Origin of the sequence: Desulfofundulus luciae (genome assembly GCF_030813795.1) — a bacterium.
GTDB lineage: Bacteria > Bacillota > Desulfotomaculia > Desulfotomaculales > Desulfovirgulaceae > Desulfofundulus > Desulfofundulus luciae.
On sequence record NZ_JAUSUX010000003.1, the window covers coordinates 115,344 to 173,014 of the forward strand.

Genomic DNA, 57,671 nt, shown 5'->3' on the forward strand with positions numbered 1-57,671 from the left:
AAGGAGCTTGAAGAGAATAAAGACAGGGGTTACAGGCTGGGGGACTCCTGGGGCAAGGACGGCCTGGAGAAATCTTTTGAGCCCTATTTGCGGGGTCAGCGGGGTGCCCGCCAGGTGGAGGTGGATGCCCAGGGGCAGCCGGTAAGGGATCTGGGCGTAAAAGAGCCTGTACCGGGAGACAACCTGGTGCTCACCATTGATGCCCGCCTGCAGCGTGCGGCCCAGGATGCCCTGGCCCGGGGTATCGCCCGGTTGCAAAAAGAGGGTTACAGCCAGGCCAAAGCCGGGGCGGCGGTAGTGCTGGATGTGCGCACCGGGGAGGTCCTGGCCCTGGCCAGCCACCCCACCTATGATCCCACCATCTTTACCCGGGACCTTTCCCGGAAGGAGTGGAATGCGGCCTGGGCCAAAATTAGCCGGGATCAATCGCTGCTCAACCGGGCCATAGCCCTGTATCCCCCGGGTTCTACCTTTAAAATGGTGGTGGCGACGGCAGCGCTGGAACTGGGTAAAATAACACCCCAGTTTGCCATTAGCGATACCGGGCGCTACAAATATAAAGTCGACTGGAAGCCCAGCGGTCACGGGCGGGTGGATGTGGTGCGGGCCCTTAAGGTATCCTGCGACACGTTTTTCTGGACTGTCGGGGCAATGCTCGGACCCGAACCCATTGCCCGCTATGCCCGGGAGTTCGGCCTGGGACAAAAGACGGGGCTGGAGTTGCCCGGGGAGCATGCCGGCCGCATCCCGGGACCGGAGCAAAAGTACAACCTGTGGAAGCCCCTTCTGGACAATGTACAAAAACAAATGGACGATATCCGCAAGGAGTATGAGAAGCGCCTGGCCAGTGCGGGCGAAGGGGAAAAGGCGGCCCTGGAGCGGGAAATGAACGGGCGTCTGGCCCTTTTGCAGGACAGGTACAACAAGATAGAGTGGGAATTGAAATGGCGGGAATACGATACCCTGGATATGGCCATTGGTCAGGGCAACAACTACTATACTCCTCTCCAGCTGGCCAATTATGTGGCGGCCATCGCCAACGGAGGCATCCTTTACAAGCCTTACCTGGTTAAAAAGGTTGTGGCTCCCGACGGCCAGACGGTGGAGGAGTTTTCACCCCGGGAGATCCGCCGGGTCAACGTGTCCGGCCGTACGCTGGCCATACTCCGGCAGGGTATGCACGAGGCGACCCTGCCCCCCGACGGTACCGCGGCAGGAGTATTCGCGGGAGCAAAATACAGTGTTGCCGCCAAAACCGGAACTGCCGAGGTCCATGGCCACGATAACCACGCCCTTTTTGTGGCCTTTGCCCCCTATGAAAAACCGGAAGTGGCCCTGGCCGTAGTGGTGGAATATGGCGGCCACGGGAGTTCTGCCGCCGGTTCCGTGGCCAGGGAGATCCTGGACGCTTACTTTAATCTCAAAAACGCCCCTCCCACTGCTGGCCTGTCAGGCGAGGAGAAAAAGACCAGGGATGAGCGGGCAACGGGGGCCCTTCGCGCCACACCAGTGCCTTCCCGGCGGCCTGCCGGCGGGTCCGGGTCCGGGAATGTCCAGCCCCGGCGCACCACGGCACCACCCGATGTACCTCCCGGGGAACAAAAACAGGGCGGTTCTCCCGGGCAGCCCGCAGGCGGGTCCCCACCTGGTGCCGGCAACGAACAGGGTACCCCGGTTGATGTTCTGCCTCCAGCCGGAGGAGGCGGATCCGGTGCGCCGTCAACTAGCGGCAATCAACCACCCGCCCAGGGCGGTACTCCAGGGGCGTCCCGGGACGGCACGCAGGTTCAGTAAAACCGTTATGACAGGGATGCGGCGCCGTCCGGAGCGGAGCAATGGAGTGAGTTCCGGACACCGCATCCAGACCGGTTCACTGAATATTTGGTGCTCTTTGTGTATCCCAGGATTTGGTACATATCCTGGGATACAATTTTATTGTTTTCGTTGGAGTAAGCGGCAGGAAAAACGAAATTATTAGCAGGATTTGGTTGCGCCCTGTAGAATTTAAATCAACACTGGGGGGAATGCACCTTGGACAGGGGGAGAGGGAACCCGCAGCACCGGTGGCTGTCTTTCGCCGGTGAAACGGTAGATGATAACACGATTTTAATCCAGCGCACTTTGCGTTCCGGCCAAAAGGTCCATTACGACGGCAATATCGTCATTATTGGCGATATCAACCCGGGGGCGGAGGTGGTGGCTACGGGCAACATCATTGTGATGGGTGCCGTACGGGGGGTAGTTCACGCCGGCGCCGGTGGAAATGAAAAGGCTATGGTGCTGGCCTTCCGCCTGGAACCCACCCAGCTTCGCATTGCCGGTCACATTACGCGTCCCCCGGATGGGCAGAGCTCAAAACCCGAACAACCTGAAGTGGCCCGGATAAAGAATGGGGTAGTGACAATCGAAATTTTTAATGGGGAACGCCAGGGATGAAAATTGGCAAACTGTTGAAGAGGAGGCTCTTATATGGGTGAGGTCATCGTAGTTACGTCCGGCAAGGGAGGAGTTGGTAAAACCACCACCACGGCCAACCTGGGGGCCGGGCTGGCCACTCACGGGCACCGGGTGGTACTGGTGGATGCCGATATCGGGCTGCGCAACCTGGACGTGGTTCTGGGGCTGGAAAACCGCATTGTTTACGATATAACCGATGTTACCGGGGGGCATTGCCGCCTGCGGCAGGCTTTGATCAAGGACAAGCGCTTCGAGGGGCTGTTCCTTTTGCCTGCCGCCCAGACCAAAGATAAAACGGCGGTCAGCCCGGACCAGATGAAGGCCCTGTGTGAGGAACTCAAACAGGAATTCGACTACGTGATTATTGACTGTCCGGCAGGGATCGAGCAGGGCTTTCGCAATGCCATTGCCGGGGCGGACAAGGCCATCGTGGTGACTACCCCCGAAGTAGCTGCCGTACGGGATGCGGACCGGATCATCGGTCTTCTGGAGGCGGCCGAACTGCGGGACCCCAGGCTGATTATCAACCGTATTCGCCCGCGCATGGTGCGCCACGGGGATATGATGAGCATTGAGGATATCATCGACATCCTGGCCATCGATCTTCTGGGGGTGGTGCCGGAAGACGAGATGGTGGTGATCAGCACCAACCGCGGGGAACCCGTGGTCCAGGATGAACGTTCCCGCTCGGGACAGGCTTATCGCAATATTGTCCGGCGGATCAAGGGAGAGCCGGTACCGATGATGAATCTGGACGAAGGCGGTTTTGTATCTCGCTTTTTGCGGCGGATGATTGGTTTGCCCTAATCTACTGGAAGGGGGGTTGGCCTTGCTGGAGTTTTTAAACCGCGTTTTCGGGCGGGAAGCCGGTGGGAGTAAAAATGTGGCCAAGGAGAGGTTACGCCTGGTGCTGGTGCACGACCGGGCCAGTGTTTCGCCCCAGCTCTTGCAAACCTTAAAGACGGAATTGATCAAGGTCATTGAAAAATACATGGATATTGACGAGGATGCACTGGAGATCAACCTGGACAGCAATGAAACCCAGGTGGCCCTGGTGGCCAGCATTCCGGTAAAGGGTATGAAACGCGTGACGAGGCACCTGGCGTCGGGTATTTAAGGGGCAACCGCATAATCACCACACCCTGACCCTGTGGTAATTTGGTATTACCCCGGGGCTTTTTTTGTCCCTGGAGGTGGTATATAATTAACAGGAAATCAACTAGAAGCGGTGATTTTCCTTGGTTAGTAAGCGGTTTGCACGCAGCCTTGATCATGTCCTCCTCCTGGCCGCCGGCATGGTGGTTCTCTTTAGTTTAGTGGCCATCGGCAGCGCCACCCTGGAATTTACCGATGAATCATTCAGCCGGTTAAAGAATCTTTTTTTTGTCGTAAAACTCCTGCATCTGGACTATGCCTACGTTGTCAGACAGCTGGCCTGGATTTTTATCGGTTTGTGGGTCATGGCGGCAATCATGTATATACCTTACGAAGATCTTTGCAAACACGCCCGGGAGCTGTATATACTCAACCTGGTCATGCTAATTGCGGTAATCTTTTTGGGACGGGAAGCTCTGGGTGCGCAGCGCTGGATTTATATCGGCCCTTTTAATTTTCAGCCTTCCGAGTTTTCCAAGCTGATCATGATCATCACCTTCGCCAGTTTCCTGTCCGCCCGGGAAGGCCGCTTGAACCGCCTGCGGGATCTCCTGCCCTGTTTTGTGTACGTGGGGATACCCACCCTTTTGATCTTAAAGCAACCGGACCTGGGTACTTCCCTGGTGTTTGTGGCCATCATGTTCGGCATGCTCTTTTTGGCCGGGGCCAGGCCGGGGTTGCTCCTGGCCCTGATCGGCGCCGGCCTGGCCCTGATGGTCGGCCTGTTTGTCCTGCATATGTACCTGCATAACGCCGACATTGGCCTGGAAAAACAGTTGCTGGCCCTGGAACAGCAGAAAAAGGCGGCCGTTTCCGAAACGGCCAGGCAGGAGCTGCAAAGAAAATATCAACAGGTGGAGAGGGATTACCGGGAAGCCCACCGCCGGCATGAGTCCTTCCACCGGCATATCCTCAAAGAATACCAGGTGACCCGGCTGACCGTTTTTCTGGATCCCCAGAGCGATTTGCTGGGGGCGGGCTACCACGTGTGGCAGTCGCTCATTGCCATTGGCTCCGGAGGGTTCCTGGGCAAGGGGTTGCTGGGCGGTACCCAGAGTCACCTCACCTTTCTGCCCATCCGCCATACCGACTTTATTTTCTCGGTTGTAGGCGAGGAGTTCGGGTTTATGGGAGCGGTGGTGCTCCTGGGCCTGTACCTGGTCCTCTTATACCGGGGATTAAAAATTGCTTCCCAGGCCAGAGATCTGCAGGGGGTGCTGCTGGCCGGCGGAGTGGTTTGTATGTTTGCCTTTCACATCTTTGTCAATATCGGCATGACGGCCGGGATCATGCCGGTGACGGGTATCCCGTTGCCCCTTTTCAGTTACGGCGGCAGCAACATGATCATGAACCTGGCGGCGCTGGGGCTTTTGCTGAACGTTTACATGAGGCGCAAGAAAATCCTGTTTTAGGGTGGCATCCTGATCGCCGTCCTGATGCTCCAGGATACGGTAAATTTTGTGCTCCACCTCCGGGTGGACCAGAAGGATGTCGCGGTAAATTAAGACCGGGGCTTGTCATATTTGTCCCCCCTGTCCAATATAATTTTTCCAGCAGGGGGGATGAAATCTTGCTTTGGAGCAGGCGTAAAAGAAAATACCCCATCTCTGAATATCCACGCGCCGAAGACTGGCCGTACCGGTACCCCCCTTCCAGGGGTAGCCGGGGTAACAACTGGTTCTGGCGGGGCATGGCGGCTGTGGTTATCTTTGCTATTCTGCTCCTGGCCCGGGAACTTCCCTATCCTGGGGGGGAACAGGTGCGGGAAGGCCTGCGCTACCTTTTGACCACCGAGTGGAACTACCAGCCCGTGGTACAAAAGGTTGTGCAGTTGGCCCTGCAAATGATCAACGTGGATCAGCCCTTTCCCGAAGATATACCCCCGGGCACCCGCCAGACCCTGGGTCCTGCCGGTGAAGATGGACGTTTCCAGATCCCCGTGTCGGGCAAGGTGGTGCGGGGTTTCGGGTGGTCGCGGGACCCCCTGGATGACCTGGAGCGTTTCCATGCAGGTATTGATATTGCCGCGCCGGTGGGTACGCCCGTGAAAGCGGCCCGGGAGGGCCGGGTGGCCAGGGTGGGAGAGGATCCTTCCCTGGGCCGGTTTGTGCTCCTGGAGCACGGGGAGGGGGATTATACTTTATACGCTGGGTTGAGTGGGATCGCCGTGACCTCCGGGCAGCAGGTGGCCGCGGGGCAAAAACTGGCTGAAGTGGGGGACAGGGGCGATGTGGCCGGCGGCGGTTTGCATTTTGAAGTACGGGAAAAGGGAAGGTTGATCGATCCCCTGGTCAAGTTGCAGTTTTGAGGTGGTTTCCATGCGCCTGGGGCGAATCATGGGGGTGGATTTATACCTGAATGCCTTTTTCCTGGCCCTTCTGGGCCTCTTCCTTGTGGCCGGCATCCTGGGCAAGGGGCTGGTGGCCTTTGCCGTAGTGCTGGTTCATGAGCTTGCCCATGTAGCCTGCGCCCGGTACCTGGGCGTGCCGGTGAACGAAGTGGAACTGTTGCCCTTCGGCGGGGTCACCCGCATGGGCAGCGAACTGGTTCTGGATCCCGTCAAAGAAGTTTATGTGGCCGCGGCCGGGCCGTTGTGCAATGTGGTTATGGTCCTTCTGGGCCTGGCCATGAAGAACTACGGTTTATGGCATGACGAACTGGGGCCTTTTTTTCTCCAGTGCAACCTGCTCATTGCCGCCTTCAATCTCCTGCCCGCCCTGCCCCTTGATGGCGGCCGGGTTTACCGTGCCGGCCTGGCCGGCAGGATGAGCATAAAGGAGGCCACCTACCGGGCGGCCACCCTGGGGCAGGTCTTTGCCGTGGCCGTGGTGCTGCTGGGCTCCCTGGGGTTGTTGTTTGGTTTTACGGGTTTAGATATTCTGTTCACGGGGCTCTTTTTGTTTTTTGCCGCCACCCGGGAGCGGGGCATGGCCCCCTACCTCTTTATGGGTCAACTGGCTGGTAAAAAGGGCGAGATCCTGAGGGCCGGGGTGCTTCCCGTGCAATCGCTGATTGCCCTGGAAGACGTCCCCCTGGGCAAGATTGTCAAACCCTTTTTACCCCAGAAGTTTCACCTGGTGCTGGTTCTTGACCGCCAGTGGCAGTATAAAGGGTTTCTTACCGAAACCCAGATTATTGACGGCCTGTTGAACCACGGGGTGGACCTGCCCGTGGGCCGCCTGCCTTTGCAGCCGCTTTAGTATTTACAACTTTTGGTTAAACAGGTAAAATGATTTTAAGGCGTACCTTCCCGGGCAATAATACAAGTAGGAGGATCTTATGTTCGAGCTGGAACAGGTGTTACACCGGGTTCAAAAACCGGCCCGCTATGTGGGCGGGGAATGGAATGCCGTTTATAAGGATTGGGACAAAACTGCCGTAAAGGTGGCCTTTGCCTTTCCCGACGTTTACGAGGTGGGCATGTCCCACCTGGGCCTGCAGATCCTTTATCATGTGGTGAACAGCCGGGAGGATGCGCTCATGGAGCGTACCTTCGCCCCGTGGGTGGATATGGAGAGTCAAATGCGCCGCCGGGGACTACCCCTTTTTACCCTGGAGTCGCACCGGCCGGTAGCGGACTTCGACATCCTGGCCTTTACCCTGCAATATGAAATGACTTTTACCAATATCTTAAATATGCTGGATCTTGCGGGTATCCCTTTGCGCAGCGACCGGCGGGGTCCGGAACATCCCCTGGTGATTGCCGGGGGGCCATGTGCCTTTAATCCCGAGCCCCTGGCCAGTTTTATTGACCTTTTTGTCATTGGTGAGGGGGAGGAAGTTTTTCACGAACTGCTGGACCTGTACCTGGAGGTGGGCGGGCACCGGGCCGGCCGCCGGCATTTTTTGCGCCGGGCGGCGGAAATACCCGGCATTTACGTTCCTTCCCTGTACCGGGTGGAGTATCATCCCGACGGAACAATTTCCGCCATAGAGCCCATTGCCGGCGGCGTGCCGCCAAAGGTAACCAAACGGGTCGTCCGCAACTTTGACCGGGTTTCCTTTCCTGTAAAACCGCTGGTTCCTTACCTGGGTGTGGTCCATGACCGGGGTATGCTGGAGGTGCAGAGAGGGTGTACCCGGGGTTGTCGCTTTTGCCAGGCCGGGGTAATTTACCGGCCCGTACGGGAAAAAAGCCCGACCACCCTGCTGCGCCAGGCTGAGGAAATTGTGAAACACACGGGCTACGACGAGATCTCCCTGGTATCCTTGAGTACCGCCGATTACTCCCGTGTTCAAGAAGTGGTTCGCTCCATGCTGGATCGATTCGGGGACATGGGAGTGAGCGTATCCCTGCCCTCCTTAAGGGTGGATGCCTTTTCCGTAGCCCTGGCCCGGGAAGTACAGCGGGTACGCCGGGCCAGTCTTACCTTCGCCCCCGAGGCCGGTACCCAGCGCCTGCGGGATGTGATCAATAAGGGCGTGACAGAAGAAGACCTCATGGAGGCGGTTTCGGCCGCCTTTGCTGCCGGCTGGCAGGCCATCAAGCTTTACTTCATGATCGGCTTGCCTGCGGAAACCGAAGAGGACCTGCGGGGCATCGCCGAACTGGCCCGGCGGGTGCTGGCCCGGGGAAGGGAACTGGGTGTACCCAGGAACAGGCTCAGGGTTACGGTCAGTGCCTCTTCCTTTGTGCCCAAGTCCCATACGCCCTTCCAGTGGGAGCCCCAGGTGGAAATGGAGGAGCTGTACCGCCGGCAAGCGCTTTTGCGGGGATTGTTAAAGGAAAAGGGGCTGGTTTTCCACTGGCATGAGGTCGAAACCAGCTTTTTGGAGGCCGTTCTGGCCCGGGGAGACCGGCGCCTGGACCGGGTGCTGGAAGAGGCCTGGCGGCTGGGCTGCCGTTTTGACGGCTGGTCCGAGTGTTTTGACTTTGGCAGGTGGCAGGAAGCATTTCGTGTCGCCGGTTTGGACCCTGCCTGGTATGCCTACCGGCGTTATAAATACGACGACCTTTTGCCCTGGGATCACATTGATGCCGGTGTGAGCAGGAAGTACCTGGTCCTGGAACACAAGAGGGCCATGGAGGGGAAGGCTACGCCCGACTGCCGTACCGGCAAGTGCCCCGGCTGCGGTCTCTGTCCTACCCTGGAGATCGAACCGGAAGTGCTGGACCGGGCAGGGGGCGTATCCGGATAATGTCTCATTACGTTTTCAGCGTCACTGCCGTTTTGCACGGAAGCGACCCAGCACTCACCGTAACCGGGTTCTCTGATAGCAATACTGCTAACCATGTGCGGCTTTAGTCCCTGCGCAGGTACCCAGCACTCACAGCAACCGGGTTCTCTAATAGTAACTGCTAACCATGTGCGGCTTTAGTCCCTGCGCAGGTACCTGGATCCGGTGAGTGCTGGGTGAGTGCTGGGTGAGTGGTGGGTGAGTGGTGGGTGAGTGGTGGGGAACGGAGCGAGCGCGTGCAAACGGCAGGCAAGTTTCGCGCAGTAATAAATACAGGAGGTACCCATTTTGCCCCGTTACCGGATTGAGTTTAGCAAAGAAGGCCCGGCCCGTTTCATCTCCCACCTGGACCTGGTGCGCACCCTTGAACGGGCCATGCGCCGGGCCGGGCTGCCCCTGGCCTTCTCCCAGGGGTTTAACCCTCACCCCCGCTTCAGCCTGGGGGCGCCTTTACCTGTGGGGGTAAAGGGAGAAAAGGAGTATTTAGACCTGGAACTGGTGGCTGCGCTCCCGGTGGATGAAATGCTTAAACGCTTAAACGATCAGCTTCCCCGGGGACTTAAGGTGACCAGGGTATGGCGCATTCCCGATGACGCGCCGGCACTGATGGCCACCCTTGAAAAAGCCACCTACCGGGTGGACGTATCCCTGGCGCGGGAAATTACGCAGGAAGACCTGCAGAGGAGCATTAACGGGCTGCTTGAGACCCCGGAAGTCATCATTACCCGCCGGGCCGGGGAGAACAAGGAAAAGGTCCTGGATATCCGCCCGGGCATTTATGCCCTGTCCGGCCGGCTGGAAGATGACCGTGCCAGGCTGGAGATGAGCCTTGCCGTGGGTAACCGTGGAACCGTGCGCCCGGAAGAAGTGGTGCTGGTGCTGGCGGAGCGGTTCGGGCTTCCGGTTAAAGATGAGCAGCCCGATGTAATCCGGACGGGCCTATACCCGGCGGAACCAGAAAAATCCTATAGAGGTTAAATTTGAAAGAAGGTTTTGGTTTTGTTTAAGGAAATTGTGATTAATGCGGGAGAAGAGGAAACCCGGGTAGCGGTGCTGGAGGACCGGGTGCTGGTGGAAATGTATATTGAACGTTCCTTCCAGCAGCGGCTGGTGGGCAATATCTTCCGCGGCCGGGTGGAAAATGTTCTGCCCGGTATGCAGGCAGCCTTTGTAGACATCGGTTTGGAAAAAAACGCCTTTTTATATGTGGAGGACGCCCTGCCTCCCCGTGGAGGCAACGGTTTCCATCATCACGGACTGGGGACCAGCATTACCGATATATTAAAAAAGGGCCAGGATGTTATTGTCCAGATTGTCAAGGAACCAATTGGTACAAAGGGGCCGCGGGTGACCACCCACGTTACCCTCCCCGGGCGTTATGTGGTTTTAATGCCCACCACGGATTACATCGGCATTTCCCGGCGCATTGAACAGGAGCGGGAACGGGAAAGGTTAAAAGAGCTGGCCGCCCGCTTGAAACCTGAAGGCATGGGTTTAATCGTGCGCACGGTGGCCGAGGGGGTTGAAGAGGAAGAATTTGCCCAGGATGTACATATGCTTACCAGGCTCTGGCGCAAGATCCTCCACCGGGCCGGCCAGGGGCCGGTGCCCAACCTGATCCACCGGGATCTAGAACTGATCCAGCGCATCCTGCGGGACGTTTTTACCGAAGATGTGGACCGCCTGACGGTGGATTCCCGTTCCGAGTATGAAAAAATCATGGAGCTTCTGGACATCACTTCGCCAAAGCTGAAATACAAGGTGTTTTTAGAAGAAAGGGAGAATATCTTCCAGGATTACGGCATTGAACAGGAAATTGAACGGGCGCTTAAACGTAAGGTCTGGCTCAAGTGCGGCGGTTACCTGGTGATCGACCAGGCCGAGGCTCTCACCGTGATAGATGTTAATACGGGCAAGTATGTGGGCAGCACCAACCTGGAAGACACGGTGCTGAAAACCAACCTGGATGCGGCAGTGGAAATAGCCCGCCAACTGCGCCTGCGCAATATAGGCGGGATCATCATTATCGACTTTATCGACATGCAGCAGGAAGGGCACCGGCGGCAGGTTTTAAAAGTCCTGGAAGAAGAAATCAAAAAGGACAAAACCAGAACCAACATCCTGGGCATCACCCAGCTGGGGCTGGTGGAAATGACCAGAAAGAAGGTCCGTCCCAGCCTGTCCGAGGTTTTGCAGCGCCCCTGCCCTTATTGTGAGGGGCGGGGTAAAGTGCTCTCGGAGGAAACGGTGGGCATTCATTTCAAGAGCCGCATCATTGAACTGGCCCGGCGTACCAGCGCCGATACCATTCTGGTGGAGGCCCACCCCCTGGTGGCTGCCCGGCTAATTGGCAGCGGGGGTGTTAACCTGCGGGAGCTGGAGCAGAAAACGGGTAAAAACCTTTACATCCGCGGTTCCCAGGGGCAGCATATCGAATCGGTAAGCATCCGACCGCTCTATAATAAAGAGGAAGTCATTGCCCACACTTTGCCGGTCAAGCCCGGCCAGGTGCTGGAGGTGAAGGTAGAAGAACCCCATATTTCCAACACCAATGACGGGATTGCCCGCATTGACGGTTTTATCCTGGACATCGAAGGGGCCGGTTCCCTGGTGGGCGAAACGGTGCCTGTGGAGGTAAGCAAGGTCTACCGCACCTACGCCCGGGCCCGGCTGGTGAAGTAATTCCCGTGTTGCTTGACAAAACTACCGGTTGTGTTAAAATGTTATACCGTAGGCAGTTTTCGCGCTGCCGCAACCGCACGGAAGGGGTTTTATATAAAAGGGTAAAAGCCCTACCTGCTTTCGGCGAGACCTGAAAAAGGGGAGGTTTTATCCTTGTACGCCATAATTGCCACAGGCGGCAAGCAGTACCGCGTGCGTGAAGGGGACACCCTTCTGGTAGAAAAGCTGGCGGTGGAACCCGGTGAAGTGGTGGAAATCGACCAGGTGCTGGCCGTGGAAAAGGACGGGGAGCTCCGCGTGGGCAACCCGGTGGTGGAAGGAGCCAGGGTAATCTTAAAAGCCGTGCGCCACGGCCGGGGTCCCAAGATTATCGTCTTTAAGTATAAGCCCAAGAAAAACTACCGCCGTAAAAAAGGACACAGGCAGCCTTTTACCGAGGTTATCGTTGAAAAAATCGAAGCCTAGAGAAGAGGCCGTACTTTTCGGGCCGGCCTTAGCAGGAGGTGAAAATTTATGGCGCATAAAAAAGGTGTAGGCAGCTCGCGTAACGGCCGGGATTCCAATCCCAAGTTTCTCGGCGTAAAACGTCAGGACGGTCAGTTTGTCACTGCCGGAAGCATTCTGGTACGGCAGCGGGGAACCCGTATTCACCCGGGGCGTAATGTAGGTAAAGGCGGCGACGATACCCTGTTTGCCCTGGTGGACGGTGTGGTTTCCTTCCACCGCAAAGGGCGCGATAAAAAGCAGGTTAGCGTGATTCCGGTCGCAGCATTGCAAGCTTAGGAGAATTGACACGGGCCAGCTCTGGGCTGGCCTTCATTTTTCTTGCCGGACTTTTTTTACCGGCAGGGATTCCCTTTTTCTGTATAGAAAAAGTTAATCTGTCGAGTATAATGCTGGAGGAAGGTTTGCATGGAGCTAAAATCCCTGCTGGAGTTTATCCGCATGCAAAGGCACGACTTTCTCAACCACTTACAGGTAATCTCCGGGTTTATTCAAATGAATAGGGGGGAAAAGGCGCGGGAATACCTCCTGGAAGTGGCCCGGGAACTGGAGCGCCTGGCGAAAATCATCCATTTGCAGGTGCCCGAGGCCACCGCGGCATTTCTGGCGGCTCTCGCTCAAGGTACCGATTTACAGGTTGAAGTAGACTACGACATTCAATGCAATCTGGCTGATTGCTCCGTTGCCGGGGAACAGGTGGGTGCCGCCCTGGAAACGGCCTTTTACCAGGCCATATCCTGCCTGTCGTCGCCAGAGGTTGTAAACCGCCGCCTGGAGATCAGCCTGCAGGAGTCAAAAGGGTGTTACACCTGCCGTTTGGTTTTCCCGGCGGTGGTCTCCTGCGAACCGCTCAAGGAGAAAATACCCGCCGTCAACAGAATTCTGGCCGGTCATGGTGGCCGGGCAGAGGTAAGGGAGGTTCAGAAGGACGGCGAAAGTACCCTTGAAATTTTGCTTGTTTTTCCCCGCCGGGAGTCCTGAACCATTTCAATGGGGTACATAATAACCAAAGGTGAAAAGAGTATGTTTTTTGATACTGCAAAGATTTTTGTCAGGGGAGGAGACGGCGGAAACGGGTGCGTGGCCTTTCGCCGGGAAAAGTACGTTCCCGAGGGCGGTCCGGCGGGGGGTGACGGTGGCCGGGGCGGGAATGTGATCCTGAAAGTGGACCCGGGCCTGCGCACCCTGGTGGATTTCCGCTACCAGCGTCATTACAAGGCCGGACGGGGCCAGCACGGCATGGGTAAGAATATGCACGGCAGGCAGGGAGAGGACCTGATCCTCAGGGTCCCCCCGGGTACCGTGGTGCGGGATGCCGCTACCGGGGAAGTGATTGCCGACCTGGTATACCCGGGGCAGGAAGTGGTGGCAGCCCGGGGGGGACGGGGAGGACGGGGGAACACCCGTTTCGTCAGTGCGGTGAACAGGGCTCCCCGCATGGCCGAAAAAGGCGAGCCGGGAGAGGAACGCTGGTTGGAACTGGAACTCAAGCTGCTGGCCGATGTGGGCCTGGTGGGCTTTCCCAACGCCGGCAAATCCACCCTGATTGCCCGGGTGTCGGCCGCCCGCCCCAAAATTGCCGACTACCCCTTCACCACCCTGGTGCCCAATCTGGGCGTGGTACGGGTGGACGAGGGGCGCAGTTTTGTCATGGCCGACATACCCGGCCTCATTGAAGGGGCCCACGCCGGTGCCGGGTTAGGTCACCACTTTCTGCGCCATACGGAACGGACGCGCCTTCTGGTGCACGTCCTGGATATTGCCGGGAGCGAGGGACGGGACCCCCTGAAAGATTTTGAAATCATCAACCGGGAGCTGGCCCTCTATGACCCGGCCCTGGCGATGCGCCCCATGGTGGTGGCCGCAAATAAAATGGATTTACCTGGGGCCACGGAAAACCTGGACCGTTTGCGCGGGGCCCTGGGTGACAGGTACGAAATTTTCCCCATCAGTGCCTTGAACGGGGAAGGCACAGCTCCCCTGATTTATCGCCTGGCTGATTTGCTGGACCGGCTCCCGGTCCCGGAGCAGGTGGTTGAGGAAAGGGTGCGTATAACCAGGGTGGAGGAACCCCGGTTTACCGTATCCCGCCGGAATGGAGTGTTTGTAGTAGAAGGACGGGAGATCGAGCGCCACGTGGCCATGACCGACCTGGAAAACGAAGAGGCGGTGGAAAGACTGCAGCGGATCATTTCCCGGATGGGCTTGGAAGATGCCTTGAGGGAAGCGGGCATCCGGGAGGGGGACACGGTGCGCATCGGGAAATTTGAGTTTACTTACATGGAATGAAAGAAGGCCTTCTCCACTCAAGGGAAGGCCTTTCTCTCTTAACCTAAAAAGGTATAAAAATCAGGTTAATCGGCAGGTAGGATGCCGCCGGGGGCATGAAGCGCAGGGTTTTCCGCTGGCCGGGTTCGATGATGCCCACCAGCGCCCCCTGGCCGGGTGGGTTCAGCACGCCCCGGCTAGGCAGGTAGAAGGGCTGGCCATCCCAGGTGGCTGCGCCGGCAAAAGGCCCGCCCCGGGGTGAGAAAAGCACGCCCATGCGGTACTTCGACTCAATGGCTATTTCGTAGGATACACCGTAATTGCCCTTGTTGTACCCCAGCAAGTTGGTGGCCCCGTCCCTGCCGTAAAGGAAGGAGTCACCTCCGCCGTCGGCAATAATCAGCCGGGCCGGTTTGTTTTCATCCAGGTGTACCGACAGGAACCGGTTGGCCCGGGGAAAAGTGCCCCGGATGTGCTTGCCGTCCGGTGGAAGCGTGGACAGATCACTGTATGCGGTTATGGGATCCCGGTTTTCCGTGGCCACCACGGAAAAGAGTACCTCCCGGTCGGTATGTATATCAAAGATGCCGTGTACGCACAGTCCCGGGGGAATGGGCTTCTGCTCTTCATTTAAGATTCTCGTTTCCCCCGGCCTAAGGTAAATGGTGCGGGCCTGTTCCGCTCCTGCTGCCAGGTAGCGGTGGGTTGCCGCCCGACCCGCAGCCATGGGGTCCCCGGGGCCGGCAAGGGCCTTCTTCCTGATGGTGACCGTGGCCGTGTCAAGCCCCTGGTTGGTGACCAGGAGATAAACGTGCTGTTTGACGGTGCTCCCGTTAATGTGGTGGTAGTAAAGCCGGGCCGTTCCATGCAGGGTGTCGGTGTACAGGATGCCTTCCCGGGTGACCACCTCCGGGCTGTTGCTGACCATTAACATGTCCCGGCTCATGGTGGTGGCGGGCTCTACCGCAGGCAGTTGCGGTACATCGACCGCCGACAAGTCCAGGGGTTCTCCCGGCATGGGGTGGTGCAGGTTATAGGTTATCTCGTCCATGAGCACTTCCCCGGTGACAGTAATGGTTTTGCTGGCTGTTTCGCTCCACGCACCGCGGCTGTCCTTTACCTGCAGGGTGACGGTATATTCCCCCGGTTTGAAAAAGGCCCGCTGTTTGCCGGTCCATTTCACTTCCACCAGCCCGTCCCCATCGGGGTCATAACTTTCATCCCGGTAAATGACTGTCTCCCCCTGGGCCACGGTGGTCTTTTCGATCTCGAAGCGGGCCACCGGGGGCCGGTTTGGTGGGGGCGGTGGCGGGGGTAGGGTAATCCTGATTTCCCGGCTGGGAGCATCGTAGGAAACCTGGTATTTTAAGGTTTCGGCCACGAAACGCAGGGGTACCAGGGTAGTGCCGCCGCTGATGGTGGGTGCGCAGGGCAGTTGCCGGATCCGGCCTTCAACCACTGCCTCTTTGCTTTCCGGTTTGAGATGGATCTGGCGCTCCTGTTCTTTAACGGTTATCTCCCGGGACCGGCTGTCCCAGTGTACTTCCATACCCAGCGTTTCCACCAGAAAGCGCAAAGGCACCAGGGCGACCCCGTCATTAATTGCCGGTGCCTTTGGTAGGGGGTAAACCGCCCCGTCAACTACTGCCTGGTTGGAGGACAGCTTCAGGACAACCGTGCCGGTGCCGGCAGCAGCCGGGGCCGTAAAAGAAAAGGCAAACAGGCAAAGGATCGGTAAAAAAACCGGGAACTTTCCATGGATAAATCCTTTCATCAACGGCACCTCTAACTACGGATTGATCAGTTCCAACGGCCATAATTTTTGCGACATCACCCGGCATTTAAACGGCCAATGGGTTCGGTCGCGATCATCCCGGCGCCTCACCTCCTTATAACATCTGGCGATTTTAAACTATAGCTCTAATTAATAGACGTCTCCGGCTGGCTTTTGGTTCCACAAAACCGGTAATTTTATGGCCCTGTCACGCAATAGTATCTTTTGGCACCGGTTATTGGTTTGTGGTATACTGTTGCCGGTGGTGATTTTCATGGCCGGGGAGAGGGATTTCCGCCATATCAAACGGGTTGTGGTCAAGGTGGGTTCCAGTTCCATTATCTATCCCACCGGGCGGCCCAACCTTTCCCGGATGGAACAACTGGTGCGACAACTGGCGGATTTACATAACCAGGGCAGGGAAGTGCTTCTGGTCACTTCGGGAGCCATAGGTATAGGACAGCACCGTTTGGGATACACCCGCCGTCCCAGGACCATTCCTGAAAAACAGGCCGCCGCGGCGGTGGGCCAGGGTATGCTCATGCATATGTATGAAAAGTTCTTTGCTGAATACGGAGTTGCCGTGGGACAAATCCTTCTAACCCGGGAGGATTTCAGCGACCGCAGGCGATTTTTAAACGCCCGCAACACCATGTATACCCTTTTGCGCCTGGGTGTGGTACCCGTTATCAATGAAAATGACACGGTGGCGGTGGAGGAAATAAAGCTGGGAGACAACGACAACCTGGCCGCCCTGGTGGCCACATTGGTAGATGCGGAACTGCTGGTTCTTTTGTCCGATATTGACGGCCTGTATGATGCCGATCCCCGCAAAAACAGCGGGGCCAGGCTAATTGCGGAAGTGAACGAAATCACGCCGGAGCTGGAAGCCCTTTCCGGAGGGGCGGGTACGTCCCTGGGCACCGGTGGCATTGTAACCAAGCTGCAGGCGGCACGCATTGCCATGCACTCGGGGATCATTACCGTACTGGCCAGTTCTTCCGAAAAGGACGTGGTAAGGCGGGTGGTGGCCGGTGAACTCCTGGGTACGGTTTTCTGGCCCTGCAGCCGGTTGGAAAACAAGAAGCGCTGGATTGCTTTTAGCTCCACGGTACACGGTCGCATCTATGTGGATGAAGGAGCGGCACGGGCGCTGGTGGAAAACGGGAAGAGCCTTTTGCCTTCTGGGATTATCCGGGTGGAAGGTTCTTTCGAGATGGGGAACACCGTGAGCATATGTGATACTACTGGTAAAGAAATTGCCCGGGGTATAGTGAACTACTCCTCTGCCGAAGTGGAACGCATCAAGGGTTTACAGACCAGAGAAATTGCCCGGGTATTGGGGCATAAGGACTACGATGAGGTGGTCCACCGCAATAACCTGGTGCTGGATATTTAAATTTGCCGTCATGGTATTAACAGGGGGTAGGGAAAGATGATCGAACAAATTGAGCAAGAGGTTAGGGAAAAAGCTCAAAAAGCCAGGGAGGCCGCCCGGCACCTGGCCTATCTTTCCACTGAGGTTAAGGACCGTGCTCTTTTGGCCATGGCCGACAGCCTGATCAGGAACCAGGAGCGCATTTTGGCGGCCAACGAAATTGATGTACGGGCTGGCCGGGAGAAAGGCTTATCCCGGGCACTCATCGACCGTTTGCTGCTCACTCCCGAGCGGATTGAGGATATGGCCGAAGGGTTGAGGGTCGTGGCCTCCCTGCCCGATCCGGTGGGGGAAGTCGAGTCCATGTGGTTGCGGCCCAACGGTCTGCAGGTGGGACGCATGCGGGTTCCCCTGGGGGTAGTGGGGATGATTTATGAGGCCCGGCCCAATGTTACTGTGGATGCTGCGGGCCTGTGTTTGAAAGCAGGTAACGCCGTAGTGCTGCGGGGTGGCTCTGAGGCCATCAATTCCAACCGCGCCATTGTGGCCGTCATTGCCGTAGCCGCCGAACGCTCAGGTATCCCCGCCGGAGCCATTGAGCTCATTGAGAATACCGATCGGGCGGCAGTGAATGTAATGCTCAAGCTGAACGGTCTTCTGGATGTCCTTATCCCCCGGGGCGGGGCGGGATTGATCCGGGCGGTGGTCGAGAATGCTACTGTACCGGTGATTGAAACGGGCGTGGGCAACTGCCACGTTTATGTGGACGAGGGTGCCGATCTGGAAATGGCCCGTTCCATCGTGATCAATGCCAAATGCCAGCGTCCCGGAGTTTGCAATGCCATGGAAACGCTGCTGGTTCACCAGGGGGTGGCCCGGGAGCTGCTGCCGGGGCTTCTGGAGGATTTAAAGGCGGCCGGGGTAGAGGTACGGGGATGCGAGAAGACGCGTGAGCTGGCGCCCTGGGTAGTACCGGCCACAGAGGAGGATTGGGCCACAGAGTACCTGGACCTGATCCTGGCCGTGAAGGTGGTGGAATCCATGGAGGAGGCCATGGAACATATCTACCGTTACGGTACCAGGCATTCCGAGGCCATCGTCACCCGGGATTATGCCAGGGCCCGGCGGTTCCTGCGGGAAGTGGATGCGGCGGCGGTATACGTAAACGCCTCCACCCGCTTTACCGACGGTTACCAGTACGGCTTTGGGGCGGAGATCGGTATTTCCACCCAGAAGCTCCATGCCCGGGGTCCCATGGGGTTGAAGGAGCTGACCACTTACAAGTATATTGTTTTTGGCGAGGGTCAAATCCGCAGTTGATGCGTTATTTTGGGATTGAAAAGTAAAGGACAGGCTTTAGACAAAAGGCCTGTCCTTTTTTTCGCATTAACTGCGTTTAGGCCCTGGCCTGCAGGGCCGCTATTACCTCCCCGGAGGTGATAAACCGGGCGAATTCATCGCAGGCCCGGGACTGGAACCTTGTCCGATTACGGATGATTTTAAACTCCCTGGTTATGTTTAGATCCTTCAGCCGTACCGGTCTGATGGTGCCCAGGGCCAGTTCTTTGCGGATGGTCCACTTGGAAAGGAAGGAAATGCCCAGGCCCGCTTCCACGGCCTGCTTAATGGCCTGGGTGCTGCCCATGACAATTATCCTGGCCGGCGTAACATCCATCTGGCGCAGGGCATTTTCCGCGGCCACACGGGTGCCGGAACCTTCCTCCCGCAGGATGACGGTGCAGGATTGCAGGTCTTCCGCCGCAGCGTGGGATTTAGCTGCCAGTGGATGTCCCGGGGACACGATGAGCACCATTTCATCGGTGAGAAAAGGTTCCACCTGCAGGTGGGCATGCTCTACCGGCCCCTCCACCAGTCCGATGTCAATGCTTCCTTCCAGGGTTTGTTCATAGACCATGGCCGTGTTGCCGATGGTCATGGCCAGCTCCACATCGGGATACTTCCGGGCAAAGGCGCCCAGCAGCCGGGGTAACACGTACTCCCCAATGGTCATGCTGGCTCCCACCGCAATCTTTCCCGTAACCAGTTCAATCAGGTCGGTTACCGCCCGTTCGGCCTCCTGGTGCAGTTTTAAAATTTTTTTGGCATAGGAATAGAGAATGGTGCCTGCCTGGGTCAATTCCACTTTCTTATTTGACCGGTCGAAGAGCCGTGCCCGGTAATGTTCTTCCAGGGCGTGGATGTGCTGGCTGATGGCCGGCTGGGTGAGGTTGAGTACCTCGGCGGCCCGGGAAAAATTCTTCTTTTCTGCCACTGTGACAAAAACTCGCAATTGGTGATCGAGCACTGTCTACACCCTCCAGTTGCGTATATTTGTAGGCACCTTTGGGGTCAGACTTTGAAAACGGGTGCAAAATGTCGGGGTTGCCGTGAGAAAAAATTGTGAATGTTTATCTGGCTCATAACCCTAACTAATTCTATACGCACCCGTCACTCGTGTCAACAAGGGGTTGCTTTTTATCACCAGGGCCATTAAAATGATGCTGAGGTTTTTGCTTATGGCACAGACGCTGAAAAGATTGGGCATCATGGGCGGCACCTTCGATCCCATCCACTACGGACACCTGGTTGCCGCCGAGGGAGCCCGGCATGCCTTTCAACTGGAAAAGGTTATTTTCATCCCTGCCGGCCGCCCCCCCCACAAAACGGGCCGGAAGATTTCCGACCCGCACCACCGCTGGATCATGACGGAACTGGCCGTGGCCAGTAATCCTTATTTCGACACCTCCAGCATCGAAGTGGAGCGGCCCGGGTATTCCTACACCATCGACACGGTGCGGGAAGTCCGGAATCTTTACCCCGGGGCGGAAATTTTTTTTATTACCGGTGCGGATGCGGTACTGGAGATATTGAACTGGAAAAACGTAAATGAATTGCTGGAAATGTGCTGGTTTATTGCCGCCACCCGGCCCGGCTACCCCCTGGGAAATTTAAAGCGCCGGCTGGCGGGGATAGATCCGGAGCACGTGAAGCGTATTATCCCCATGGAAGTGCCGGCCCTGGCCATTTCCTCCACGGAAATCAGGGCCCGCGTGCAGGAAGGGCGCCCCATCAAGTATCTCCTGCCCGAGCCGGTGGAGGCGTACATCCTGAACCGGGGGTTGTATAAGAGTTAAAGATGAAAATTAAGATGAAAAGCTAATAATATTCAGTAACTTTTCACATTAAAAATACCGGGCGGCGGTGCCCATCCGGGGCAACCGCCGCCTTTGCCCGTGTTTTACGGTAATATCTTTTGAAGTTAACCGGCCCTGGTTTGCGGCCTGGCTGCAAGGCCCGCCGCGGCCATCTTGCGGCGCACATAGGCGAGCTGCATTTGCAGGGGCAGCCCCATGGGGCAGTTATCTTCGCAGGCCATGAGGCCGACGCAGCCAAAGGTGCCCTCTTCCGTGCCCACCACTTCGAAGTATTCCTGCGGGCTGCGTTCGTCCCGGGGGTCGACCATAAACCGGGCCACCCGGTTTATGCCCGCCGCTCCGATGAAATCTTCCCGGATGTTGGCTGTGGCGCAGCCGGCAATGCAGCACCCGCATTCAATGCAGCGCTCCGCCTCATAAATTTTCAGGGCCGTTTCGTTGTCCATGCGCTCTTCCCGGGCCTGAGGATCGAATTCTCTGGTTGTATGGATCCAGGCCTCCGTCTTCAGGGACATGTGCCTGAACCAGGTGCCCGTGTCCACCGAGAGGTCCCCGATGAGCTTGAATACCGGCAGGGGGAAGAGGGTAATCCTGGGCGGCAGGTCTTTGGTCAGGGTCTTGCAGGCCAGGCGGGGCTTCCCGTTCACCAGCATGGCGCAGGAACCGCAGATGGCCGCCCGGCACACGAAGTCAAACATCAGGGATGGGTCCTGTTCCTCCCGGATTTTATTTAAGGCCACAAACAGGGTCATGCCAGGCATTTCCCCGAGCCTGTACTCCTGCATGTAGGGCTTTATTTCCGGCGTGTTGGGGTTGTAGCGAAAGATGCTGAAAGTCAGCAGGCGTTCAGCCATTGTTTCCCTCCTTGTCATGTGCGGTTTCCGGCTTAGCGGCATTTGCCGCCGACGATTCGCCGTAGCCCCGGTCTCCCGGCGGGAGTTCGGTGATTTTAACCGGTTCATATTTCAGGATCGGCAGTTCGGCGCCCGGCGGCCAGTAGGCCAGGGTGCGCTTGAGCCAGTTCGCGTCGTCCCGGTAGGGGTAGTCTTCCCGGGCGTGGCTGCCCCGGCTCTCGGTGCGGTTTAAAGCACCGTAGGCTATGCACAGGGCCAGGCGGATCATGCCGGGCAGCCTTAAGGCGGAGGCCAGTTCCGGGTTGGCATATTTCCCGCTGGACCTGAGCCCGAGCTTTAAGGAGCGCCGGTAAAGCTCCTGGAGTTTGTCCACAGCCTTTTGCAAATCGGGACCGTTGCGGAAGATGCCCACATATTCCATCAGGGTGTCTTCCATCTGCTTGCGGAGCTCGTAAACATTTTCGTTGCCCATTCGGCCGGAAATGAGATCGTTTATCCTGTTTTCCTGGCGTTTGACATGCTCATCCACCAGCTTAAGGGGGCAATCCAGGGCGGCTCCCAGGGTGTATTCGGCCACCTTCTTGCCCACCACCATGCCGGCGACAATGGTTTCGGCCAGGGAATTCCCCCCCAGGCGGTTGAAGCCGTGCAGGTCCCAGCAGGCGGCCTCCCCCACGGCAAACAGGCCCTTTAAACCGTAGGCATGCCCGTCGATATTGGTTCTGACTCCCCCCATGCTGTAGTGCTGGGTGGGACGTACGGGAATCAGGTCTCTGGCCGGGTCGATGCCGGCAAAGTTCTTACATATGTTGGCAATTTCTCGCAGGTTGGTATAAATATGTTTTCGTCCCAGGTGGCGGATATCCAGCCACAGGTGGGGGCCCCACTTGCTTTCCACGCCGTAACCCTTGCGGATATGCTGGATCATGCGCCTGGAGACCACGTCCCGGGAAGCCAGTTCCTTTTTCTTCGGCTCGTAATCGGGCATGAAGCGGTGCAGGTTTTTGTCCAGCAAGTACCCGCCGTCGCCCCGGGCGCCTTCCGTGATGAGTATCCCCACCGGCACCATCCCCGTGGGGTGAAACTGGACCGCCTCCATATTGCCCAGGGGCACCACGCCCGTTTCCAGGGCCAGGAACATGCCGCTGCCCTCGTTGATCACGGCGTTGGTGGAAACCCCGTACAGCCGGCCGTAGCCGCCCGTGGCAATGACCGTGGACCGGGCCAGGTAGGCGTGGAGCTGTCCGGTGCGCAGGCAGCGGGCCACCGCCCCGTAGCAGTTCTCGCCGTCGTGAATCAGGGCGATGGCCTCCATGCGGTCGTGGACGGTGATGCCCATTTTGATGACGATGCTGTCCATGGTGTACTGCAGGGTGTGTCCCGTGCCGTCGGAGGTATAGCAGGTGCGCCACTTGGCCGTACCCCCGAAATCCCGGGCCGTAATCAGTCCTTCGTATTCCTTTAAGTCCTCTATTTCCCGGCCGTCGGGGAGGGTTTTCCTGCCGGCTACAACCCGGTTCCAGGGCACTCCCCAGTAGGCCATCTGCCGTACGGCTATGGGGGCGGTGTTGGCAAAGAGGCGGGCCACATCCTGGTCGCAGCCCCAGTCGGAACCTTTCACTGTGTCTTCAAAGTGAATGTCCGGGTTGTCCCCGTAACCCATGGCGCAGTTTCCCAAAGAAGCCTGCATTCCCCCCTGGGCTGCGGTGCTGTGGGAGCGCCGGGGGGGAACCAGGCTTAAGATAATCACGCCCAGCCCGTAGGCTGCCGCTTCAATGGCCGTGCGTTCTCCGGCCAGGCCGGCACCGATGACTAATACATCCGTGGTGTGGGTTTGGTAGACGCTCATTGTGCACCTCCTAGCCGCATGAAGGCCCAAAGGGTGACCGCTCCCAGGGCCACGATGATTACCGTGATGGTTTTCAGTACCGCCCCGATGGTATGCCTGTTAATCCAGCCCCATTTCACGAACTGGCGGTATAAGCCGAAACCGGCGTGGTATTCGCCCACCAGGAGCAGGACGATATAAAACCAGAGGAAGGATTGTACCCGTTCGGCACTGGTAACGGCCCGAATGGGCCAGCCGGACAGGACCATCCAGACGTGAATGCCGGCCAGAACCAGAATGGCCATGCCGGTGATGGTTTGGAAGACCCATATCCAGGTGTCGGTGTGGCCCAGTGTTTTGCTGTGGCGCAGGATAATGCGCTGCTCGTGCCATTTGTTGGGGATTCGCCGCCCGGCCACCACCATATGCACCAGGGCCACGATGATAATAAAAGGAATGCCGATGTAGGAGAGGTAGTATTCGTCCAGGAGGATTGACAACCGGTCAAAGGTCCTGCCGCCGAGCAATATGGTGGCCACAAATAGCATGTGGGTCCACAGGAACCCCACCAGTAAAAGACCGCTGACCAGTTCGGCCAGATCCACCAGGAGATCGGCCCGGGGATTGCGGGTGAGCAGTTTTTCTTGCGTGGTCATGGGACTCTCCTTTCTTTGGTGATGATGTTTAACTTTTTGCCGCGGCGATGGATTATTTTCGCAATTTTTGTGCCAAATTTTAAGCCCGTTGCCTTTTCGGGCTGAAGGAGGCTGATGCGAACAAAGCAAGAAAAAACTTGACCTCTCAAGTATAATTTGTTCTTATAGTTTTTATAAGCAGTGACAGCTTCTAAAAATTATAAATTTAATATTTAGAAATGCCATTCTTTTTCGCAAGCGTATTCCTGAACAATAAAGGGCCATTGAGTAAGAAAATGGCATAGCTTTCGGGTTTATGGGCAGTATGAGGGAAAGATCTTTAGCAAATAATAAGCGCACACAGCTTAGACATGCTGCAGGAAAGAGGTGAAACAGGTGGTTCGCACCCTTTATGTGGGGAATTTGCCCTGGGCTACCAGGGCTGAGGATTTAGAAGAGGCTTTCTCCCGGTATGGTGAAATCATCAGCGCCCGGGTGATTACCGACCGCCAGACCGGGCGGTCAAGGGGATTTGGCTTTGTTGAGGTGGCCGATAAAGACGCCGATGCTATCATTGCCGCCTTGAACGGAACCGAATTCAACGGCCGGGTAATCACGGTTAATGAAGCCAGGCCCAGGGAAGAGCGTGCTTAAAAAGAAAAAACCTCCAGATCCTCCGGACCGGGAGGTTTTCTTTTTACCAGGCAGGAACTTTCCCCTTGAGGGCGAATATAATATACCCAAAAACTGTTAAGGAGGCATGCCTTTTGACCATTGATCCGCAGGCGCTGGTTAAGGTTGTCGTTGAGGCAGCGGAAGATAAAAAGGCCTTTGACACCACCGTACTAGATATCAGCCGGATATCGATCATAGCCGATTATTTTGTGATTTTAAGCGGTCGCTCAACCACCCATGTCCGGGCCGTTGCCGAGGAAATTATCAGGGTAGTGGATGAAAAGACCGGACTTGTTCCCCGGCAGGAAGGGATGCGGGAGGGGCGCTGGGTACTGCTGGACTACGGCGACGTGGTGGTCCATGTCTTCCATGAGTCTGAACGGCAATTTTATAACCTGGAACGTCTGTGGGGAGATGCCCGGGTAGTGGGTATGCCCGTAAATCTATAGTGTCCCCCTCATGACATGCTCCAAAAATTTTATGACCAAACTGTTGACAAACGGGCAGGTATGTCGTACAATTGTAGGTGTCCGTCGGTAAGGGCAAATGACTATGATGGGGAGCAGTAAGCAGCAGCGGTGTCTGCAGAGAGCCGCCGGAAGGTGCGAGGCGGTGAACCGGGTTGCTGAACTCGCCCCGGAGTTGCCCGGGGGAAAGTAAAGTACTCCGGGCCGGCGTGTGGCCGTTAAAGCACATCGAGAGGGTAAGTATGGGGCTGTGGCGCAGAGGGAGCGCGCTTCCTTGGCATGGAAGAGGCCGCGGGTTCGATTCCCGCCAGCTCCACCATTTACCAAGTAGGGTGGTACCGCGGGATAAACCTCCCGTCCCTAGAGGGGCGGGAGGTTTTCGTTTTATGTCCTCCCAGGAAGTTGCCCGGGGGAGGGATCCTGGTCTAATTTCCTTCCTTTATTATATTAATATTTTAAAAATTTACAAAGAGAAAGAGGAGGCCTTTAAATGGACCGGTTTGAACAGATCACTATTGGTGACCTGCTCGACAGGACGGCTGCCCTGTATCCAGATAACGAGGCCCTGGTTTATACCGACCGTGGTTTGCGCTATACATACCAGCAGTTTCGGGAACTGTGTGACCGGGTGGCCAGGGGATTGATGGCCCTGGGCATAAAACGGGGCGAGCACATTGCCCTGTGGGCCACCAACATACCCCAGTGGGTCGTCCTCCAGTTCGCCTCGGCTAAAATCGGCGCCGTGCTTGTCACGGTAAACACCAATTATAAAGTGCGCGAACTGGAGTACCTGTTGCGACAGTCCGATGCCACCACCCTCTTACTCATCAACGGAACAAAGGAATCCAATTACATAGAAATGCTCCACGAGCTCTGCCCGGAATTGAACCACTGCTTGCCCGGGCGGCTGAATGCCAAAAAATTCCCCATGCTGCGCAATGTGGTTTTTATCGGCGATGAGGAGCACCCGGGGATGTACACCTGGGAGCAGGTGCTGGGGATGGCTGAGGCCATTTCCGAACAGGAGCTGGCAGCCCGCCAGGCCTCCCTTGATCCCGATGACGTGATTAACATGCAGTATACCTCCGGGACCACCGGCTTCCCCAAGGGGGTCATGCTGACCCATAGAAATTTAGTCATGAATGCAAAAAGTGTAGCCGAGTGCCTGAATTTCAGCCCCCGGGACCGCCTGTGCATCCCGGTGCCCTTCTTCCACTGTTTTGGCTGTGTGCTGGGGACTTTGACCTGTGTGGTTTCGGGAGCCACCATGGTGCCCCTGGAGTCCTTCAATCCGGTGCGGGTTCTGGAAACAGTGGAGAAGGAAAGGTGCACCGCCCTGCACGGCGTGCCCACCATGTTCATCACCGAGCTGGAGGTGCTGGAAAAACAACCCTTCGACACGTCTTCCCTGCGCACCGGCATCATGGCCGGGGCTCCCTGCCCCATTGAAGTGATGAAAGCGGTGGTAAACCGCATGGGGATGAAGGAAATAGTCATTACCTACGGCCAGACCGAAGCTTCCCCGGGAATTACCATGACCAGGACCGACGACCCCCTGGAGATCAGGGTATCCACCGTGGGCCGGGCCTTACCGGGCGTGGAGGTAAAGGTGGTGGACCCGGCCACCGGGGAAGAAGTACCCCGGGGGTACCAGGGCGAGATTTGCGCCCGGGGATACAACGTCATGAAGGGTTATTATAAAATGCCGGAGGCTACGGCCAGCACCATCGACCGGGAAGGCTGGCTGCACACCGGCGACCTGGGGATTATGGATGAACAGGGCTACGTCCGTATTACGGGACGGATCAAGGATATGATCATCCGGGGCGGTGAAAACATCTACCCCCGGGAGATTGAGGAATTCCTGTATACCCACCCCAAGATCAAGGATGTGCAGGTGGTGGGGGTGCCCAGCAGCAAGTACGGTGAAGAGGTAATGGCCTTCATCCAGTTAAAAGAAGGGTGTACGGCCACGGCGGAAGAAATCAGGGAGTTTTGTAACGGCAAGATTGCCCGGTATAAAATACCGCAGTATATCCAGTTTGTATCGAGCTACCCCACCACGGCCAACGGCAAGGTGCAAAAGTTCAAGCTGCGGGAGCAGGCCATCCGTGAGTTGAATTTGTTCCAGGCGGCCCGGGTAGAAACAGCCTGAAGTTGCCTGTTGCCCCCGGGGTGGTGAAGACATCTGCTTGTCCACCACCCCGTTTTTCTCTTTTCCCCGGGGTGCCGGTTCTTGTCTTAAGCGTAACATTTATGATAAAATGACACTTATGATGAAATGCCGTCGAAACAATGGATAGCGGTTTACGGTATACGGCAAGGGGGATGCTCTGGTGAACGAACGCTACAACTTCAAGGAAATTGAAGCGAAGTGGCAGGCCCGCTGGGCCGCAGAAAATTTATATAAGACCCCGGATTTCTCAGACCGTCCAAAATACTATTGCCTGGAGATGTTTCCCTACCCTTCCGGCAAGCTCCACATGGGCCACGTAAGGAACTACTCCATTGGCGATGTGGTGGCCCGCTTTAAAACCATGCAGGGTTACCACGTCCTGCACCCCATGGGGTGGGACGCCTTCGGCCTGCCGGCGGAAAACGCGGCCATCAAGCACGGCAACGTCCATCCGGCCGACTGGACCATGGATAACATCAGGACCATGCGTGCCCAGCTCAAGCAGCTGGGTATCAGCTACGACTGGGACCGGGAAGTGGCCACCTGCCACCCCGGCTACTATAAATGGACCCAGTGGCTGTTCCTGCAGCTCTACCACAAAGGGCTGGCCTATAAGAAAAAGGCGGCGGTCAACTGGTGCCCCTCCTGCGCCACGGTGCTGGCCAACGAGCAGGTCAAGGAGGGTGCCTGCGAGCGCTGCAAGACTCCCGTGGAAAAGCGGGAACTGGAACAGTGGTTCTTTAAAATTACCGCCTACGCCGAGCGCCTTCTCAAGGATCTGGAGCTGCTGAAGGGCTGGCCGGAGAAGGTTAAAATCATGCAGGAAAACTGGATCGGCCGCAGCGAGGGGGCGGAAATCCGCTTTAAAGTGGCCGGTATGGATGAGGAGATTGTGGTCTTTACCACCCGCCCCGACACGGTGTTCGGGGTGACCTACATGGTGCTGGCTCCGGAACATCCCCTGGTGGAGAAGCTCGTTGAAGGCAAACCCCAGGCCGAAGCGGTGCGGGACTTCGTGCGGCGGGTGCGCAATTTAAACGAAATTGCCCGCACCGCCACCGACGTGGAAAAGGAAGGGCTGTTCACCGGAGCTTACTGCATCAACCCCTTGAACGGTGAACGGGTGCCCATACTGGTGGCCAATTACGTCCTTCTGGAGTACGGTACCGGGGCAGTAATGGGCGTGCCGGCCCACGACCAGCGGGACTTTGAATTTGCCCGCAAGTACAACCTGCCCATCCGGGTGGTCATCCAGCCGCCCGGGGAGGAACTGGATCCACAGACCATGACGGAGGCTTATGCCGGCGACGGGGTGATGGTAAACTCCGGCCAGTTCAACGGCCTGCCCAAAGACGAGGGGATCCGGGCGGTAATCGCCTACCTGGAGGAAAAGGGCCTGGGCCGGGGCCAGGTGAACTACCGCCTGCGGGACTGGCTGATTTCCCGGCAGCGTTACTGGGGCGCCCCCATTCCGATTATATATTGCGATAAGTGCGGCATCGTCCCCGTGCCGGAGGAGGACCTGCCGGTGCTTTTGCCCCGGGACGTGGAGTTTAAACCCACCGGACAATCGCCCCTGGCCGACTGCCCGGAGTTCGTCAACACCACCTGCCCCCGGTGCGGCGGGCCGGCCCGGCGGGAAACCGATACCATGGACACCTTCATGTGTTCCTCCTGGTACTACTACCGCTACACCAGTCCCCGGGAAGACAAGCATCCCTGGGACCGGGCCAGGGTGGATTACTGGCTGCCCGTGGACCAGTACATTGGCGGCGTGGAACACGCCATTTTGCACCTGCTGTATTCCCGCTTCTTCACCAAGGTACTCTACGACCTGGGGCTGGTGGGCATCCAGGAACCCTTTACCAACCTGTTAACCCAGGGCATGGTGTTGAAAGACGGCGCCAAGATGTCCAAGTCCAGGGGGAACGTGGTCAGCCCGGAGGAGATTGTGGCCAAATACGGGGCCGATACCGCCCGGCTTTTCATCCTCTTTGCCGCACCCCCCGAGCGGGATCTGGAATGGAGCGACCAGGGGGTTGAGGGCTGCTACCGGTTCCTCAACCGGGTCTGGCGCCTGGTTGCCTCCGTGGCCGGCGGGCTGCTGGAAGCACCGCCAAAACCGGCAGGTAAGCTGGTGGGGGTCAACCGGCAAATGCACCGCCTGACCCACCTGACCATTAAAAAGGTGACCGAGGATATCGGCAACCGGTTTAACTTCAACACCGCCGTCAGCGCCATCATGGAGCTGGTGAACGCCCTGTACCAGTACAAAGAGGTGCCGGAAACCGACCGGGACCCGGCGGTTTTGCGGGAAGGGATTGAGCACCTGCTCATTCTGCTGGCTCCCTTTGCCCCCCATATAACCGAGGAGCTGTGGGAGGCCACCGGCCACCGGGAGAGCATCCACAAGCAGCCCTGGCCCGCTTACGACCCCGAGGCCATTGTGGAAGACGAGATTACCATTGTGGTGCAGATCAACGGCCGGGTGCGGGAGCGGGTGCTGGTGCCGGCCGGCATCACCCCGGCTCAAATGCAGGAAGTAGTGCTGGCCCAGCCCCGGGTGCAGAAACTGGTGGAGGGCAAGCAAATAGTGAAGGTCATCCCCGTACCGGGGAAACTGGTGAACATCGTGGTGAAGTGACAAAGGGGCCGCTGGCATTTCGCCGGCGGCCCTTCTTATGGACTGTCGCCCGGCGCCCTCCCTGCCCTGTTACAACCTCCTGAATTCCTCCAGAAGCGCCGGGCGATTGGCATTTGTTTTGCGAATCCGGTCTATGTATAGCTTGAAATCTATATGGTAAATATTGGTACAGGTTCCCTGGTCGTTAACCGGTTGCCGGTAAACTTCAGATTTGATACCATACCGTTCTGGAGGCAGTCTTCACCGCGCTTGAAGACGGCCCGGGAGTCAGCCATCTTAGCTACATGTTCCCTCTTGAGCTGGGAAAACTTCATATGTTCCACCTCACTTTCACTCAAAGGAATTGCAGGGGGAATTTGCTTTGCTGGTTAAACAGGTGATGCTGGAAAATCCCCAGACTCTTTATCCATGGCAGACCCTGGCGGACGCCTGCGAGGTCTACCGGCGGCAGGGGGTGAACTGCGCCCCGGTTCTTGATGGGGACGGCAGGGTTATTGGCATCCTTACCGTTTTTCAGGTTCTCCAGGCCCTGCAGCGGGGGGCTTCCTTTGATACTTCTGTGGGGCAGGTAATGGAGCGGGACATTATGACCATAGACGAGGACATGCATTTTAACGAGGTAAGCAACCTGCCCATAGATCGCCTGGTCATTCTCAACCGGCAGGGCCGGCTGGCCGGGGTGCTGACCCGCATAGACCTGATCAACAAAGTGCACAGCGCCCTGGAGGCTACCGAGTATAAACTGGCGGTGATGCTCCAGTCGGTCCACAACGGCATCATTGCCGTGGACGCCCGGGGCGATGTTTGCCACTTCAACGCCGCTGCGGAAAAACTGACCGGCATCCCGGCCGTCAAGGTGCTGGGACGGCCTGCAGGACCTCTTTTGAAGCAACTGGGTCTTGGCCAGGTGAACCCCGGGGTAGACTCCTTCCTGGGGCGCTTTACGGTGGGGGACAGGGTGCTGATCATCCGCCAGAGCCCCATTCAAAAGGACGTGGACCAGGTGCAGGGTTTTGTGCTGGTGTTGCAGGATATCTCGGAGCTGGAGGATATATCCAGCCAGCTGGATTCGGTACGCAATTTGAACAAGGAGCTGGTCGGGGTTATCCAGTCCTGTTACGACGGCATTGTGGTAATCGACCGGCAGGGGAATATAGAGCGGGTTAACGCCAGCTACGGCCGGATCACCGGCATGGATTCACCGGAAGAGATCCAGGGGAAAAACGTGACCGAGCTGGCTTCGGGGCAGCATAAACACCTTCTACAAATCTACAATGAGATTATGTCCGGCAAGTCCCTGGTTAACATGGCGGTGCATACGGAGGATGGAGAGGAGCTCATTTTCTCCGGCAGTGCGGTGGCCGGAGAAGGGGGACAGGTGGGCCGGATTGTGGTTAACCTGCGGGATATAACCGAGCTCAACCGGTTTAAGGAGGAGGCCGCCCGGGCTTCGGCGGAGCTGAAGGAGTTGCGGGCCAGGCGGCTGGCCGACGGGGAAATAGTTGCCGAAAGTCCCCTGATGCGCCGGGCGGTGGAACAGGCCCTGCGGGTGGCCACCGTGGACTCTACGGTGCTCATCACCGGCCCTTCGGGGGTGGGTAAGGAGAAGCTTGCCAAGCTCATTCACCGCCACAGTTCCAGGGCGGACAAACCCTTCATCGAAATCAACTGCGGGGCCATTCCGGAATCCCTTCTGGAATCCGAGCTGTTCGGCTACGAAAAGGGGGCCTTCACCGGAGCCCAGCGGGAGGGAAAACTGGGCCTTTTGGAGATTGCCAGCGGGGGCACGGTGTTCCTGGACGAAATTGGGGACATGCCCTTAAACCTGCAGGTGAAGTTGCTGCGGGTGCTTCAAGAACAGATCATCTACCGGGTGGGGGGACGCAGGCCCATCAAGCTGGACATTCGTATAATCGCCGCCACCAATAAGGATTTAAAACGCCTCATTGCCGAGAAAAAGTTTCGGGAGGACCTGTACTACCGGCTGAATGTGGTGCCCATCAGCATCCCGCCCCTGAAAGAACGCCGGGAAGATATTCTGCCCCTGGTCACCCATTTTCTCAACCGCTTTAATGCCAGGCACGGCACCAAAAAGCGCCTGGGCATGGAGACCTGCCGCCTGCTGGAGGGTTATTCCTGGCCGGGCAACGTCAGGGAGCTGATCAACCTCATTGAACGCCTGGTGATCATGTGCGAGGAGGAGGTTATTGAGCCCCACCACCTGCCCGGCGAATTCGTGGAAGCCCTGGGCAGGGAGGGGTGGCGGCCCCAGATTTCGGAAATTGTGCCCCTGCAGGAGGCCAGGGAAGCCACGGAAAAAGAGTTAATCAGGATGGCCCTGGAAAAATACCACAGCCTGCGCCGGGCCGGGCAGGTTCTGGGAATTTCCCATTCCACCTTGTTGCGCAAGGCCCGTCAGTATGGCCTGGTGGTGCAGAACTGCACCGATGCGGTGCAAAATTGAACCATACTGTCATCCCGGCATTTTCCGGATGGGCACAAGTTACCTGGAGTAAACAGGTCCCTGGGCTGTTTTTTGCCGCCGTAATCAACAGGGCCTTTTTTCTTTGGCCCTTCGCACGGAGTTTGCGTACAAAAAAGTGCTGTGAAGGGACTTGAAAGTCTGCAAAACTATAAGCAAAACGAGGTGAGGGATATGCGTTACAAGGTTGTCGTGATCGGTGGAGGTCCCGGAGGTTATGTGGCGGCCATCCGGGCTGCCCAGCTGGGTGCCCGGGTGGCGCTGGTGGAAAAGGAGGAACTGGGGGGGACTTGCCTGAACCGGGGCTGCATTCCCACCAAGGTGCTGGCTGCGGCTGCCGAGATCCTGGCCGGCATAAAGAAGGCCGGCGAGTTTGGCATCTCCACCGGGGCGGTGGAGGTGGACATGGCCGCCCTGATAGAGCGGAAGCGCCAGGTTGTCAAGCGGCTTGCTTCCGGCATCCAGTTTCTGCTGCAAAAAAACAAGGTGGAGCTGGTACGCGGGACGGCCATGCTGACATCGCCGCGCACAGTTAAAGTAATCCTTCCCGGCGGGTCTGAACAGGAGCTGGAGGCAGAGAATATTGTCCTGGCCACCGGCTCCAGCCCGGCGCTCATCAAGAGCCTGGGGTATGACGGCCGGCAGGTGATTACCTCGGACGAGGTTTTGAACCTGGCGTCGGTTCCGGGCAGGTTGCTCATTATCGGCGGAGGTGTGGTGGGATGCGAATTTGCTTCCATATTTGCCGCGCTGGGCAGCACAGTTACCGTGGTGGAGATGATGCCCACCATCCTGCCCACCGTGGACAAGGAAGTATCCCGGTACGTTCAGGGGATTTTCAAACGGCAGGGGATTACCATCAAGACCGGGGCCACCATCAAGGCCGTTCGGAAGGATGCCGGTGGCGTGGTGGCCGAGCTGGAAAGTGGTGAGGAGATTGCCGCCGACCTGGTCCTCATCTCCGTGGGCCGTGTTTTAAATACCGGCGGATTGGGGTTGGCGGAAGTGGGCGTAACCCTGGGTGAACGGGGTGAGGTGCTGGTAAATGAGCGCATGGAAACCTCGGTTCCGGGCATCTACGCCGCCGGGGACATTACCGGTAAGATCCAGCTGGCCCATGTGGCTTCGGCCCAGGGGCTGGTGGCCGTGCACAACATCATGGGCCATTACAGGGCCATGAACTACCGGGTGGTGCCGTCCTGCATCTTTACCCGCCCCGAGGTGGGGGTGGTGGGTCTAACCGCCGAAGAGGCCCGGGCCCAGGGCTATGAGGTAAAAACGGCCAAGTTCCCCATGATGGCCTGCGGGAAGGCACAGGCCATGGGGGAAACCGAGGGTTTCGTCAAGGTGGTGGCCGATGCCCAGACCGACCGCATTCTTGGAGTACACATAGTGGGACCCCATGCCTCCGACCTGGTGGCCGAAGCAGCCCTGGCTCTGGAGATGGATATGACGGCCGCCCGGCTGGCACAGGTGATCCACGCCCATCCCACCCTGGCGGAGGCGGTTCTGGAGGCGGCGGAAGGTATCCACGGCTTGACCATTCACGCCTGATTCGTGTTTGCAGGAAAACACGGCTATATCGGTGGGGTACGGATTTGCACCAGTATGGTACAAAAGCAAACCAGCCTGTCCTTAACGGACAGGCCGGTGGTGGTGTATAAATGAACCAGTGTTGATGAGGCCGGGAGAATGCATCTGACCTTTGTCGCCTGGATGACACGGCTGGCTTTATATGATGGTGGCATGGCACGCTTTTTGCTGCCATAAGTAAAAGTAATAGCGCCGGCGCAAGGATATCCGCAACAAATCATGAAAGGAACGGGGGTAAAGTATGAACTCTTATGGCTACTGGATCCTGGGGCTGGCCGTGCTTTACACGGCGGTGCTTATAGTCCTGGGCAATATTGTCCGCCGCAGGGCCTCCTCCGCCGAGGGGTTCTGGGTGGGCGGCCGGTCTTTCAGGCCCTGGATGGTATTTGCGTGCATTACCGGCCTCTTCTCAGGTTCTACCTTCATTTCCGTTATGGAGCTGGCTTACCTTAAAGGAATATCCGCCGCATGGTATGGCGTGGCGGAAATGGTGCATGTGCTCATTATCGCAATTGTGCTTTTAGGGATATTCCGCCGGAAGTTGATGGTTACCATTTCCGGCCTGATTGGCGACCACTTCGGGCGGGTTGCCCTGGGGGTGGCGGGCCTGATTACCGCCTTCACCTTCCCTATGTGGTCGGTGGCCACCGCTCTCTCCTTTGCTTCGGCGGTTTCCGCCTTCACCAAGCTGCCCATTACGGTATCCGTGGTCATCAGCGCCCTGTTGCTGCTGATTTACCTTCAGGCCGGGGGTATGTGGTCGGTAGTCATGACCCAAACCGCCAACACCATTATGTTCGCCCTCATGTTTATTGTGGGCGCCATCGCCTTCTTCATCAAGCCGGGGATCAGCGGTTTGGCCCAGCTGGCGATGAGCAAACCCGAGATGTTTGACCCCACCGGGGTGGGTCTGCAGGTGATAATTGCCTGGTTCGCCACCTTCCTCATCAACGTGCTGCTGGCCCAGGCCGCCTTACAGATGGCCCTGTCCTGCCGCACGGTGGAAGAAGGGCGCAGAGGGTTACTCATGGCTTTTGCTGCCAACATCTTCTTCATTTTCTTCGGCGTTCTCTTCGGCCTGGCTGCCGCGGCGGTAGCTCCCGGCGGCGCCAGGGGAATGATCCAGGTGCCCCTGTACCTGGCGCAGGTGCTTCCCGCCCCCCTGGTGGGAGTGTTCTTCCTGGGCGTTTGGGCCTGCGCCCTGGGTTGGGGAGCGCCCTGCCAGTTTTCCGGTTCCACCAGCCTGGGCAGGGACTTCATGGGTGCGGTAAACCCCGGGCTTACCGACGAGCAAAAGGTTCGCTACACAAAGATTTCCCTGGTGCTTTTAACCGGCGTGATGATCCTGCTCAGCTTCCTGCGCAGCGACCAGGCCGCCTGGTGGAATGTGCTGGCCTGGACCCTGCGCAACGGGGCCACCTTTGCCCCGGTAGTGGCGGCCCTATTCTGGCCCCTGGCCACCCGGAGGGCGGCGGTTACCGCCATGCTCTGCGGTTTCCTGTCCGGCCTGGCCTGGTATTACCTGGGTGGCTGGCACCCCAGCAAATTCTACCTGAACATCCACCCGGTATTCGTGGGCATGTCGGCCAACATCCTGGGTATGGTTCTGGTAACCCTGGTGGAGCAGGCCGGAAAATGGCGCATAGGCGGTCCCAATCTGACAGCTTTGCGCCGGTCCCTGGCCCTGTTTTCCGGCACCGCTACCGTAGCGATCCTGCTTCTGATCCTGATCAACTTCGGCTGGCTGTATAAGATGGGGTTGTTTGGCCTGTCCTTCTTCCTGGTGGTCGTTGGTCTCTATGTTCTGATCATGTCCGTGGTTGTACCCAGGGAGGAATTGGTGGCCGGGATGGAGACGGATCCCGCCACGGCGTAGTTCCTTGGGGCTTGAAGGGAATATACCAGCATTATGGAAGGAGACATGGAATATGCCGGAAGTGACCGTAAAATGGGAAGGAAACATGAAGTTCGTAGGCGTGGACGAAGCCGGGCGGCAGGTGGCCATGGATGCCAGCCAGATTTACGGCGGCATGAATCAGGGCGTAAGGCCCATGGAATTATTGCTGATGGCCCTGGGCGGCTGTTCCGGAATTGAACTAGCGCACATTTTGAAAAAGATGCGGGTGCAGTTTGACAGCCTGATCATAGAAGTGGAAGGGGATCGGGCGGAAGATCACCCCAAGGTTTTCAAGACCATCCGCATTGTTTACAAGTTCACCGGATCCAACCTGCCGCCGGAAAAGGTGTCCCATGCTTTGAAGCTTACCGATGAAAAATACTGCTCCGTGTCCAATATGGTGGCAAAAGCGGCTGCCATATCCTATGCCTTCGAGTTAAACGGCATCAGGTATGAATATCCCGCCCGGGAAGTACAAGAAGTACAAAAGGGGGCCTAACATGTATCCACAGGAATTAAAGTATCACCGGGAGCACGCCTGGGTAAGGGTGGAAGGTGAAAATGCCCGCATTGGCGTGACACATTACGCCCAGGAACAGCTGGGGGACATTTTGTTCGCCGATCTGCCGCAAAAGGGCGACGAGATTGTTGCCGGGGAGCCTTTCGGCCGGCTGGAATCGGTAAAATCGGTTTCCGATGTCATTGCCCCGGTGAGCGGTACGGTGCTGGAGGTTAACGAGCGCGTGGTGGACCGTCCGGACCTGGTCAACCAGGACCCTTATGGCGAGGGATGGTTGATCCTGGTCCAGATGTCCAGCAGTGCGGAGATTGAACAGTTGCTGGACGCGGCAGAATATGCAAGAATAGTGCAGGAGGATTAGAAGGAAAGCCGGGGTGATGTTTCGTGACCGGGGGCGGCAGTCTTCCCCTGGAGCGTTTGCTGGAAGAGGCCTGGCAGGTGCGCCGCCGGAACTTTGCCCACCGGGTGGAGTTCGTGCGGCCCACCGCCACCCGGCCGGTGAGTGTTACCGGCACCGCCTGTGCCCTGAATTGCGCCCATTGCGGGGGCCACTTTTTACAGGGGATGCTGCCTCTCCCCCGGCTCATGGAGCGCTGGCAAAAGGGCGAAGAGCTGCCCTGGAGCAGTTTGCTCATTTCGGGTGGCTGCGATCCTGTAGGAGCGGTGCCCCTGGCCCGCCACCTGGACCAGCTGCGGGAACTGGCGGCCCGCTTTAAACTGAACCTGCACCCGGGCCTGGTGGACGGGGAAACGGCCCGGTTCATCGGCCAGGTGGCCAGCGCGGTTTCCTTCGATTTAATCCTGGACGAGGATACCATTGCAGAGGTCCTGGGGCTCCCCTGCGGCCCCCGGGACTACCTGCGGGTCTACTGCCACCTCAGGCGTTATAACCGGGTTTTCCCCCACCTGGTGGTGGGGTTAAGGGGCGGCCGGCTCTCCGGGGAGTACCGGGTGCTGGAAGCACTGGGTGAGCTGGGGGCGGAGGCCCTGGTAGTGATTGTGTTTTTCCCGGTGCCAGGCACCGCCTACGGGGGATGTCAACCACCCGCCCTGGAGGAGGTGGCGCGCCTTCTGGCCACCGCCCGGCTCATGCTCTCCCGGATGCCCATATACGTGGGATGCATGCGCCCGGCGGGGAGCTACCGGGCCCGGCTGGATGCCCTGGCGGTGAAGGCGGGGGTGAACCGGCTGGTGCTGCCCGCCCCGCCGGCCCGGGAACTGGCCCGGGAACTGGGCCTGGAGGTGGCCTGGCGCCGGGAATGCTGCGTTTTGTAATCTACGGGGCCGGCCGGCCCCTCCTTTCTCTGGGGTGATGAAGTTTGCACTGGTATGTTTCCGAAGGAACGGCGGCGGTGCTGGGCCTTCTCCCCGTGCGGCTGGACGCGGCACCCACCACCGCCTATCTGATGACCGGGGAACATTGCGCCCGGGACTGCGCCTTCTGTGCCCAGGCCCGCTCCAGCCGGGGGCGGGCCCACCGCCTTTCCCGGGTGATCTGGCCCCCCTTTCCCGCCGGGGAGGTCCTGCCCCGCCTGGGTGATGCCTGCCGCGCCGGGCGGATACGCCGGGCCTGCTTCCAGGTGGTGCACTCGGGGGATTACCTCCACCGGGTCCGGCAGGCCGTTGCCGAAGTGCGCCGGGAGGTGGACATCCCCCTGTGCGTTTCCATCGGCCTGCGTACGGTGGAGCAGGTACGGGAGCTGCTGGAAGCGGGGGTGGATGTGGTGGGCCTGCCCCTGGATGCGGCTACCCCGCAGCTCTACCGGGAAGTAAAGGGCAGCAGCTGGGAGCGGCACCTTCGTTTGCTGCAGGAAGCGGCGGCACGGTTTCCGGGACGGGTGGGGACCCACTTAATCATCGGCCTGGGCGAGAGCGAGGAAGAGGCCATACGGTTAATCGGAGAACTGGCGGCCTGCGGGATAGGGGTGGCCCTCTTTGCCTTTACCCCGCTGCCCGGCACCAGGCTGGAGCACCACCGGCCTCCCGACCTGAGGACCTACCGGCGGGTCCAGGCGGCCCATTACCTTTTGAAGCGGGGCCTGGTGCGGCCGGACGGGATGAAATTTAAGGACGGCAGGCTCGTGGACTGGGGCATCTCCCGGGAGGAACTGGTCCTATACCTGGCGGACGGCGAAGCTTTCCGCACCACCGGCTGCCCGGACTGCAACCGGCCCTACTACAATGAACGGCCCGGGAAGACCCCCTACAACTACCCCCGTCCCCTCAACCCCCGGGAAGCCGCTGAAGCGGTGGGGCTTGTGGTGGAAGGATAGTTTCAAAGGGATTCCGGCTTACCTGAAAGAACTTGCCAATCGTATATTTACATCGAGAACCCGTAGCGGCTTAAACCGTTGCGGGTTTTTTTAGGGCCTTTTAATGGTGGAAAGTACCAGGCTGTACAATTTGATGGGATATTTGTCACATTTCTGGCAGGACTGTAAGGGCATATGTCGAATAACAGGGATAAATCCTGGAAACGTAAACCAGGTATGAAGGTGGATATGGTAGAAGATTACCATTTAAATTAGTAGTCCGCAGCTCTGGTTATACCGGCCGTTTCGGAGTAGGGTGAAAGATAGAACCCTGCATTCAACACCCAGGTTAAGTTAATACTCAGAAAACTGAGTGTTACGATGGGTGCTGGGTGCTGGGGGCGGATCCCCGGAATTCTGTGAATACCCGTAACGGCCGGGAACCGGATTTTTAGAGCGGGAAGGTGATTATATGAGCCCTCCCTCCGGTCCTCCGGGTAAGAGCAACCGCCGTGCCGGTATATTGATCGCCACCCTGGGTGTGGAACCCCAGGTGGTGACCATCACGCTGGACCATTTGTTATCCGGTGGTGAAGCAATCAGTGAGGTAGTGGTAATCTACACGGAAACCCCCAGGGTGCGGGAAGCCCTGAGGGTCATTGAGGGGGAGTTTCAAGGGGCGGTCTACCCGGGTATTCAACTGCGGACCGTTCCCGTTACTTCTACGGATGGACCAGTGGGGGATTTCTGTACCGATAAGGACCTGCGGGCTCTCCTGCGCACCCTGTATGTGGAAATTCGCCGTGCCCGCCAGGCGGGAGACATTGTGCATCTTTGTATATCGGGCGGTCGCAAGGTCATGGGGATACTGGGCATGGTGGTTGCCCAGCTCCTTTTCGGGCCGGAGGATCGTGTCTGGCACCTGATTACCGAAGGATGGCAGCCCGGTGCCGGCCGCCGGCTGCACCTTCCTCCCGGGGAAAAGGTCTGGCTGGTACCTGTGCCCGTCCTGCGCTGGAGTGAAGCCGGGGTACTGATGCAGACCGTAGCCGAGATGAATGACCCCGCCGAAGTGGTGGCCTGGCATGAAAAGATCAGCCGTGCTACCCGGATAAAACGACAGCGGGAGTTCATTGAACGCTGGTTGACCCGCGCCGAAAGGGAGGTGGTCCGCCTGGCCTGCCAGGGGCTGGATAACGCTGCCATTGCTGCTGCCCTTTTCAAGCAGGAGCAGACGGTGGCCAACCAGCTCCGGGGGGTTTACGAGAAACTGCGGGACTGGCTGGGTTATCCTGCCGGCAATGTGGATCGCAGTAAACTGATCGCCGAGTTTGCGCCATACTTTGCCCTGGTGGAGGAAGTGAAACAAGGTGAGGATTATTAATTTTTCTCATCCTTTGACGGAACAGAACTTGCGGGAAATTGAAACCCTGGCCGGGTGTGCAGTTTCAGAAGTAATCGAAGTGCCCAGCCAGATCGATCTGCAAAGCCCCCTGGAACCCCAGATCGCCTCCCGGCTGGATGATCTGGGCCTTAGTTCCCGGGAATGGCAAACCGAACCATTATTAATCAACCTGCCATCTTTGAACTACAGTGCCGCTGTGGTCCTGGCTCTGGTACACGGTCGCATGGGCCACTTTCCGCCCGTTTTGCGCCTGGTGCCGGAGACCGGGAGTGTGGTAACCCGTTTTAAAGTGATGGAAATTTTAAACCTCCAGGCCATCCGCGAGCGGGCCCGGGGGAAGCGGTGAAAGGCGATGTTGTGGTTGAGAGACGGAGGTGATATGAGTTTGCCGTTTATCAACTGGCTAAAAGATATTTGTGAACCTTTAGGCAGCCCGCTACAAAAAGAAGGCATACCCTCGAAGGCGATTCTCTGGAAGCACCCGGTGACGGGTACGCAGTATTATCTCGAAGCCAGCCGGGCTAGCGAGATCACCCGCCAGGGGTTGGCCCTGGCAATGGTTCTGCTGAAAGAGAAAGGGTCTGACTATGCCGCCGAAAAACTGTCGGACTTTTTCGCCCAGCGCGATATTTTTGAAAGGAAACGGTGGCTTAAGGAAAATGGCTTTCTAAACACTGAGCCGAAGGATAAGGATGGCGCGGCTATAAACCACGTCCCACTGGCGGCCCTCTGGCCCGAGTTACCCTTCCCCGGCCGAATCTCTGCAAGGTTGGCCAGGAACAGCCCGCCGGCCGGCTGGCTGCGTGGTGAAGGAAAACCGTGTATGCGCCTGGCTGATTTTTTGTTATTAAGAACGGGTTTGTTTTATGCCCTGTCGGCTGACCGGATTTCCCCGGAAGAATGGCGGGCTCTTCGCCTGACCAGCCTCCTGGAGGGAAGCGATGTTTTTGCACCGGAAAACGAGCTGAGCAATTTAAAGTCGATTCCGGATACCCTCCGGTCAATCTATGAAACAGCATCATGGCTGGCCGGGTATTCAGATGAGGTTGAGATAGGGCGAGAACTGGGGCAATTGGAAGTAGACATAGTTGAAGGCGGAGCCTTCAAAATTAAGGAATATTACCTGGAAACAAACCGTATCAGCGAAATCCGCGGCGCCAGTGTGCTCCTCGATGGCATCAACCGCCGCCGTTATATCCAGATGTTTCGCGAACTGCCCGGGCTAACCACGGAGTCAATCATCTACGCCGGGGGAGGGCGCTTGATGGCGGTAGTGCGGGCGGGAGAAGGTAAAACCGTAGCGGAGGAGATTGAGCGCCTGCACCGGGAGGTTTGTCTTACAGCCCGCGCCGTCGGGGTATCGCACACGGCAACGGTTTCAGAACTCGCTCAAAAATTAAGCGACTTGCGGGGCCGTTTGGTTGAAAAAATGGCCGAGCGTCGCAGCGTGCTGGTGCCGGCATGGGAAACGACCAAAGGGGCGATCGACCTTTACGAGAAAGAATTTCACCTGGCAGCGGAGCCACACCTGCTGCCGGAGAAAACAAAAGATGTGTGCGACTCGTGCGGCATTCGTCCAGCCTTCAAGCAGTGGCGGTACGAAGATGAAAGCCGAGATCTCTGCGCCTCTTGTTTGCGGAAACATCTTGTGGGGCAGGATGCCAAAAAGTCTGTTTTCGTTGAAGAATACCGGCAATTCTGGCAAGCACGGGGAGAAAATGTTTCTCTAAAGGTTGCTGGCGAAATTGCTGAAATTGCCGACAGCAACAACGAAATCGCGGTAATTTATGCGGATGGCAACAACTTCGGGTCCCTTTTTGGCCGGTGCGAATCCCTGGCGGGACTGCGCCTGTTGAGCCAGTTCAGTGAAAACGCAGCCTATACGGCTGTTTTTACGGCCCTTAAGGAAAACCAGGCGCTTCTGGAAGGACGGGCAGTGGAAATCATTGCCCTGGGGGGAGATGATATCTTTCTGCTCGTTCCGGCCCGGGCGGCACTACCCCTGGCCGTTACCGCCGGAGAGCATTTTGACCGATTGTTCAAGAATCTCTCGACCGATAAGACCGGCCCCACCCTTTCTTTGGGAGTGGTTATTGCCGGGGCCAAGACGCCGGTGCGGTACCTCTTCGAGATGGCCCAGGCGCTTCTTAAAGAAGCGAAAAAGCGTATCTACAAGGCCGGAAAAGAGGCCCGGGAAGGCACCCTGGACATAGCCGTGCTGGCCTCCTACGCCTCCTATCAGGACCATATTGTTTCTTACCGCCAAAGCACCCTGGTGAGGGAAGACGGCATGCGTTTTGAGCCGGATAACCGTAAGCAAAACGCGAAGGCAGGGGCGGTTAAAACCATACTGACGCTGCGTCCTTATACCTTCACTGAAGCGCGGCGCTTTATGAAGGCGGTCAACCTGCTTCAAGCGGCTCCAGCTTCCCGGGTGCCGGGCCGGAGCTGGTTTTACGGGTTGCGGACGGCAGCGGAACAGTACGGCAGGCAGGTGGCGGAACTCTTTTTCCGCTATCAATACGCCCGCCTGAGCGAAGCCCAGCGCGAGACATTGAAAAAGTTTTGGGAGATTATAACAGGGGCAACTTATGAACCCGAGATGTTTTTTCCCAGCAAAGAACGCGGAGAAAAGCGGTACTACTGCCCGTGGCTGGACGTGGTGGAACTCTGGAACTATGTCGGTACGGAAGGTGATGTCCGGTGAGCCTGGCTAAAGTTTGCCTTACCTACCGGCTCGAGTTCTTTACACCGGTGCATGTGGGAACAGGAACGGGCGGTCGCGGCTTCCTGGACAAGTATCTTTACCGCGAACGGGATTATCACCAGAAGAAGGATTATCCGGTCATTCCCGGATCGACCATCAAGGGACGCCTCCGGGCCGCGGTCACCGCTCTGGCCCGGGCCCAGGTCTACGGTCCGGAGGAAGCTTGCCGGGAAACCGAGGACTGCCCCTGTCTGGTTTGTCTGATTTTCGGTCAAAAGGGTAATCGCCGGGGACACCTCTATTTTGAAGACGCCCGGCCCACCGATAACGATATCGACCGGTTGGTCGGTGTACGTCCTGGCATCGCCATGGACCGCTACCGGCGGGTGGCCCGTGACAACGCCCTTTATACCGTGGAAACAATTGGAGGTAAAAACGTGGTTTTTCAAGGCCAGATATGGGGATGGGTTCCGGAGGAAAAACGGCAAACAGTCGTGGCGGCACTCAAAGATGCCTTTGCTTTTAACTATGCCCTGGGATTCGGTAAGAGCAGGGGCCTGGGCTGGTTCCGGGTCCAGGTCGTGGAGGAGGGAAGCGGAAAATGCGGTACGCCGTAACCCTGGAGCTGAAGTCGCCCGCCCTGGTCGGTGACCGGCGTGAGCCTTCGGCGTATTTCCTCCCTTCCCGCGACTTCATTCCCGGCGGGGTGCTGCGGGCCGCCCTGGCACGGGTAATTACCGAGGGCTGTCCCTATTATTCGGAGGCAAGGGGATACCACTGGGTGCGCTTTGCCGCCGGGTCAGAATGCGCCGACTGCATGTGGTGCGGTCTTTGTGCTTCATTTGAACGCGTGCGGTTCAGCCATTTATACAAGGACAGTGCACGGGTGGCACCGCTCACGGCTTACCGCTGCAAATTTGATTCCAGCCATTCCACCTTTGACACCCTGCTCGCGCCCGGGCGGCTCCGCTGCCCTGAGTGCAAGGAGCGCGTCGAGCGCGTTTCGGGCTATCTGGATAACGAATACCGTGATGTAGCGGTAAACCGGCGCCTGATAATGCGCCTGGCCGTCGATCCTTACCGTGGCGTGGCCCAGGACCGTCAGCTTTACGCCCTCCGCGTTTTGGACGCAGGCCAAACTTTCCTTGGCTGGCTGGATGTTCCCGATGCTGATACAATTCCTGAAACAGTCGAACTCCGCCTGGGGGCGAAAACAACCGTGGGACTGGGGCGGGCTGCCGTTCGTTTTGAACGGGCTGCCGGGCTCGGCCTGGATGCCCTGAAAAAACGCATCGAACGGTTTCAAGAAGTAATTAGGCAATCAGCTAAAGCTGAACCAGGATACACCTGTTTCTCTATCACCCTCCTGTCCGAAGCCCTGCCGGATACGGAACTGACGCCGGCAACCGGATGGGTTTCCACGCCGGACCTGCGGCAGGAAGTGGCGCAGGCCGTTCTTCCGCCCCCGCTGCGGTCGGCCGGTCCCGGGGTGGAAGTCACCAGAGCCGTCGCCGATTTTAAGGTTTACGGCGGGTACAGCACGGCGGTGAAAGGTGACGGGCGGCAAAAGGCGAGGCTCTACATCGCCGCCGGAAGTGTTTTCCTTTGCCGGGTGCGCGGCGAGTTAAATGATGGGCTCCTGCAGGCCCTTTTCCATCTCGAAAAGCAGGGCGTGGGTTTGAAGACCGAAGACGGCTACGGTGCGCTGTGCGTCTGCGATGAATTTCACCTGAATAATGGAGGGGTGAGCGATGAAGGTTAGTGAAACGCAGGTATCGGATTTTGAGCTCGAGCGGGCCAGGAAGAAAGATCTCGATGAACTGAAGGAAGAACTGGCGAGAAGGGCAGCAGACTTTTTGAGGGAAGGTAAGCCCAAACCCGAAGGCATCGGGGACAAGCAGATCAAAAACCTGATCGTAATGGCCCAAATGGCCGCCATACCCCTGGAAATCAAAGCCTTTATCGAATACCAGATGGGACGTGACTCCAGCGGGCAGGGCTGGACGGCAGAGATCAACGGAGAGCCTTTTGGCAGGGCACTTCTTAAGGAGATTGAAGAAATAGAGAAATTAGCAACAGACAAACTAAAAGATAGTAACCGTACCAACGACAAGCGTTTTGTCCTCCTCTGCCTGGCTCATTTCTTCGGGTATTTAAGCTGGCGGGTCAAGTATCTGGATTACCTCAAAAAAGAAAAAGCGCAGAGCAAAAAGCGGCATCCTGGAGGTGATCGTGATGGCGGCAGCCGTTAGCTTCCTCTACGACACCTTCTATAACCGGCGGCGCATTACCGGGCGTTTGGTGACCTTAACCCCGTTGCGCATCGGGAGCGGGGAGGCCGTGCCCGACCCCACTGCCATCGACAACCCGGTCATCCGCGATGCTTACGGGCGTCCTTTCATCCCGGGGTCATCTTTCAAGGGGGTGTGGCGGAGCTTTGCCGAGCAGGTTTTGGGGCAACGCGATAACGGCGACCGCGGGTGCTGCGATCCTCTGAGCGCCCCGTGCCTGCCTGCAGAAGAGGTGAAAAAACTCAAGAGAGAGCATAATGACCTCCGGCGGCTGGCCGGGGAGATTTACACAAGACTATGCCCGGCGTGTCGCATCTTCGGCAGCCCCCACTTTGCCGGCCGGTTACGGGTCAGGGATTTGCTCCTGGATGAGTCCACCTGGCCGGGATTTTGCGAGGTCCGCCCCGGCGTCGCCATTGACCGGGATACGCGTACCGCTTACACGAAACGCAAGTACGAGATTGAGGCAGTACCGGCCGGAACGGCTTTTACTTTCGAAGCCGTTGTAGAAAACGCCGGCGATGAAGAATGGCGGGGTATACTTCTGACGCTGCTGCCCTTTACCCGGGGGGAACTTCCCCTGGGTGGTTGCACCGGGCGCGGCCTGGGCCGGGTGCGCCTGGAAAATATTCAGGTAGCTTCGGTTACGGCAAGCAACCTGCGTGAATTTCTGACCCTCGGCTGGAACGGTATTTCGGCTGCGGATCTGCAAAATGCCTGTAGCGAAGCCGGGTTGTTCACAGGGGGTGCTACGGGTGTTTAAGAACCTTCGTAACGAGGCGCGTATCTTTTTCTGGTTGCATACTGCCGGGCCGCTTTTGATTAAAGGCCCGGATCAGCCGGGACTTGATCCCCTGCTGCCGGATATGCGTTTTATCCGGGCCTGGCATAATGGTCGAGAAGTGCCCTATATTCCCGGTTCCAGCCTCAAGGGTGTTCTGCGCAGCCGGGCGGAACAGGTAATCCGGGCGCTGGCGCCAGACAGGATGGTTATTCCCGACCCCTTCCAGCGAGGGCGCGATGACGAAATGAAAGATAAACCGGGCGATTACCGCTACTATGCGTCGGACCCTGTAACCCAGCTTTTCGGGCAGACCTATCTGGCGGGACGCCTGCGCTGTGCCGACGCCTTTCCGGTAGAGGACAGGCCTCTAGTGTTGAACGAACGGAACCACGTGGCTATCAACCGGATCACCGGCGCTACGCAGGGAAAGGCACTCTTCAACCCGGAGGTGGTCGAGGAGGGAACCTTTGCCGCCGAAATCAGCCTGACCAATTTTGCGGTTTGGCAGCTTAAGCTGTTGGGCGTACTGCTGCAGGACCTGGACGATGGTTTCCTCCTGCTCGGGGGCAGTACCACGCGGGGTTATGGCCGGGTGCGTGTAGAAAACGCGCAGGTGCTGGTGCGGGATTACCGCCGCCATCCACCCGCGGAAGTACTGCGCGGGTATGAGCACGACGATACTGTACCGGTAGCCGGTTGCCGTTACACCAACAAAGGCTACTGCTGGGAGGCTGCCCGCGAAGGTTTTGAGTGGCTCCTGACCCTTAACGTTGACTTAGCGGAAACCTTAGAGAGATTGCACCGTAAACAAAGGGAAGTGCAACAAAAGTGGGTGAATCACGGTGGCTAAAGGAACTGGAACCATGTTGCGAGACAAGCCTTACGCTTTTGTACCCCTCCTGCCGGTGCGCCCCGAAGACCGGCGGGAAGTTATGCCCCATAACCGGATCGACATCAACCGGCTGACCGGACGGCTGGTTATGGAGCTGGAGGTTGTCACCCCGTTGCATATTGGCAGCGGCTCCTACCGGCTCAATGAAGGACAGGTAGTACGGGCCTTTTTGCGTCGAGACCAGGTTCCGGTCATTCCAGGTTCTTCTTTGAAAGGTGTGGTAAGGGGCCTGGCCGAGGCAGCATCACGGAGCTGCCTGGCCCAACCTCCTGGCAAGCCCTGCCAGAGACTGCAGGCCGCCACCCCGCCGGGAAACCGCCAGCCGTGCAGTGAAAAGGCCGCCTGCATCACCTGCCGGCTTTTCGGTTTTGTACAAGGGAAAAAGGGTTACCGGGGACGGGTGGTTTTCGGTGAATTCACGCCCTGCGACGAGACGAAATGGGTTGTTACAGAGCTGCCTCCAATGGAACAACCGTTTAAAGACTACCCCCGCACGCGGGAAAACCGGGGTTGTGGCAACGAACGCCTCTACTATTGCCAGTTTTACAGGGTCGTCGGCTGCGGCGGACCGGCACACTGTCCCGACTGTACCAAGGAAGAGTGGCTGCGCTGGCGGGACGGTTTAAAAGGCCGGTTGCCAGCCCCGGCTTTTCGCGGGTGCAAGTTTTACCTTCAAGGGGATCCCCGCCAGGGAAACCAGCCCCACGAGGTTATCTCGCCCGGCAGCCGCTTCCAGGGCGAGGTAACCTTCCATAACCTCGACCGGGAAGAACTGGCTCTTCTTTGCTTTGCCCTCGGCCTGGACGGTGAGATCCGCCTGGGCCTCGGCTACGGCAAACCTGCTTACTTCGGGACGGTTCGGCTCGGCTTACGAGAGGCGCGCTGGTATACACGGGAATATCTCCCGGCGAAAGCGGTGGAGTTGGACCCCGTAGAACTGGCGCGTAACTACGGCTGCAACGACCCGGACGTTGCCAGGAACGTCGCCCTGCTGCGGGAGATTCTCTCCGGCAAGCACCGCGGTCCGGCGTGGGGTATGGAGGGGTATTAGCAGAAGGGCAAAAGGAGGTTCGTCCTCAAATGGCTCTGGATAAAGAACGTCTTCTGGAGCTGGCTTACCAGCTCGTCAGGGAGCCGGGTTGGCCGGGCGGTGACCAGAAATCAGGCGGCAGTGCCATTGGCACAGTGGCTGGGATCTTTCGAGAATTTAGCCGCAGGCCGGCGAAGGAAGACCGCCTGCGCCAGGCGCTGTCTATTATCGAAAAACTGCCGGAAAGCCCGCTGGCGCGCCACAGTATGCGTGATCAATACCGGGGGATTGTTCAAGCCCTCAGCGTGCGTAATGGTCAGGTCAAGCATCCGGTGCTCAAGGACCTTTCTTTTGAAGAACTGGCCTACGTGATCGGGTGGGTCGCCCGGTTGCACCGGGCATTTGCCGGTCCGGTTGCAGATCTACCGGAAGGTATGACGCCGGGGCGTAAACCGTGGAAAGACGTGCCTGCCGGCAGGCAAAGCCGGCCGGAAACTGGCAGCACCGGAAAACCCGGCAAACTCTCCGGCAGATCGTCCTCGGGAGAAAGGAACCGCCGGGATGATGCTGATGATATCGACCCGAGGCTGGCCGTGCTTAAAAACTGGACCGGCTAAAGATACAAAAAACGAGGGCTAGAGTTTCTGATAAAGCTTTTTGATATAGATTTGGTTTCTAATTTCATTGTGGAAAGAATTTTGCTAGTAAAAACCCGACCAGTGGAAAAAACCCAATAAGAAGAACACCGCCAAGATCGAAGCGATCAAGAGAATGATGGATATATAAATGTCTTACCGGTATACTTCAAAACAGTACTAAAAGACCCGACGATAATAAAATACGGCAATCCAGGTTATGTACTGGCGGCAATAAACGGATTCTTTCCCCAGAAAGGAGATTTAAAATGCCTAACCTGATTGTTTCTACAGTGGGTACCAGCCTGTTAACTAATTATGTCAACAGGCAAAAAGACCAGGATTTAAGCCTGATCTTCAGAGACACGGCCAATGCTGTAGAAAAAGAGCTCGCATCCCACCAGAGGGATATGATCGATGAAATTATTAAGAAGGTGGATGCCGAGCTGCGGAATGCTACCCATGAGGAATTGCCACGGTTGAGTGCCGAGTTGAGAGGGCTCCTGGGTTATTACGGCCGCGATTTTTACTCCCGAAACACCGGTATGGATCACCATGTCCTTGTGGCCACCGATACCTATCAGGGCCGCGAATCAGCCCGTTTACTTGAGGAGCATTTAAAAAGGCTGGGAATTAATTCAGTTGAGATTCTGGTACCACCGGGACTAAGCACCAGGGACTGCAGAAGTTTTACCGCCGGGGTAAATGAGGTTGTCAGGTGGTGCGAGCAGACTCTGGCCGGTTACCGGCAGCACCGTTATCATATTGTTTTTAACCTGGTGGGCGGTTTTAAAAGCTTGCAGGGGTATATGAATACCCTGGGCATGTTTTACGCCGATGAAATAATTTATATTTTCGAAGCGCCATCGGCGGATCTCATTCGCATTCCCCGCCTGCCGGTGGTTCTGGACGAAATACCGGTTTTACAGGAAAAAGCGGTTCTTTTCGCCCTTATGGAGAACGGTTACTTTGCGCAGGAGGAAGAGGTAAAAGGTATCCCGGAGATTTATCTGGACTTCGACGGAGAGGGAAGCTATACCCTGAGTACCTGGGGACTGTTGATGTGGGAACGGCATAAGCAAAAGATTCTGGGCCGCGATCATCTATTAACGTTCCCGGCCCTGGCTTATGAGCGAAGCTTCGAGAAAGATTTCATGGACATCACGGACAAAGCCAGGAGGGCGGATATCCAGACAACCCTGGCTAAAGTGTCCCTGCTTTTTCGCGAGCAGGGCCTTGCGGGTTTGCGTAAGGATAGTGGTCTGCTTTACGAAACTTATAAGGGCAGGCCGGGAAATATTGGACATTTCCGTCTTAACCAGGACTGGCGGGTCTCCTGCCTTCCTGAAGGCAATATCCTGCGTTTGCGCCATGTGGGTTCACATGATTATGTTAATGACAATCCATAATAAAGCCCTATGGCCGGTGGATTCCGGCCTTTCCTGCCCCCGGTTATACAGGCAGTTGTCAGAGAGGAAGGTAGAAATATGCAGCTGACCATCTATTTCCATGCCCCCGGCCCGGTGGCCATTCCGGTGCACTACGGCACCCTGCTCCAGGGGCTCATCTATCACCAGATGCAAAACCCGGTTTTGCGCACCTACCTGCATGAGCAGGGCTTTGTCCTGGAAAAGCGCCGCTTCAAGCTTTTTACCTTTTCCCGGCTGATGGGCCGGGCAGTGAGGTATGACCGGGATAGCGGGCGTTTGATTTATACGCCGCCGCTCAAGCTGGTCATCTGTTCACCCATTCCTTTTATCCTGCAGGAGTTGGGCACCGGTTTTTTGCGGCAAGGTCAGGTCCGCCTGGGTGATGTCCGGCTGGAAGTGAAGGAAATGTCCGCCGCCAGCCCCCGGGTACAAACACAACCGGTACGGGTGCGGATGCTTTCTCCGGTGGTGGTTTACAGCACCATGGAGTCGCAGGACGGGCGCTCCTACACCTATTACTACGCACCTTTTGAACCCCGCTTTACCGAACTGGTAGGCGCCAACCTGGTCAAAAAGCATTTGCTCATTCATGGGCGTCCGGCCCCCCTGGATGGCTTCAGCATCCTGCCGGCGGCCCTGGAGGAGAGGGATCTGAAAATCACCCGCTACAAAGATATCATTATTAAGGGCTGGATGGGCGACTACCTGTTGCAGGGGGATCCGCATCTTCTCCAGGTGGCCCTGGATGCCGGCCTGGGAGCGAAAAACTCCCAGGGTTACGGCTGCTGTATGCTCCTGGATGGGTAAACCTTTCTCCAGCACCTTGACAGCAGGTGTTGACCATCCAGATGACCGCTGTATGGTATTGGGCTACCAAATATAACAGTAGCCGGTTCTCTGGTCGTCGGGGTAAAGATCTGATAATTTATGGATTGTGGTCCAGTTGGGTTTTCTGTTGGGGTAGTCCAGGTTTGTGGCGGAACGGGAAAAAATCTCCTTGCTGCTAAATTGGACTGCCAAAAATTTGACGGACTGCTATGTTAGAATAAACCAACAGGGGCCGCAAAAATTTTCAAGGGGGTGATTAATTCTGTTAGAATCTGTATCCCTGGTGGGAAGAACCCTGGCCCGGGGCAGGGAGGACACGGAAGGAGCTATCGGCGACTTGATTAAGCAGCCGCCGGCGAAACCGCCCCGGGTGGAAAAGATTTACCTGGTTAAGTTGGACTTTCAGATTAACGAAAACGGCCCGCGCCTGGGCGTGGATATGGAGGAGATCGATTCGTCCGTGCTGTACCGCTACCGCTGGGTTGGCAATAGAAAGGGCAGCCGGCCCCAGTTGTACCTGACCACGGATAATCTGGATTATCTGGTGGGACAGGCATTGCCCAACCTGCGGGCGGCCATGGAAGAAATGGGCCGGCAGGATACCCGCCTTTATCAGGGGCTGCTCCAGATTACGGAACATTTCTTTCAAAAACTGCCCGACGGCAGCCCGGTGCTGGACCCAGAGAAACCCGGCCTTGCCGGGGAGGATTTTCTGGCCATTGCCTGGGAGGGAACGACGGGCAAGCCCCGGGAAAGGGCACGGGATGTAATCGGGAAGGTGGCGGACCAGGTCAAAAAGTTTGCGCTGGCCGGGCTGGGTATTAAATCCTCCGAAGCGGCCCTCTGGACGGTCCTTTTTAATGGGGAGCCCCTGGCTACGGATCCCGCCTATGCGGCAGTGGTGGTCCGGAGCAGGGAGGGTGCCGTGGCCGAGGGCGGTCAGAAGAGCCTGCGGGGAATATGTTCCGTCTGTGGCGGGGAGAACCGGCCGGTGACCTATGACCTTTCGCAGCTAGTTTTCCTGAAATATTACATCAATGACAAAAAAGGTTTTGCCTCGGGAGTGAGCGATGAGGGTTTCAAGAAAACTTTCCTGGTCTGCTCCGCTTGCTTCCGGTCCCTGCTCCTGGCCGAAGAGTACATCCGCCAGCATCTGGGCCTGCGCATCGGGCAGCAGATCAAGTTCCTGGTCCTGCCCGCCTTTCTTATTGAACCGGACATGGGCCGGGAAGATCTGGAGGCATGGGCGGGAAGACTGCGGGCGCGGGTGGGCACCCTGTCCAGTGCGGCGGTCTGGCTGGAGAAGATTGCCGGCAGGGGCGGGCTGGAAACCGAACTGGCGTATTTCCTGGAGGAACAGCCCCAGGACAACCTGGCGCTGCTGAACTTTCTTTTCTACCAGTACCAGGAGAACCAGAGCGAGTTCCGGGTGCTGGGGCTGGTGAAGGATGTGGCCCCCGGCCGGATATCTCACCTTTTACGTCACAGTTACCGGCTGGCGGTAAATGGGGAGGTCCTTTTAGGGGCTGACCACCGGTCGTGGTGGCTGGACCTGACCCGCGTCTATCGTTTGATACCCATCAGCGAAGGCCGGCGGGGAGCCGAGCATAAAAAGCTTCTCTACATATACGAAGCCTTGCTCGGGGAACAACCGGTTAATTATCATTTTCTCATCCGGCAGTTCGTGGCCCTGGCCGCCATTTTTCAGACCGGCCGCTTTGCCGGTACCAACATCCTGCCACCCCAGGCGGGATACGAGGAACTGGAGATGGGGCGGCGGATATTGCAGGCCAATTTACTGCTAAAGTTTTTGCGGGAAGAAAATCTTTTGGAGGGAGGATGGCCTTTGGCTAGCATTCCGGAACTGGAGGGCCTGAACGGGGCCATGCAGGATTACCTGCGGGAAATGGATTACAACGGGCCGGCCACCGCCCTGTTCCTGCTGGGTTACCTGATGAACCAGGTGGGCCGGGAACAGGCCGAAGCCGGGTACAAACAAAAACCTGTGCTGGAGAAGTTAAATTACGCGGGCATGCTCTGGTCAAAGGTGTTGCGGCTGTCCAATATGGTTTTCGACCAGCTGCGCCAGTACGACATCCTGCGTTACAACGAAGGACTCTTTGCCATTATGAAAAAGTTGTTTGACGCCCACCGGGAACAATGGCCTTTTTCACCGGAGGAAAACGTGTTTTATATCTTATCCGGCTATGCCTATGCCACCCGGGCGGCCATGAAGGCCAAAGTCGAACGGGAAAATAACGCAGATAATAGGGGGGGAACCGATCAGTGAGTGAAGTTATTCAACAAAACAGTGAGATTCTGTTCTTATACGACGCCAAAATGTGCAACCCCAACGGCGATCCAGACGATGAGAACCGCCCGCGCATGGATACCGACCGGGAGCGCTGCCTGGTATCCGATGTCCGGCTTAAACGCTATATCCGGGACTATCTGGAGGAGATGAACCATACCATTTACGTCACCAAGTCGGAAGGCCTGACGGAAGCCGCCGGCCGCTTAAAGCAGGTGCTGGGGCATGAACCCACCGGTGCCGACCTGCCCGTTCTGCTGACCAAACTGGTGGATGTGCGTCTCTTTGGCGCCACCATGCCCATAAAGGGTGACCGGCGGGGGGCGGGGGAGGCCGTCAACCTCACCGGCCCGGTGCAGTTTACCTGGGGATACTCCTTGAACAAGGTGCAACTGGTGGATTCGGTGACCATATCCTCGCAATTTTCCGCCCGCGCAACGGCGCGGCAGGGGACCTTTGGCAAGGACTACCGGCTGTATTACGCTCTCATTGGTTTCCACGGGGTAATCAGCGCCCGGCGGGCGGCGGCCATGCTGGCCCGGGCCGGGGGAGACGGGAATGCGGCCACGAGCGAGGCCGATGTGGCCCTCCTGGATGAAGCCATGCTGAAAGCCATTCCCCTGCTGGCCACCCGCTCCAAGATTGGCCAGTACCCGCGCCTGTATGCTCGCTTTGTTTTTACCGATGCCGAAACCTTTATGGGCGATCCCCGGGAAGACCTTCAGTTGAATCCGGCGAACGGCCTCAGGGCCGTGCAGGATTTCACCCTGGAATTAAAGGGTCTGGCCGGGCGCCTGGACAGGGTGCGTGAGCGCCTGGACCGGGTATACATCTGGCAGGACGCCGACCTGCGTACGGTGGTGGACGGGCAGGAGGTCAGCATGGCCGGATGGCTGGGCGATATACTGGGTCCCGATAGAGTGAAAACCCTGGGAAGGACTTGATACTTTGAAACAGGTGCTGATTTTCGACCTGCTGGGGCCCATGGCCCACTTCCGCAAGTACTATACCAACTCCTCCTCCCTGACCTACGGTTTCCCGCCGCGCACCGTATTGATGGGTGTGGTGGCCGCTGTCCTGGGATATGAGCGGGATTCGTACTATGAGGAACTGGACCGGGGGCGGTTTTCGGTGGTGATCAAGGTGCCGGGGCGCCGCCTGATCCAGACCGTGAACTACGTGCGGACCAAAAAGGAAGACCTGACCGAATTAAGGCGCTTGGGGCGGGCCCGGGGAACCCAGATACCCCTGGAGTTTTTGTTGCCGGCCCGCGGAAACCACAATTTATGCTTCCGTATTTTTTTCACCCACCCCGATACCGGCCTGGTGGAGGAGGCCGTCTACCGGTTGAGGGAAAACCGGTCTTACTACCCCCTTTACCTGGGGTTGACCGAGTGCATTGCCCGGGGGGAGTATGTGCTGCTGGCCGGCCGGGGTGATTACCAGGTCGTTCCGCCGGGGAGCCAGGTTAGCCTGAACTCCGTTTTGAATGCCGCCCTGCTGCAGGAAGTGCTGCTGGCAAAAAACAAAGGTGCCTGCCGGCTGATCCGGGAAAAGGCGCCCCACAGCTTCGGTTCGGGGCGCACCCTGCGTCCACCGGTGTCCATTATTTACGAAGACCGGGGCCAACCTTTTACGGCCCGTTTGCATGTGCCGGCCTACCGCTTCCTTTTTCCCAATGGAGAGGAAGAAACGGTGGCTTTTCTGGAGGGGTAGAAGTGCTTTACTACGCCCATAAGGATGGACGGCGGTATCATCTTTTAAGCATTCACCTGGCCCGGGTGGCGGCAGGGGCCGCCGCCCGGCTGCGGTCCCTGCCGGGCCGCCGGGAACTTATCCCGGCAGCAGTGCTGGCCGGCCTGGCCCATGATTTCGGCAAGTACACCAGTTACTTTCAGCGCTACCTGCGGCAGGGCCGGGGCGGTCCGGCCAAACAGCACGCCTTCATTTCGGGCCTCTGGGCGGTCCACCTGGCCGCCCGGCTTGATCTTCCCGTTTCGCTGCGACTGGCGGTTTTCCTGGCCGTGATCCGGCATCATCAAGGACTGGCCACCCCGGATGAGTTCCTGGTACCTGAGCGGGATCTATCCCTGCCGTCCTGGGATACTCTCGACCCGACGGTCAGCGGCCGGTTGCGCGTGGTAAAAGACCAGGTGGCCGACCTGCGCAATCAGGCCGGTACGGTGGCCAGATCCCTCTCCTGGGCCGCCAGGCGGGCCGCGCTGTTCCTGGACGGGCATGGCCTGGCAGTACCGGACTGGCTGGGGCTGAACTGGTCCCGGATTCTGCAGGAGTTTCTGGACCAGTGGACGGCTGCCTATGGAGAGCTGTACGGTCAATGGCGAAGGCTGAAGCGCCGGGCCGAAAAGGACCTGAAAAACTATTTCGATACATTAAGTCTTTTTTCCGCCCTTATCGATGCGGATAAAATTCATGCCGCGGGTGTGGAAGAAGGAAAGCGGGCCGTCTTTCCCGCAGAAGGAGAACTGGTGGAACGGTACCGTGCCGTCCGGTTCAGTACGCCCCGGACTACCATGGAAATTCTGCGGGAAAATCTCTACCGGAATGTCACTGCCCGGATAAAGGAAGCCCCACCGGGGCAGAGAATTTTTACCATCACTGCCCCTACCGGCTCCGGGAAGACACTGGCCGGAATGCAGGCCGCCCTTTACCTGCGCTGCCGGTTAACCGCCGCCAGTGGCCTGCCGCCCCGCATTATTTACGCCCTTCCCTTTACCAGTATCATTGATCAGACATTTGACGTGGGGGAAGATGTATTGCGGGCGGCCCTTGCTGCTCCCGGTGCCTGCGTTCCAACCTCCTGGCTTTTAAAACACCACCACCTGGCAGAAATTCGCTATCAGGAAAGGGGTGACGACGACGGGAGGTCCCTTGACGAGGCGCTCATGCTTATCGAAAGCTGGCAGAGCGAGATGGTGATTACCACCTTCGTTCAGCTTTTTCATACTTTAATTGGTTATGAAAACAGGATGCTGAAGAAGTTCTGCCGGCTGGGGGGCGCCATCCTCATCCTGGACGAGGTGCAGAACATTCCGGTGGAATACTGGCCCCTGGTGGAAGAGACCCTGCGCTGGGCATGCGGGCAACTGGACCTGCGGGTCATTCTCATGACTGCCACCCGCCCGGAATGGTTCAGTGAATATGAGATCCTGGAACTGGCCGGGGATCCGGATACCGTTCGGCAGCAGTTCCAGGCGGTGAACCGGGTCATTGTTTCCACGGATATTACCCCGCTGACGGTGGACTTAGCGGCGGCGGATTTCCTGCGCTGCTACCGTCCCGGCCGCTCTTACCTGGTGGTATTGAACACCATCAAAAGCTCCATAGCCTTTTACGCGGCGCTGCGGGAGGAATGGGGCGGGAAAGGGCCGCCCCTTTACTACCTTTCCACGAATATCGTTCCGGCCGAGCGGGAGCGGCGCCTGAAGGAAATACGCGCCCGGCTGGAGCGGGGGGAGAAGCCGGTCCTGGTGTCCACCCAGGTGGTGGAGGCCGGTGTGGACCTGGATTTTGACGAAGTGTGGCGGGACCTGGGACCGGTGGATTCAGTGGTTCAGGTGGCCGGGCGCTGCAACCGTCACTTTCAGCGGCCGCAGGGGAATGTCCGCCTGCTGCACCTGGTTGATCAGGCAGGTGATGGGGGCCGGTCCCTGGCTTCCTTTGTCTACGGCAAAATCCATACCCTGGCCGCCCGCCGGCTTTTTGCGGCCCGGCCGTACCTTGAGGAACCGGACTTTTTTGATGCCGTGGACGATTACTTCCGCACCGTGCGCCAGGGCAAATCCATGGCCGAAAGCGAGGGGCTGCTGGAGGCCATGGCAAAGTTGCGCTTTACCAGGGGAGCAGGGGGCGAGGAGGGCCCGGCTGTACAGGACTTCGCCCTGATCCGGGACCTGCCGCACTATGTGCAGGTTTTCGTCTGTACGGACGCTGCTGCGGAAGACGTATGGAACCGCTATCAGGCCACCGTGGCCGGGGAGCGGGACCTGAAGCGCCGGAGGGAGGCCTTCCTCATCCTCAAACGGGATTTCCTGCGCTACCTGGTTTCCGTGCCGGCAGACCTCCTGCTGCACCGGCTGGGCAGCGAATCACGACCACCGGTGATACCTCCCCACCTGCTCGAGGAGTTCTACGATGCGCAGACCGGTTTCAAGCGGGTTAAAGATGAAGGTGCGCTGATCTATTGAGCCGGGAGTGGTGGAATGTCCGGCAGAGGCCGGTAGTTCTGGAGCCGGTCAAGGTGGTGAAAAGGCTGTGGCAACGGATATCCGGGTGATCGGAAGTTTCGTTCAGGCCATGATGATCTGCCCGCGGCAGGTCTGGCTTATGTCGCGGCAGATCTGCCCCGATGAGGACAACGTGTTCCTGGAACTGGGGCGCCTGATAGGATCTCACGCCTATGGACGCGAGCGCAAGGAGGTACACCTGGGGCACCTGTGCCTGGACCTCGTGCGCCGCGGTGGGCGTGAATTTGTGGTGGGTGAGGTCAAGAAGTCCTCCCGGGCCCGGGAAGCGGCCCGGATGCAACTGGCCTTTTATCTTTACGAACTGCGGGAAATGGGAATTGAGGCCGAGGGGGAACTGCTGTTTCCCGAAGAGCGCCGGCGGGAGCGGGTGGTGCTGGACGCGGGGTTGATACAACAGGTGGAGGAATTGAAAAGGCGCATTATTGCCGTTATTTACCGGGATAAACCCCCGCCGCCACAGAAAATACCATTTTGCTCCAAATGTGCTTACGCCGAGTTGTGCTGGGCATAGAAGCG

The 57,671-nt window shown here is 57.8% G+C and carries 50 protein-coding genes and 1 tRNA gene (1 of these 51 only partly in view); 46 read left to right on the forward strand and 5 right to left on the reverse strand.

Annotated features, from left to right (window positions below):
• From mrdA to obgE, 14 genes are all read left to right on the forward strand, one after another.
• Positions 1-1,794, forward strand: partial view of a penicillin-binding protein 2 gene (gene mrdA, locus J2Z49_RS02965; protein ID WP_307399714.1) — the 3' portion only. 588 nt of this gene lie to the left of the window's left edge; the window shows 1,794 of its 2,382 coding nt (coding positions 589-2,382); the start codon falls outside the window, past its left edge; the stop codon is at positions 1,792-1,794.
• A 237-nt stretch (positions 1,795-2,031) separates the two neighbouring features.
• Positions 2,032-2,436, forward strand: coding sequence for a septum site-determining protein MinC (gene minC / locus J2Z49_RS02970; RefSeq protein ID WP_307399717.1), 405 nt, complete (start codon positions 2,032-2,034; stop codon positions 2,434-2,436).
• A gap of 33 nt (positions 2,437-2,469) precedes the next feature.
• On the forward strand, positions 2,470-3,264 hold the full coding sequence (gene minD, locus J2Z49_RS02975; RefSeq protein WP_307399719.1) for a septum site-determining protein MinD: 795 nt from the start codon (positions 2,470-2,472) through the stop codon (positions 3,262-3,264).
• 22 nt (positions 3,265-3,286) lie between these two features.
• On the forward strand, positions 3,287-3,574 hold the full coding sequence (gene minE / locus J2Z49_RS02980; RefSeq protein WP_072868478.1) for a cell division topological specificity factor MinE: 288 nt from the start codon (positions 3,287-3,289) through the stop codon (positions 3,572-3,574).
• Positions 3,575-3,695: 121 nt separating this feature from the next.
• The gene (gene rodA / locus J2Z49_RS02985) at positions 3,696-5,024 is read left to right on the forward strand and encodes a rod shape-determining protein RodA (protein ID WP_307399722.1); all 1,329 of its coding nucleotides are present in this window, start codon (positions 3,696-3,698) and stop codon (positions 5,022-5,024) included.
• Between the two features lie 158 nt (positions 5,025-5,182).
• Positions 5,183-5,920, forward strand: coding sequence for a M23 family metallopeptidase (locus J2Z49_RS02990; protein WP_307399725.1), 738 nt, complete (start codon positions 5,183-5,185; stop codon positions 5,918-5,920).
• 10 nt (positions 5,921-5,930) lie between these two features.
• Positions 5,931-6,812 carry a M50 family metallopeptidase gene (locus J2Z49_RS02995; protein ID WP_307399727.1) on the forward strand — a complete coding sequence of 294 codons (882 nt, stop codon included), beginning with the start codon at positions 5,931-5,933 and terminating at the stop codon, positions 6,810-6,812.
• A 79-nt stretch (positions 6,813-6,891) separates the two neighbouring features.
• A complete protein-coding gene (locus J2Z49_RS03000; RefSeq protein ID WP_307399729.1) occupies positions 6,892-8,751 on the forward strand; it encodes a TIGR03960 family B12-binding radical SAM protein in 1,860 nt (619 codons plus the stop codon).
• Between the two features lie 327 nt (positions 8,752-9,078).
• Complete coding sequence (locus tag J2Z49_RS03005; RefSeq protein ID WP_307399730.1) at positions 9,079-9,768, forward strand: TIGR03936 family radical SAM-associated protein; 690 nt, start codon at positions 9,079-9,081, stop codon at positions 9,766-9,768.
• Positions 9,769-9,789: 21 nt separating this feature from the next.
• On the forward strand, positions 9,790-11,472 hold the full coding sequence (locus tag J2Z49_RS03010; protein ID WP_307399732.1) for an Rne/Rng family ribonuclease: 1,683 nt from the start codon (positions 9,790-9,792) through the stop codon (positions 11,470-11,472).
• 153 nt (positions 11,473-11,625) lie between these two features.
• A complete protein-coding gene (rplU, locus tag J2Z49_RS03015) occupies positions 11,626-11,937 on the forward strand; it encodes a 50S ribosomal protein L21 (RefSeq protein WP_307399734.1) in 312 nt (103 codons plus the stop codon).
• 48 nt (positions 11,938-11,985) lie between these two features.
• Positions 11,986-12,255: a 50S ribosomal protein L27 gene (rpmA, locus tag J2Z49_RS03020; protein ID WP_072868462.1), complete on the forward strand. Its 270-nt coding sequence runs from the start codon at positions 11,986-11,988 to the stop codon at positions 12,253-12,255.
• Positions 12,256-12,384: 129 nt separating this feature from the next.
• Positions 12,385-12,957 carry a Spo0B domain-containing protein gene (locus J2Z49_RS03025; RefSeq protein WP_307399737.1) on the forward strand — a complete coding sequence of 191 codons (573 nt, stop codon included), beginning with the start codon at positions 12,385-12,387 and terminating at the stop codon, positions 12,955-12,957.
• A gap of 42 nt (positions 12,958-12,999) precedes the next feature.
• Positions 13,000-14,265: a GTPase ObgE gene (gene obgE / locus J2Z49_RS03030; protein WP_307399739.1), complete on the forward strand. Its 1,266-nt coding sequence runs from the start codon at positions 13,000-13,002 to the stop codon at positions 14,263-14,265.
• Between the two features lie 43 nt (positions 14,266-14,308).
• On the opposite strand, the gene J2Z49_RS03035 is transcribed toward obgE, so the two are convergent.
• Entirely contained in the window at positions 14,309-16,018 is a 1,710-nt protein-coding gene (locus J2Z49_RS03035) for a stalk domain-containing protein (RefSeq protein ID WP_307399740.1), read from the reverse strand.
• A 274-nt stretch (positions 16,019-16,292) separates the two neighbouring features.
• Between J2Z49_RS03035 and proB the strand changes: the two genes are divergently transcribed.
• Positions 16,293-17,417 carry a glutamate 5-kinase gene (gene proB, locus J2Z49_RS03040; protein ID WP_307399797.1) on the forward strand — a complete coding sequence of 375 codons (1,125 nt, stop codon included), beginning with the start codon at positions 16,293-16,295 and terminating at the stop codon, positions 17,415-17,417.
• A gap of 36 nt (positions 17,418-17,453) precedes the next feature.
• Positions 17,454-18,716: a glutamate-5-semialdehyde dehydrogenase gene (locus J2Z49_RS03045; protein WP_307399742.1), complete on the forward strand. Its 1,263-nt coding sequence runs from the start codon at positions 17,454-17,456 to the stop codon at positions 18,714-18,716.
• Positions 18,717-18,792: 76 nt separating this feature from the next.
• On the opposite strand, the gene J2Z49_RS03050 is transcribed toward J2Z49_RS03045, so the two are convergent.
• Positions 18,793-19,701, reverse strand: a complete 909-nt coding sequence (locus J2Z49_RS03050) for a selenium metabolism-associated LysR family transcriptional regulator (RefSeq protein ID WP_307399743.1) — start codon at positions 19,699-19,701, stop codon at positions 18,793-18,795.
• 211 nt (positions 19,702-19,912) lie between these two features.
• On the opposite strand from J2Z49_RS03050, the gene nadD reads away from it, so the two are divergent.
• On the forward strand, positions 19,913-20,530 hold the full coding sequence (gene nadD / locus J2Z49_RS03055) for a nicotinate-nucleotide adenylyltransferase (RefSeq protein WP_307399745.1): 618 nt from the start codon (positions 19,913-19,915) through the stop codon (positions 20,528-20,530).
• A gap of 125 nt (positions 20,531-20,655) precedes the next feature.
• Here the strand turns inward: nadD and J2Z49_RS03060 are convergent, their stop codons facing one another.
• The 3 genes from J2Z49_RS03060 to J2Z49_RS03070 are packed head-to-tail and all read right to left on the reverse strand — an operon-like array spanning position 20,656 to position 23,889.
• The gene (locus tag J2Z49_RS03060; RefSeq protein ID WP_307399747.1) at positions 20,656-21,405 is read right to left on the reverse strand and encodes a fumarate reductase iron-sulfur subunit; all 750 of its coding nucleotides are present in this window, start codon (positions 21,403-21,405) and stop codon (positions 20,656-20,658) included.
• A complete protein-coding gene (locus J2Z49_RS03065) occupies positions 21,398-23,254 on the reverse strand; it encodes a fumarate reductase flavoprotein subunit (protein WP_307399749.1) in 1,857 nt (618 codons plus the stop codon). Before J2Z49_RS03065 ends, J2Z49_RS03060 begins: the two co-directional genes overlap by 8 nt.
• On the reverse strand, positions 23,251-23,889 hold the full coding sequence (locus tag J2Z49_RS03070; protein WP_307399750.1) for a succinate dehydrogenase: 639 nt from the start codon (positions 23,887-23,889) through the stop codon (positions 23,251-23,253). Before J2Z49_RS03070 ends, J2Z49_RS03065 begins: the two co-directional genes overlap by 4 nt.
• Before the next feature lie 375 nt (positions 23,890-24,264).
• Here J2Z49_RS03070 and J2Z49_RS03075 point away from each other — a divergent pair, with 375 nt between their 5' ends.
• The 29 genes from J2Z49_RS03075 (at position 24,265) to cas4 (ending at position 57,666) form a co-directional block, all read left to right on the forward strand.
• Positions 24,265-24,522, forward strand: coding sequence for an RNA recognition motif domain-containing protein (locus J2Z49_RS03075; protein WP_013821576.1), 258 nt, complete (start codon positions 24,265-24,267; stop codon positions 24,520-24,522).
• Positions 24,523-24,635: 113 nt separating this feature from the next.
• Positions 24,636-24,992: a ribosome silencing factor gene (rsfS, locus tag J2Z49_RS03080; protein WP_121452065.1), complete on the forward strand. Its 357-nt coding sequence runs from the start codon at positions 24,636-24,638 to the stop codon at positions 24,990-24,992.
• A 262-nt stretch (positions 24,993-25,254) separates the two neighbouring features.
• Positions 25,255-25,329: transfer RNA gene (locus tag J2Z49_RS03085), tRNA-Ala, on the forward strand.
• 171 nt (positions 25,330-25,500) lie between these two features.
• Positions 25,501-27,165: an AMP-binding protein gene (locus J2Z49_RS03090; RefSeq protein ID WP_307399754.1), complete on the forward strand. Its 1,665-nt coding sequence runs from the start codon at positions 25,501-25,503 to the stop codon at positions 27,163-27,165.
• A gap of 181 nt (positions 27,166-27,346) precedes the next feature.
• Complete coding sequence (gene leuS / locus J2Z49_RS03095) at positions 27,347-29,830, forward strand: leucine--tRNA ligase (protein WP_307399756.1); 2,484 nt, start codon at positions 27,347-27,349, stop codon at positions 29,828-29,830.
• Between the two features lie 361 nt (positions 29,831-30,191).
• Positions 30,192-32,294: a sigma-54-dependent Fis family transcriptional regulator gene (locus tag J2Z49_RS03100; protein ID WP_307399757.1), complete on the forward strand. Its 2,103-nt coding sequence runs from the start codon at positions 30,192-30,194 to the stop codon at positions 32,292-32,294.
• Positions 32,295-32,486: 192 nt separating this feature from the next.
• Complete coding sequence (gene lpdA, locus J2Z49_RS03105) at positions 32,487-33,866, forward strand: dihydrolipoyl dehydrogenase (protein WP_307399759.1); 1,380 nt, start codon at positions 32,487-32,489, stop codon at positions 33,864-33,866.
• 280 nt (positions 33,867-34,146) lie between these two features.
• Complete coding sequence (locus J2Z49_RS03110) at positions 34,147-35,781, forward strand: sodium:solute symporter family protein (RefSeq protein ID WP_307399761.1); 1,635 nt, start codon at positions 34,147-34,149, stop codon at positions 35,779-35,781.
• 52 nt (positions 35,782-35,833) lie between these two features.
• A complete protein-coding gene (locus J2Z49_RS03115) occupies positions 35,834-36,301 on the forward strand; it encodes an OsmC family protein (RefSeq protein ID WP_307399762.1) in 468 nt (155 codons plus the stop codon).
• A 1-nt stretch (position 36,302) separates the two neighbouring features.
• Positions 36,303-36,683, forward strand: coding sequence for a glycine cleavage system protein GcvH (gene gcvH / locus J2Z49_RS03120; RefSeq protein WP_307399764.1), 381 nt, complete (start codon positions 36,303-36,305; stop codon positions 36,681-36,683).
• A gap of 23 nt (positions 36,684-36,706) precedes the next feature.
• Positions 36,707-37,597, forward strand: coding sequence for a radical SAM protein (locus J2Z49_RS03125; protein WP_307399766.1), 891 nt, complete (start codon positions 36,707-36,709; stop codon positions 37,595-37,597).
• A gap of 44 nt (positions 37,598-37,641) precedes the next feature.
• On the forward strand, positions 37,642-38,595 hold the full coding sequence (locus J2Z49_RS03130; RefSeq protein WP_307399768.1) for a radical SAM protein: 954 nt from the start codon (positions 37,642-37,644) through the stop codon (positions 38,593-38,595).
• Positions 38,596-39,046: 451 nt separating this feature from the next.
• The gene (locus J2Z49_RS03135) at positions 39,047-39,958 is read left to right on the forward strand and encodes a CRISPR-associated protein Csx14 (protein WP_307399769.1); all 912 of its coding nucleotides are present in this window, start codon (positions 39,047-39,049) and stop codon (positions 39,956-39,958) included.
• On the forward strand, positions 39,945-40,325 hold the full coding sequence (csx15, locus tag J2Z49_RS03140; protein WP_307399771.1) for a CRISPR-associated protein Csx15: 381 nt from the start codon (positions 39,945-39,947) through the stop codon (positions 40,323-40,325). Before J2Z49_RS03135 ends, csx15 begins: the two co-directional genes overlap by 14 nt.
• A 33-nt stretch (positions 40,326-40,358) precedes the next feature.
• Positions 40,359-42,686, forward strand: coding sequence for a Cas10/Cmr2 second palm domain-containing protein (locus J2Z49_RS03145; protein ID WP_307399772.1), 2,328 nt, complete (start codon positions 40,359-40,361; stop codon positions 42,684-42,686).
• Entirely contained in the window at positions 42,683-43,303 is a 621-nt protein-coding gene (locus J2Z49_RS03150; RefSeq protein ID WP_307399773.1) for an RAMP superfamily CRISPR-associated protein, read from the forward strand. Before J2Z49_RS03145 ends, J2Z49_RS03150 begins: the two co-directional genes overlap by 4 nt.
• A complete protein-coding gene (locus J2Z49_RS03155) occupies positions 43,288-44,448 on the forward strand; it encodes a hypothetical protein (protein WP_307399774.1) in 1,161 nt (386 codons plus the stop codon). The genes J2Z49_RS03150 and J2Z49_RS03155 overlap by 16 nt, the downstream gene beginning before the upstream one ends.
• Positions 44,438-44,938, forward strand: a complete 501-nt coding sequence (locus J2Z49_RS03160; protein WP_307399775.1) for a hypothetical protein — start codon at positions 44,438-44,440, stop codon at positions 44,936-44,938. Before J2Z49_RS03155 ends, J2Z49_RS03160 begins: the two co-directional genes overlap by 11 nt.
• A complete protein-coding gene (gene csx7 / locus J2Z49_RS03165; RefSeq protein WP_307399777.1) occupies positions 44,922-45,740 on the forward strand; it encodes a type III CRISPR-associated RAMP protein Csx7 in 819 nt (272 codons plus the stop codon). Before J2Z49_RS03160 ends, csx7 begins: the two co-directional genes overlap by 17 nt.
• A complete protein-coding gene (locus tag J2Z49_RS03170; RefSeq protein WP_307399778.1) occupies positions 45,733-46,611 on the forward strand; it encodes an RAMP superfamily CRISPR-associated protein in 879 nt (292 codons plus the stop codon). Before csx7 ends, J2Z49_RS03170 begins: the two co-directional genes overlap by 8 nt.
• Before the next feature lie 13 nt (positions 46,612-46,624).
• Positions 46,625-47,704, forward strand: coding sequence for an RAMP superfamily CRISPR-associated protein (locus J2Z49_RS03175; protein WP_307399780.1), 1,080 nt, complete (start codon positions 46,625-46,627; stop codon positions 47,702-47,704).
• 29 nt (positions 47,705-47,733) lie between these two features.
• On the forward strand, positions 47,734-48,300 hold the full coding sequence (locus J2Z49_RS03180) for a hypothetical protein (protein ID WP_307399782.1): 567 nt from the start codon (positions 47,734-47,736) through the stop codon (positions 48,298-48,300).
• Between the two features lie 287 nt (positions 48,301-48,587).
• The gene (locus tag J2Z49_RS03185) at positions 48,588-49,727 is read left to right on the forward strand and encodes a putative CRISPR-associated protein (RefSeq protein WP_307399784.1); all 1,140 of its coding nucleotides are present in this window, start codon (positions 48,588-48,590) and stop codon (positions 49,725-49,727) included.
• Between the two features lie 78 nt (positions 49,728-49,805).
• On the forward strand, positions 49,806-50,555 hold the full coding sequence (cas6, locus tag J2Z49_RS03190; protein ID WP_307399785.1) for a CRISPR-associated endoribonuclease Cas6: 750 nt from the start codon (positions 49,806-49,808) through the stop codon (positions 50,553-50,555).
• Positions 50,556-50,838: 283 nt separating this feature from the next.
• On the forward strand, positions 50,839-52,866 hold the full coding sequence (locus J2Z49_RS03195; protein WP_307399799.1) for a TIGR02556 family CRISPR-associated protein: 2,028 nt from the start codon (positions 50,839-50,841) through the stop codon (positions 52,864-52,866).
• Positions 52,863-53,831, forward strand: coding sequence for a type I-B CRISPR-associated protein Cas7/Csh2 (cas7b, locus tag J2Z49_RS03200; RefSeq protein WP_307399787.1), 969 nt, complete (start codon positions 52,863-52,865; stop codon positions 53,829-53,831). Before J2Z49_RS03195 ends, cas7b begins: the two co-directional genes overlap by 4 nt.
• Before the next feature lie 13 nt (positions 53,832-53,844).
• Positions 53,845-54,603, forward strand: a complete 759-nt coding sequence (cas5, locus tag J2Z49_RS03205) for a CRISPR-associated protein Cas5 (RefSeq protein ID WP_307399800.1) — start codon at positions 53,845-53,847, stop codon at positions 54,601-54,603.
• Between the two features lie 2 nt (positions 54,604-54,605).
• On the forward strand, positions 54,606-57,095 hold the full coding sequence (cas3, locus tag J2Z49_RS03210) for a CRISPR-associated helicase Cas3' (protein ID WP_307399788.1): 2,490 nt from the start codon (positions 54,606-54,608) through the stop codon (positions 57,093-57,095).
• A gap of 67 nt (positions 57,096-57,162) precedes the next feature.
• The gene (gene cas4, locus J2Z49_RS03215; protein ID WP_307399789.1) at positions 57,163-57,666 is read left to right on the forward strand and encodes a CRISPR-associated protein Cas4; all 504 of its coding nucleotides are present in this window, start codon (positions 57,163-57,165) and stop codon (positions 57,664-57,666) included.
• Positions 57,667-57,671: the final 5 nt, after the last annotated feature.

Coding starts and splice junctions, on each gene's coding strand:
- minD (WP_307399719.1), top strand. CDS start 2,470: ATGGGTGAGGTCATCGTAGTTACGTCCGGCAAGGGAGGAGTTGGTAAA.
- J2Z49_RS02995 (WP_307399727.1), top strand. CDS start 5,931: ATGCGCCTGGGGCGAATCATGGGGGTGGATTTATACCTGAATGCCTTT.
- J2Z49_RS03000 (WP_307399729.1), top strand. CDS start 6,892: ATGTTCGAGCTGGAACAGGTGTTACACCGGGTTCAAAAACCGGCCCGC.
- rpmA (WP_072868462.1), top strand. CDS start 11,986: ATGGCGCATAAAAAAGGTGTAGGCAGCTCGCGTAACGGCCGGGATTCC.
- J2Z49_RS03025 (WP_307399737.1), top strand. CDS start 12,385: ATGGAGCTAAAATCCCTGCTGGAGTTTATCCGCATGCAAAGGCACGAC.
- obgE (WP_307399739.1), top strand. CDS start 13,000: ATGTTTTTTGATACTGCAAAGATTTTTGTCAGGGGAGGAGACGGCGGA.
- J2Z49_RS03035 (WP_307399740.1), bottom strand. CDS start 16,018: ATGAAAGGATTTATCCATGGAAAGTTCCCGGTTTTTTTACCGATCCTT.
- proB (WP_307399797.1), top strand. CDS start 16,293: ATGGCCGGGGAGAGGGATTTCCGCCATATCAAACGGGTTGTGGTCAAG.
- J2Z49_RS03045 (WP_307399742.1), top strand. CDS start 17,454: ATGATCGAACAAATTGAGCAAGAGGTTAGGGAAAAAGCTCAAAAAGCC.
- nadD (WP_307399745.1), top strand. CDS start 19,913: ATGGCACAGACGCTGAAAAGATTGGGCATCATGGGCGGCACCTTCGAT.
- J2Z49_RS03060 (WP_307399747.1), bottom strand. CDS start 21,405: ATGGCTGAACGCCTGCTGACTTTCAGCATCTTTCGCTACAACCCCAAC.
- J2Z49_RS03065 (WP_307399749.1), bottom strand. CDS start 23,254: ATGAGCGTCTACCAAACCCACACCACGGATGTATTAGTCATCGGTGCC.
- J2Z49_RS03070 (WP_307399750.1), bottom strand. CDS start 23,889: ATGACCACGCAAGAAAAACTGCTCACCCGCAATCCCCGGGCCGATCTC.
- J2Z49_RS03090 (WP_307399754.1), top strand. CDS start 25,501: ATGGACCGGTTTGAACAGATCACTATTGGTGACCTGCTCGACAGGACG.
- lpdA (WP_307399759.1), top strand. CDS start 32,487: ATGCGTTACAAGGTTGTCGTGATCGGTGGAGGTCCCGGAGGTTATGTG.
- J2Z49_RS03110 (WP_307399761.1), top strand. CDS start 34,147: ATGAACTCTTATGGCTACTGGATCCTGGGGCTGGCCGTGCTTTACACG.
- J2Z49_RS03115 (WP_307399762.1), top strand. CDS start 35,834: ATGCCGGAAGTGACCGTAAAATGGGAAGGAAACATGAAGTTCGTAGGC.
- gcvH (WP_307399764.1), top strand. CDS start 36,303: ATGTATCCACAGGAATTAAAGTATCACCGGGAGCACGCCTGGGTAAGG.
- J2Z49_RS03135 (WP_307399769.1), top strand. CDS start 39,047: ATGAGCCCTCCCTCCGGTCCTCCGGGTAAGAGCAACCGCCGTGCCGGT.
- J2Z49_RS03145 (WP_307399772.1), top strand. CDS start 40,359: ATGAGTTTGCCGTTTATCAACTGGCTAAAAGATATTTGTGAACCTTTA.
- J2Z49_RS03155 (WP_307399774.1), top strand. CDS start 43,288: ATGCGGTACGCCGTAACCCTGGAGCTGAAGTCGCCCGCCCTGGTCGGT.
- J2Z49_RS03160 (WP_307399775.1), top strand. CDS start 44,438: ATGAAGGTTAGTGAAACGCAGGTATCGGATTTTGAGCTCGAGCGGGCC.
- csx7 (WP_307399777.1), top strand. CDS start 44,922: ATGGCGGCAGCCGTTAGCTTCCTCTACGACACCTTCTATAACCGGCGG.
- J2Z49_RS03175 (WP_307399780.1), top strand. CDS start 46,625: ATGTTGCGAGACAAGCCTTACGCTTTTGTACCCCTCCTGCCGGTGCGC.
- J2Z49_RS03180 (WP_307399782.1), top strand. CDS start 47,734: ATGGCTCTGGATAAAGAACGTCTTCTGGAGCTGGCTTACCAGCTCGTC.
- J2Z49_RS03185 (WP_307399784.1), top strand. CDS start 48,588: ATGCCTAACCTGATTGTTTCTACAGTGGGTACCAGCCTGTTAACTAAT.
- cas6 (WP_307399785.1), top strand. CDS start 49,806: ATGCAGCTGACCATCTATTTCCATGCCCCCGGCCCGGTGGCCATTCCG.